At 34.2% G+C, this 57,671-nt stretch carries 47 protein-coding genes (1 of these 47 running past the window's edge); 18 read left to right on the forward strand and 29 right to left on the reverse strand.

The annotated features are described in order from the left end of the window. The first annotated feature begins 13 nt into the window (after nucleotides 1–13). From LO744_RS17430 to LO744_RS17440, 3 genes are all read left to right on the forward strand, one after another. Nucleotides 14–1,291 carry a hypothetical protein gene (locus LO744_RS17430; RefSeq protein ID WP_230671646.1) on the forward strand — a complete coding sequence of 426 codons (1,278 nt, stop codon included), beginning with the start codon at nucleotides 14–16 and terminating at the stop codon, nucleotides 1,289–1,291. A gap of 266 nt (nucleotides 1,292–1,557) precedes the next feature. Then, nucleotides 1,558–2,610, forward strand: coding sequence for a DNA polymerase IV (gene dinB, locus LO744_RS17435; RefSeq protein ID WP_230671648.1), 1,053 nt, complete (start codon nucleotides 1,558–1,560; stop codon nucleotides 2,608–2,610). Between the two features lie 42 nt (nucleotides 2,611–2,652). Next, complete coding sequence (locus LO744_RS17440; RefSeq protein WP_230671650.1) at nucleotides 2,653–4,125, forward strand: alpha-amylase; 1,473 nt, start codon at nucleotides 2,653–2,655, stop codon at nucleotides 4,123–4,125. A 235-nt stretch (nucleotides 4,126–4,360) separates the two neighbouring features. Here LO744_RS17440 and LO744_RS17445 read toward each other — a convergent pair whose 3' ends face one another. After that, entirely contained in the window at nucleotides 4,361–6,502 is a 2,142-nt protein-coding gene (locus tag LO744_RS17445; protein WP_230671652.1) for a S9 family peptidase, read from the reverse strand. A 197-nt stretch (nucleotides 6,503–6,699) separates the two neighbouring features. Between LO744_RS17445 and deoD the strand changes: the two genes are divergently transcribed. Further along, complete coding sequence (gene deoD / locus LO744_RS17450; protein ID WP_230671654.1) at nucleotides 6,700–7,410, forward strand: purine-nucleoside phosphorylase; 711 nt, start codon at nucleotides 6,700–6,702, stop codon at nucleotides 7,408–7,410. A gap of 147 nt (nucleotides 7,411–7,557) precedes the next feature. Here deoD and LO744_RS17455 read toward each other — a convergent pair whose 3' ends face one another. The 19 genes from LO744_RS17455 to tssD form a co-directional block, all read right to left on the reverse strand. Continuing rightward, nucleotides 7,558–8,343, reverse strand: coding sequence for a TatD family hydrolase (locus LO744_RS17455; protein WP_230671656.1), 786 nt, complete (start codon nucleotides 8,341–8,343; stop codon nucleotides 7,558–7,560). A gap of 75 nt (nucleotides 8,344–8,418) precedes the next feature. Continuing rightward, nucleotides 8,419–9,870 carry a hypothetical protein gene (locus LO744_RS17460; protein WP_230671658.1) on the reverse strand — a complete coding sequence of 484 codons (1,452 nt, stop codon included), beginning with the start codon at nucleotides 9,868–9,870 and terminating at the stop codon, nucleotides 8,419–8,421. After that, nucleotides 9,857–10,243, reverse strand: coding sequence for a hypothetical protein (locus LO744_RS17465; protein ID WP_230671660.1), 387 nt, complete (start codon nucleotides 10,241–10,243; stop codon nucleotides 9,857–9,859). Before LO744_RS17465 ends, LO744_RS17460 begins: the two co-directional genes overlap by 14 nt. A gap of 233 nt (nucleotides 10,244–10,476) precedes the next feature. Next, nucleotides 10,477–10,785, reverse strand: coding sequence for a hypothetical protein (locus tag LO744_RS17470; protein ID WP_230671662.1), 309 nt, complete (start codon nucleotides 10,783–10,785; stop codon nucleotides 10,477–10,479). Between the two features lie 379 nt (nucleotides 10,786–11,164). Then, entirely contained in the window at nucleotides 11,165–11,815 is a 651-nt protein-coding gene (locus tag LO744_RS17475; RefSeq protein ID WP_230671664.1) for a hypothetical protein, read from the reverse strand. Between the two features lie 243 nt (nucleotides 11,816–12,058). Next, nucleotides 12,059–12,772 (reverse strand): DUF434 domain-containing protein, encoded by a 714-nt coding sequence (locus LO744_RS17480; protein WP_230671665.1) that lies wholly within the window; start codon nucleotides 12,770–12,772, stop codon nucleotides 12,059–12,061. Between the two features lie 573 nt (nucleotides 12,773–13,345). Further along, on the reverse strand, nucleotides 13,346–14,131 hold the full coding sequence (locus LO744_RS17485) for a hypothetical protein (RefSeq protein ID WP_230671667.1): 786 nt from the start codon (nucleotides 14,129–14,131) through the stop codon (nucleotides 13,346–13,348). A 9-nt stretch (nucleotides 14,132–14,140) separates the two neighbouring features. Further along, nucleotides 14,141–14,836, reverse strand: coding sequence for a hypothetical protein (locus tag LO744_RS17490; RefSeq protein WP_230671669.1), 696 nt, complete (start codon nucleotides 14,834–14,836; stop codon nucleotides 14,141–14,143). 137 nt (nucleotides 14,837–14,973) lie between these two features. Continuing rightward, nucleotides 14,974–15,729, reverse strand: coding sequence for a hypothetical protein (locus LO744_RS17495; RefSeq protein ID WP_230671671.1), 756 nt, complete (start codon nucleotides 15,727–15,729; stop codon nucleotides 14,974–14,976). A gap of 19 nt (nucleotides 15,730–15,748) precedes the next feature. Continuing rightward, a complete protein-coding gene (locus LO744_RS17500) occupies nucleotides 15,749–16,423 on the reverse strand; it encodes a hypothetical protein (RefSeq protein WP_230671673.1) in 675 nt (224 codons plus the stop codon). 11 nt (nucleotides 16,424–16,434) lie between these two features. Then, on the reverse strand, nucleotides 16,435–19,167 hold the full coding sequence (locus tag LO744_RS17505; RefSeq protein WP_230671675.1) for an OmpA family protein: 2,733 nt from the start codon (nucleotides 19,165–19,167) through the stop codon (nucleotides 16,435–16,437). Nucleotides 19,168–19,170: 3 nt separating this feature from the next. After that, a complete protein-coding gene (locus LO744_RS17510) occupies nucleotides 19,171–19,686 on the reverse strand; it encodes a DUF4280 domain-containing protein (protein ID WP_230671677.1) in 516 nt (171 codons plus the stop codon). Nucleotides 19,687–19,688: 2 nt separating this feature from the next. Continuing rightward, a complete protein-coding gene (locus LO744_RS17515) occupies nucleotides 19,689–20,744 on the reverse strand; it encodes a hypothetical protein (protein WP_230671679.1) in 1,056 nt (351 codons plus the stop codon). A 16-nt stretch (nucleotides 20,745–20,760) separates the two neighbouring features. Next, entirely contained in the window at nucleotides 20,761–21,801 is a 1,041-nt protein-coding gene (locus LO744_RS17520; RefSeq protein ID WP_230671681.1) for a hypothetical protein, read from the reverse strand. A gap of 69 nt (nucleotides 21,802–21,870) precedes the next feature. Then, entirely contained in the window at nucleotides 21,871–23,247 is a 1,377-nt protein-coding gene (locus LO744_RS17525; RefSeq protein ID WP_230671683.1) for a T6SS phospholipase effector Tle1-like catalytic domain-containing protein, read from the reverse strand. A gap of 3 nt (nucleotides 23,248–23,250) precedes the next feature. Further along, a complete protein-coding gene (locus LO744_RS17530) occupies nucleotides 23,251–24,279 on the reverse strand; it encodes a DUF2931 family protein (protein WP_230671685.1) in 1,029 nt (342 codons plus the stop codon). 64 nt (nucleotides 24,280–24,343) lie between these two features. Continuing rightward, nucleotides 24,344–24,514 carry a hypothetical protein gene (locus LO744_RS17535; RefSeq protein ID WP_230671687.1) on the reverse strand — a complete coding sequence of 57 codons (171 nt, stop codon included), beginning with the start codon at nucleotides 24,512–24,514 and terminating at the stop codon, nucleotides 24,344–24,346. Between the two features lie 4 nt (nucleotides 24,515–24,518). Then, nucleotides 24,519–26,447, reverse strand: coding sequence for a type VI secretion system Vgr family protein (locus tag LO744_RS17540; RefSeq protein WP_230671688.1), 1,929 nt, complete (start codon nucleotides 26,445–26,447; stop codon nucleotides 24,519–24,521). A 256-nt stretch (nucleotides 26,448–26,703) separates the two neighbouring features. Beyond that, entirely contained in the window at nucleotides 26,704–27,108 is a 405-nt protein-coding gene (tssD, locus tag LO744_RS17545; RefSeq protein ID WP_230671690.1) for a type VI secretion system tube protein TssD, read from the reverse strand. Nucleotides 27,109–27,403: 295 nt separating this feature from the next. Between tssD and LO744_RS17550 the strand changes: the two genes are divergently transcribed. Continuing rightward, nucleotides 27,404–28,432 (forward strand): LacI family DNA-binding transcriptional regulator, encoded by a 1,029-nt coding sequence (locus LO744_RS17550; RefSeq protein WP_230671691.1) that lies wholly within the window; start codon nucleotides 27,404–27,406, stop codon nucleotides 28,430–28,432. A gap of 203 nt (nucleotides 28,433–28,635) precedes the next feature. Here LO744_RS17550 and LO744_RS17555 read toward each other — a convergent pair whose 3' ends face one another. Next, a complete protein-coding gene (locus LO744_RS17555) occupies nucleotides 28,636–29,049 on the reverse strand; it encodes an endonuclease domain-containing protein (protein WP_230671693.1) in 414 nt (137 codons plus the stop codon). Nucleotides 29,050–29,412: 363 nt separating this feature from the next. On the opposite strand from LO744_RS17555, the gene LO744_RS17560 reads away from it, so the two are divergent. The 3 genes from LO744_RS17560 to LO744_RS17565 all read left to right on the forward strand — a co-directional run bounded on the left by LO744_RS17560 (nucleotide 29,413) and on the right by LO744_RS17565 (nucleotide 31,650). Beyond that, a complete protein-coding gene (locus LO744_RS17560) occupies nucleotides 29,413–29,901 on the forward strand; it encodes a hypothetical protein (RefSeq protein WP_394799525.1) in 489 nt (162 codons plus the stop codon). A 324-nt stretch (nucleotides 29,902–30,225) separates the two neighbouring features. Next, nucleotides 30,226–30,360, forward strand: coding sequence for a hypothetical protein (locus LO744_RS20395; protein WP_262908824.1), 135 nt, complete (start codon nucleotides 30,226–30,228; stop codon nucleotides 30,358–30,360). 105 nt (nucleotides 30,361–30,465) lie between these two features. Further along, on the forward strand, nucleotides 30,466–31,650 hold the full coding sequence (locus LO744_RS17565) for a HEPN domain-containing protein (RefSeq protein WP_230671695.1): 1,185 nt from the start codon (nucleotides 30,466–30,468) through the stop codon (nucleotides 31,648–31,650). A gap of 193 nt (nucleotides 31,651–31,843) precedes the next feature. Here the strand turns inward: LO744_RS17565 and LO744_RS17570 are convergent, their stop codons facing one another. The 8 genes from LO744_RS17570 to kduI all read right to left on the reverse strand — a co-directional run bounded on the left by LO744_RS17570 (nucleotide 31,844) and on the right by kduI (nucleotide 42,284). Then, nucleotides 31,844–33,463 (reverse strand): UxaA family hydrolase, encoded by a 1,620-nt coding sequence (locus tag LO744_RS17570; RefSeq protein ID WP_230671697.1) that lies wholly within the window; start codon nucleotides 33,461–33,463, stop codon nucleotides 31,844–31,846. 93 nt (nucleotides 33,464–33,556) lie between these two features. Continuing rightward, entirely contained in the window at nucleotides 33,557–35,020 is a 1,464-nt protein-coding gene (locus tag LO744_RS17575; protein WP_230671699.1) for a tagaturonate reductase, read from the reverse strand. Between the two features lie 282 nt (nucleotides 35,021–35,302). Beyond that, on the reverse strand, nucleotides 35,303–36,832 hold the full coding sequence (locus tag LO744_RS17580) for an MFS transporter (RefSeq protein ID WP_230671701.1): 1,530 nt from the start codon (nucleotides 36,830–36,832) through the stop codon (nucleotides 35,303–35,305). Nucleotides 36,833–36,994: 162 nt separating this feature from the next. After that, a complete protein-coding gene (locus LO744_RS17585) occupies nucleotides 36,995–37,654 on the reverse strand; it encodes a beta/alpha barrel domain-containing protein (RefSeq protein ID WP_230671704.1) in 660 nt (219 codons plus the stop codon). A gap of 227 nt (nucleotides 37,655–37,881) precedes the next feature. Then, nucleotides 37,882–38,886: a sugar kinase gene (locus LO744_RS17590; RefSeq protein ID WP_230671705.1), complete on the reverse strand. Its 1,005-nt coding sequence runs from the start codon at nucleotides 38,884–38,886 to the stop codon at nucleotides 37,882–37,884. Nucleotides 38,887–39,240: 354 nt separating this feature from the next. Then, nucleotides 39,241–40,638, reverse strand: a complete 1,398-nt coding sequence (gene uxaC / locus LO744_RS17595) for a glucuronate isomerase (RefSeq protein ID WP_230671707.1) — start codon at nucleotides 40,636–40,638, stop codon at nucleotides 39,241–39,243. 16 nt (nucleotides 40,639–40,654) lie between these two features. Then, entirely contained in the window at nucleotides 40,655–41,437 is a 783-nt protein-coding gene (locus tag LO744_RS17600; protein WP_230671709.1) for a gluconate 5-dehydrogenase, read from the reverse strand. 10 nt (nucleotides 41,438–41,447) lie between these two features. Beyond that, complete coding sequence (gene kduI, locus LO744_RS17605; RefSeq protein ID WP_230671711.1) at nucleotides 41,448–42,284, reverse strand: 5-dehydro-4-deoxy-D-glucuronate isomerase; 837 nt, start codon at nucleotides 42,282–42,284, stop codon at nucleotides 41,448–41,450. 873 nt (nucleotides 42,285–43,157) lie between these two features. Between kduI and LO744_RS17610 the strand changes: the two genes are divergently transcribed. The 10 genes from LO744_RS17610 to LO744_RS17655 all read left to right on the forward strand — a co-directional run. After that, the gene (locus LO744_RS17610; protein ID WP_230671713.1) at nucleotides 43,158–46,163 is read left to right on the forward strand and encodes a SusC/RagA family TonB-linked outer membrane protein; all 3,006 of its coding nucleotides are present in this window, start codon (nucleotides 43,158–43,160) and stop codon (nucleotides 46,161–46,163) included. Between the two features lie 11 nt (nucleotides 46,164–46,174). Continuing rightward, a complete protein-coding gene (locus tag LO744_RS17615) occupies nucleotides 46,175–47,998 on the forward strand; it encodes a RagB/SusD family nutrient uptake outer membrane protein (protein WP_230671715.1) in 1,824 nt (607 codons plus the stop codon). A 185-nt stretch (nucleotides 47,999–48,183) separates the two neighbouring features. Continuing rightward, nucleotides 48,184–49,173: a pectinesterase family protein gene (locus tag LO744_RS17620; protein WP_230671717.1), complete on the forward strand. Its 990-nt coding sequence runs from the start codon at nucleotides 48,184–48,186 to the stop codon at nucleotides 49,171–49,173. 24 nt (nucleotides 49,174–49,197) lie between these two features. Continuing rightward, the gene (locus LO744_RS17625; protein WP_230671720.1) at nucleotides 49,198–50,616 is read left to right on the forward strand and encodes a pectate lyase family protein; all 1,419 of its coding nucleotides are present in this window, start codon (nucleotides 49,198–49,200) and stop codon (nucleotides 50,614–50,616) included. A 46-nt stretch (nucleotides 50,617–50,662) separates the two neighbouring features. Further along, a complete protein-coding gene (locus LO744_RS17630) occupies nucleotides 50,663–51,673 on the forward strand; it encodes a DUF4861 family protein (protein WP_230671722.1) in 1,011 nt (336 codons plus the stop codon). Between the two features lie 12 nt (nucleotides 51,674–51,685). Next, the gene (locus tag LO744_RS17635; protein WP_230671731.1) at nucleotides 51,686–52,945 is read left to right on the forward strand and encodes a glycoside hydrolase family 88/105 protein; all 1,260 of its coding nucleotides are present in this window, start codon (nucleotides 51,686–51,688) and stop codon (nucleotides 52,943–52,945) included. Nucleotides 52,946–53,063: 118 nt separating this feature from the next. Next, complete coding sequence (locus LO744_RS17640) at nucleotides 53,064–54,707, forward strand: glycoside hydrolase family 43 protein (RefSeq protein WP_230671734.1); 1,644 nt, start codon at nucleotides 53,064–53,066, stop codon at nucleotides 54,705–54,707. A gap of 83 nt (nucleotides 54,708–54,790) precedes the next feature. Further along, a complete protein-coding gene (locus LO744_RS17645; protein ID WP_230671736.1) occupies nucleotides 54,791–55,618 on the forward strand; it encodes a rhamnogalacturonan acetylesterase in 828 nt (275 codons plus the stop codon). Nucleotides 55,619–55,628: 10 nt separating this feature from the next. Further along, nucleotides 55,629–57,290, forward strand: a complete 1,662-nt coding sequence (locus tag LO744_RS17650) for a glycoside hydrolase family 28 protein (RefSeq protein WP_230671738.1) — start codon at nucleotides 55,629–55,631, stop codon at nucleotides 57,288–57,290. Nucleotides 57,291–57,645: 355 nt separating this feature from the next. Further along, a protein-coding gene (locus tag LO744_RS17655) for an alpha/beta hydrolase (protein ID WP_230671740.1) crosses the window boundary here: on the forward strand, nucleotides 57,646–57,671 show its 5' portion. The gene runs 877 nt beyond the window's last position; 26 of the gene's 903 nt are visible here — the first part of the coding sequence; its start codon is at nucleotides 57,646–57,648; its stop codon lies beyond the right edge, outside the window.

The raw sequence follows: 57,671 nt of genomic DNA on the forward strand, positions 1-57,671 counted from the left end.
AAATATAACTCCCATGAAATTTATTACTATAAAAACAATAGCAGCAATGAGTATGTTTGTACTCTTCAGCTGCGACAAAGATAGTTGCGAATATGTAACAACGCAGTGCGAGCCCTTGGGTAACAACACCGAGCAATCAGGAATTACTGTTGTTACCTACAATGCAGATAATCCTACAGATTTTGTAGGGGCAGTTTATGACACCAGAAATAATGCTTCTGCACCTTTGGGTGCAGATTGGGCACCCGCTCTCGGCACCGCAGTAAAAATAACAAAACCAGCAGACTGGGTTTTAAGTAAAATAGGAAGAGTATTTGGTATTGCAATGGATAAAACCGCCAATGTATACCTTGCAGCATCTGGAGTCTACGGACAAAACTTTATGAATACTCCTTATCAGAACTTAGTTCCGGGAAGAATCTACAAAGCGACAGCAGGAACTTATTCTACCGCTCCATTTGTAGATTTGCCAATGTCTTATACAAGTTCTTCGGGAAGTTTAAACGGAATAGGAAATATTGCTTATGACAAAATAAACAACCAGCTTTTTGCCTCCAACCTCGATGATGGAAAAATTTACCGAATATCGATGACAGGTTCTATACTTCAAACCTACGACCCTTGGGCGGCAGATTCCGGAACACCAGATATTACCATACAAGACGAAAGAATCTGGGGAATAGGTGTTAATTATGAAAGCGGAAATGTAAAACTATATTTTACGAGAATTACATTGCCTGTAACCACACTTGCCAATCGAAATCTCTATTCTTTAACCCTCAATTCAAGCGGAGCTATGCCTAGTTCTGCACCCTCATTAGAAATTGCCAACCTTCCGGGTGTTGCAGAATCTATTACAGACATTGAGTTTTCGGCAGACACTCAAAAAATCATTTTAGCAGAAAGAGGCGACCCACACAATGCCATGGCTTACAGCTATAACAGAAGCGGTAACAGTTGGAATTCTAATACTCAGTATTTCGTAGGCGGTTTCACTGGTAAAAATTCAGCCGGAGGAGTAGATTTCGCATTTGTAGGAGACGATAAAACACCCGTAAAGTGTGAAGAATTCATTTGGGCAAGTGGGAATTATCTGGAAGCAATTTCTGTAACCTCAGGAAGAGTTTACGGCTTACAGGGAATCAAATATTCAGGTAATATTCTGGCTACAGCACCTTCTACAGATTTATTTATAGATTACAATCCACCCATTTACAACTTTGCACAAAAAGGAGATATTGGTGATGTAGATGTTTTTGATGCCGATTTATGCTCATGTGTTTCAAAATAAAAGGATTATTGATTATATTTTTTTTATGCTGAATATCCCGGTTATTATAATTGGGATATTTTTTTTGGCGCCTATTTCCGCCCTCCGTTCCCGCTTTTTTGTACAGCCCACTTTCCCAATGCTTACAAAAAGAGCTCCACTCAGGTCGGGGCGTATGCCATTCACTGTCAGAAAAATCTATATTAAAAATTTTAATAGCTGATAAAATAATTGTCAGTAATTTTGTAGGAATGACCTTGCCCAGCCGCAAAATAATTCATGTTGATATGGATGCATTTTATGCTTCCGTAGAGCAGTATGACCATCCTGAATTACGTGGAAAAGCCATTGCAGTGGGTGGCGGGCATCGTGGCGTTGTTTCTGCAGCCAGTTATGAAGCCCGAAAGTTTGGTGTTCGTTCTGCCATGCCCAGTAAAACGGCTAAAGAAAAATGTCCGCATCTTATTTTTGTCCCCCCTAGATTTGCTCGATATAAAGAGATATCCAGAAAAATTCGTGAAATTTTCTACGAATATACCGACTTGGTAGAACCTCTTTCTTTAGATGAAGCCTATCTCGATGTTACCGAAAACAAAAAAGGAATAGAATCTGCCAATCAGATTGCCAAAGAAATTCGTCAGAAAATATTTGAACAAACCGGCTTAACAGCTTCCGCAGGCATTTCAATTAATAAATTTCTGGCTAAAGTTGCTTCAGACATCAATAAACCCAACGGACAAAAAACCATTCATCCCGAAAAAATAGAAAAATTTCTGGAAGAACTGCCTGTCGAAAAATTTTATGGCGTCGGAAAAGTAACCGCCAACAAAATGTTTAGCCTCGCAATTTATAAAGGAAAAGATTTAAAAAACAGGTCACTAGAAGATTTAACGAGACTTTTCGGAAAATCAGGCCGATATTATTATGATGTCGTTCGTGGCATTCATCACTCGGAAGTAAAACCCAACCGCATACAGAAAAGTGTTGCCGTAGAACGTACTTTCTTTGAAGACCTTTTTGATGAACAGCAAATCAACGAAAAATTAGAAAATTTAAGTAAGGAGCTTCATCAGCGTTTACAGAAACACCAAATTCTCGGAAGGTCTTTAACTTTGAAGATTAAATACAACGATTTCTCACTGTTTACACGAAGTTTTACGAAAGAAGAATATTTTACCTCTCCCGAACAGTATTTTGCAACTTCAAAAAAACTCTGGGAGCTTCGCCCTTTTGATAAAGCGGTACGATTATTGGGATTGTCATTATCACACCTCAACACCGAAGAAAAAAAGCAGGTTTCAGTACAGCTTAAAATTCCGTTTGAGGAGTTTGAAAATTGAAAAATTAATTTTCAATAAATAATCTCACCAAATACATCAACTATGAACCCAACCATGATTCAATTTTTCCACTGGTACTCAGAAGGAGACGGAAAACTATGGAAACATGCCGAAAAACAGGCAGAATATTTATCTCAACTCGGCATTACATCGGTATGGTTTCCACCAGCCTATAAAGGAGCAAACGGCGGATATTCTGTAGGATATGATGCCTACGACCTTTTTGACCTCGGAGAATTTGACCAAAAAAATTCTACTGCAACAAAATACGGAACCAAACACGATTATAAAAAGGCAATTCAGAAATTAAAGAAAAATAATATTCAGGTAATTGTAGATGTTGTTTTAGGACATAAAGCAGGCGGAGATGAATTAGAAAAATTTAAAGCCGTAAAAGTTGATGAAGAGAATCGCGAAAAAATTATCTCCTCAGAAATCGAAATAGAATCTTACACAAAATTTACTTTCCCCGGACGCAAGAAAAAATATTCTGAGTTTGAATGGAACTTCACCTGTTTCAGCGGTGTAGATTATGCAGAAGGAAAAGATTCGCACATCTACAAAATAAAATCTGAATATGGTGACGACTGGGAAGAAATGATTGATGACGAAAAAGGAAACTACGATTATTTGATGTTTAATGATATCGAACATCGAAATCCTCATGTGCGTGAAGAACTCAACAAATGGGCAAAATGGTATTTCGACGAAACCGATTTTGACGGCGTAAGACTGGATGCTTTAAAACATATTTCTTTTGAGTTTTATAAAGAATGGTTAACGATGTTGCGTTCCAATTCTGAGAAAAATATTTTTGCGGTGGGTGAATATTGGGCTCCGGGACAATTGAGTTTATTACAAAAATACATTGACGCTACAGAAGGTTGCATGAGCCTTTTTGACAGCTCGCTTCAAAACAATTTTCATACAGCATCTAAAGAAGGGGGTTCTTATGATTTAAGAAATATTTTATCTGAAACCTTAACCGAAGCCGACCCTATGCATTCTGTAAGTCTGGTTGATAATCACGACACTCAGCCTTTGCAGGATTTGGAGGCGCCGGTTGAAGCTTGGTTTAAACCTATTGCTTATGCACTTATTTTATTGAGAGAAAATGGCTACCCTTGTGTTTTTTATCCTGATTTGTATGGCGCTCATTATAAAGATACCGACCGTGAAGGAAACGAGCAGGAAATATTTTTAGAAAAAGTAGATGGTATTGAAGAACTCTTAAAACTAAGAAAAGAAAATGCATACGGAGTTCAAAGAGATTATTTCGAAGATGCCAATTGTCTAGGCTGGATTCGTGAAGGCGATGATGACCATCAAGGCTGTGCTATTGTTTTGAGTAATAAAGACGTCTACCAAAAACCTATGGAAATGGGAGAAAAGTATATTGGTAAAACTTTCTATGATGCACTAGGCAGGTCTCAGGAAAAAATAGAAATAAAAGAAGACGGCTGGGCAGATTTCCCTGTTCCGGCAGGAAATGTGAGTGTTTGGGTTCCCGAATAATTTCTTTAAGCTCTCGCAGATTTTGCTGATTACGCAGATTTCAATTCAATAGGAATGAGCTTTAGCTCGTTTTATTTTTACATATTGCAAGTAGGCTTTAGCCAAAACCTATGATAAGTTTTGGCTAAATCCAATATTGAAACAATATTTTTTGCAGTTGGGCTAAACCCAACTCTATTGATAAAACTTTAAGTTAAACAAAAAACCCAGCCTTTTACAAGACTGGATTTTGCTATTATTTCTTTAAATACAAATCAAAATAATCGGTCACTTTTTGCATCAAATGCACTCTGTCTTTTCCAACTACATTATGCGGATGTCCTGGGTAAGCAAAATAATCCATCTGAACACCGTGATCCACCGCAGATTTGATAAATTTCATGGAATGTTGCCAAACAACGACATCATCTTGTGCCCCATGAATCATCAATAATTTTCCTTGTAAGTTTTGAGCTTTATCCAATAGATTCGAAGCTGCATATCCTTGAGGGTTTTCCTGTGGAGAATCCATATATCTTTCGCCATACATAATTTCGTACATGCTCCAGTCGATTACCGGACCTCCTGCAACACCTACTTTGAAAACATCAGGTTTGCGAAGCATGAAACTCGTGGTCATAAATCCACCAAAACTCCATCCGTGAATTCCCATTCTTTCAGAATCTACATACGGAAGTGATTTCAGGTAATTAACACCCTTCATTTGATCATCCATTTCTGTCGTTCCTAAGTTTCTGAATACAGCTTGCTCAAATTTAAGTCCACGGTTTGAAGAACCTCTTCCATCCATTGTAAAAATAACGTATCCGTTTTGTGCCATATATTCATACCAAAGATTACCTGAAGCAGGGAAAGTATTGGTTACAATCTGCAAATGCGGACCGTTGTATAAATACACAATGGCAGGATATTTTTTGTTCGGATCAAAATTAGTAGGAAGAATAACCTTTCCGTATAAAATCGTCCCGTCATCAGCTTTCAAATTAATATTTTTAATTTCCGGACGGTCATAGTTTTTCAATGGGTTGTCAGATTTCAAAAGATTGGTCGCTTTTAGAGTTGTTGTATTCAGAATATCTGCAACTCTAGGTGTCGTAGCATTGCTGTAAGTATCATATAAATAGTTACCATCGCTGCTCAGAACTCCCGAATGCACTCCTTCTGCATTGTCCATTCTCTGGGTTTTGAACGTATTCCAGTTGATTCTGTACAAATGTTTTTCGGTAGGATTATCTTGGGTAGAAACATAATATATTTCTTTTTTCTTTTCATTAAATCCTAAGATATCGGTAACCAACCAATCTCCTTTAGTGATTTGAGCGATTAAACCTTTTTCTAGACTATAGTGGAACAAATGGTTGTACCCTGACCTCTGACTTTGCCAGATAAAATCTGTATTTGAATTTGGAAAAAACGTCAACGGATGCTGAGGTTCTACATATTTATCACTGGTTTCTTCAAATAATGTATTGATAAAATTTCCTGTAACAGCGTCATATTTATTCATTCTTAAATGATTCTGACCTCTGTTTAAAACCCCAACGAAAATAAATTTAGAATCCGGGCTCCACGTAACTGCTGTTAAATATTGGTCTTTTTCACCATCCACTTTAAGAAAGGTTGTAGACTGATTTTTAATATTATAAACCCCCAATGTTACTTGATGAGAAGTTTTTCCAGCCATCGGATATTTAATATTGGTATTCACTGCCGGAGTTACAGACCAGTCAATCACAGGATAATCTGCAACCATGGTCTGATCCATTCTGTAAAACGCTACATTTTCAGAATTGGGAGAAGCGAAAATTCCTGTGTCGATTCCAAACTCGTTTCTATGCACGTTAGAAGCGCCATTAAGAATATTTTCGTTAGAATCATTCGTCACCGCAACCTCTTTACCGTTTTTGTTGATGAATAAATTATTCCCTTTTGTATAAACTAAAGTCTGATTATCTGCCAACGTTTTTACATTAGCCGGATTATCACCTAAGGTTACCGAACGCTTTACTTTCCATTCGTTACCAGATTTCTCTAACCAATGCATTTGATTATTAGCCGTAAAATAAGCTTCAGAATTGGTTACAAATTTTACAGGAGGAAGACCTTTCAGCTTTTTATCTGCAAAATTTTTATTTACTTGGGTCAAAGAGATCAAAGTATCCTGCTTATTGGTTTTAATATCAGTCATCAAATATCCGCCTTTCACCGCCTGAATATAAGATTTACTGTCGCTAGACCAAGAAAACTGTGAAATGTTTTTTACCGCAAGATTAGTTCTCATGCCGTTCACCGCTTCAGCCATTGTAAATTTTTGGGTTTGAGCAAAAGCCGATCCGCCCAAAACCACCATTAATAAAGAAAATTTATATAATTTCATTGTATAAAATTGAATCTGTCAAAAATAAGAAATAAAACCCACTCGTTAAGAAATGTCAAAATAAAAGATGCAGAAATTCTATTTAAAAATTTTGAAAATTAAATGATACGCTATAATTTGAAAAATTCCTGAATAATATCATTTACCCGCTCACAAGTCACAAATTGTTATCTTTGTACAAAATTTAAAACAAAAATATGAGTGTACACATCAGTGCCAAAAAAGGAGAGATTGCGAAAGTTGTTTTGCAACCTGGTGATCCGCTTCGTGCAAAATATATCGCCGAAAATTTTCTTGAAAACGCAAGATTAGTAAGCCAAACAAGAGGTATTTTATATTATACCGGAACTTACAAAGGAAAAGAAATCTCTGTAGGAGCAAGCGGAATGGGTTTCCCAAGCATCGGAATTTATTCTTTCGAGCTATACACAGAATATGAAGTTGACACAATCATCAGAATCGGAACTTGTGGTGGATATTCTAGTGACGTAAAATTATTTGATATCTTAAATGTAGAAAATGCAGCCAGCGAAAGCACGTATGCAAAATACGCATGGGGATTTGAAGAAGAGATTTTTTCGCACCAGGGAAATATTTTTGACGTTATTAACGAAACTGCTGAAGAATTAGGATTAAAAGCCAGAGCGACCAACATTCACAGCAGTGATATTTTTTACAGAAAAGATCCTGCAACGCCAGCAATTGCTACGAAATACAACTGCCTTGCAGTAGAAATGGAAGCTTTCGGATTGTTTGCCAACGCAAAACATTTAGGAAAAAATGCAGCAACTATTCTTACGGTTTCTGATATTATCCCAACTCAGGAATTTATTTCTGCTGACGAAAGAGAAAAGGCATTAAAACCAATGATTGAATTAGCTTTGGAAGCTGCTTTGAAAGTGATTTAATAAGTAGTTGATAGTTTTTGGTTGTCAGTTGATGGTTTAAATTCCAGTGCTTTATAAAGTAGAATACAGATGATTAAATATTTACAAGAAATTAAGAATCTATTGATACCAATAAAAAGAGCTTTACTTCATAAGTAGAGCTCTTTTTTATATTCTGAAAAAATTTCTTGTGACTTCGGTTGTTTCATCTGAAACTTCAGAAATATTTATTTTTTTGAGATGGGCAATTGTTTGCGCAACATAGGGTAAAAATGACGGTTCGTTTCTGCGATTCTGCATTCTCGGCATATTTTTCGGAAGCATAAAAGGCGCATCAGTTTCAATCATCATTCGGTCGAGTGGAACATATTTGATAACTTCTTCCAAATGTTTAAATCTGTTCGTATCACTTATTGCGCCGGTAAATCCTAAATAAAATCCTTTATCCAGATACGTTTTTGCTTCATCTAAAGTTCCGGTAAAACAATGAACAACCGCTTTTGAAAGTTTCGATACATAGTCGTCGGTAATTTCGTTGAATCTTTTAAAAGCTGACCTTTCGTGAAGAAAAAGAGGTTTATTAATTTCAATAGATAATTCGAGTTGAGCTCGATAACATTTTTCCTGAATGGGTCTTGGCGAGAAATCTCTATCAAAATCTAATCCGCATTCACCTACAGAAATTACGTAATCGTGTTTTAATAATTTTCTTAATTCATTAATGCTTTCATTGTTAAAAGATTTTGCATCATGTGGATGAATTCCTGCTGTAGAAAATAAAATTTCAGGATAATCCGCTGCGATTTCCGCTGATTCTTTGCTTCCGCGAATGCTCGTTCCTGTAAGAATCATTTGCTCTACTCCATTGTCGAGAGCTCGGTTGATAATCTCTTCGTGCTCATTGTAAAATTGTCTATTGGTCAGATTAATACCAATATCGATTAATGTATTCATTTTTTGTTTGTTTTATTTTGTATTAAAAAATATCTCGTTACATGTGCTCTGTTTATTGAGCTTTTAAAGGCTTTTTCAGAATAAAAACTCCTCATATTTCATAGGCTCGACTTCGTCCCACAGCTTTTCAATTTTATTTAAAATTTCAGTAAAAAACGGAGTTTCATACCTCTCCCATTCTCTTTCATATTCATGGGTAATAAAATTCCCAAAATGATGATGTCGCAGTTTTAAAACTGACACCAATTTACTGATAGGATAGCTCGGGAAATGAAAAATCTCATAGAAAGGAAGTTTACAAATAATAAATTTATTCTTGGTAACATATAGATTATCATTGACTTTAAAATAAATGTTTTTTGCTTTATATTCAAATCCTTCATTTTTGTCATACAAATAATGTTCTATTTCTTTTAACGAAGGAAACGTATAATCTTTGTAATTTGATTTTACTCGTTCATCTCCCCATTTTCCAAGATATTCTAAAGTATTAAAATTAGTTTCATGAGAATATAATACCTTTCCGTTAATCCTTTTTAAATGCCTGAAATCATAGACAGCTCCCATATTCATTAATAAATCTCCTACTTCTGTAAGATTCGGACTGTTTGTTTTAAAAACACAAAAACGATTTTTTACTTTCTCAAGCTTATCCAAGTAACAGGTTTCAAAACCATAATTATTAAAACTTCCGTTTATTTCTTTCAACTCAGAAAGCTTTGCCCCGCAGTTATGTTTGATTATTATATTCCCTGATTTTTCCATGGCTTGAAAAACCGCATACGAAGATATATTCAAGTCAATAACTCCATTTATTTCTTTAAGCTGAGGAAAAGATAATTTTGTTTTGATAAGTTTCAAATTTCCTTTCATTTTTTTCAGCACCGGAAAATCGTGACTGAACTGAGCTTCTAATTCATCACGGCTTTCTATTTTCAGTAAACCATGAATAAATTCCAGATTCGGAAAGGATATATTTTTACCATAAATATTAACTTCACCCTGAATCTCGTGATGTGGAATAATAATGTCGTCTCCAAAGATATCTATATTGAAAATTCCTTTTTCTGAAAGACTTTCCACTTCATACTGATGATTGACAGGTATTACTGTTTTTATTTTCGTCAACGCTTTGTTACATACTGTAACTAAAGCATTTTTCACAGATAGATTACCACTGATTGTTATCGGATTTTTAAAGTTGAAATCTACTATACATTTAAAATTTCCCTCCACTTTTTCAAGCTGATTCAATATTGCTGTACAGTGCAACGTAAGGTTTCCGCCGACTTTTTCGAGTTTTGGAAACTCTCCATTTTCTGCATCAACGGAAAGGTTTCCTTCTATACTAATAAGATTTGGAAAAGTGCAACCCCTTCCTCGTAAAAGTAAGTCCCCTTCAATGACTTCGAAATCAAAAGTCGTATTACTGGCATAAATTTCTATTGATGCATTATCATCAATTATCTCCGACAAATCTTTTTCAGAGAATATTTTATACTGTTTTATATAATTAGTCGTATGCATTTTCTATCGCCTGTGTGATCGGATTATATTCCTGCTGAATATATTTTATGAAATATTCGCTTTCTATGTAAAGCGTTTCATGTTCATTATGTGTTATAAAACTGTTTTCTGAAATAAATAATGTTTCTGTTGTTCCTCTTTTATCCAACACTTTATAGTTCACAGCCTTTAAAACATGTGGATTTCCTGTTCTCTCAAGAAAATATTCTTTTTTCTCCTTATCCGTTACAGTATTTTTTTCTTCTTTAAAAAGAATAATATCTTGCTGTACTTTGCATTCTTCTCCCACAGAAATTCTTTCATGCTCTTTTAGAGATAAGAAAACCTGAGGTTTCTTTATAATTTTGAAAAAATTTAATATTTTTCTTAACATGACATCATATTTATTATGTATAACCGTTTTCACTAATATTCGATATTTTAACGCAAAGGCAAACAAAGAATATTAAAATTTGACTGTTTTAAAGTTAAACAAAGGCGTAAACTTAGCAAAGAAATACAAAAAGATATAGAATATGAGAAATTGCGGACAAGCATTTATTTAAAACAAAAGAAGGTCGGGATTGAACCAACAACTTATTCATGATAGAATACCATTTTTCCAAATTAAACTACTTCTTTTATTTTTTGGGAGTACAGCGGGATATCATTTTTCTCATCATCATAAAAATCAGAAACTCCAACCAAAGCTTTTTTCATCAAAACAGACTCAGAATTGATCTCCAAATCATGGCTTTTCATTTCAGAATAATTTTCCTGACGGTTTTGCTTTTTGGCATTCTTATGAATTTTCGTAATTAATCCGGAGAACGTTTTATTATCGGGATTAAGAAATGGCTCATCTTTCAAGGCATTCAGAACCTTGAGGCATGACTCCCATTCGTTTTGCGAAAAATTTTCATTAGAAAAATCCATTACTTTTATTTTATGTTGACAAAATTAACTGCCTAATACGCAATCTTTTTACGTAGTATTTTTTTATTTAAATTCTGTATGATTAGCTTTTGATTTTTTTCAATGAATTTTTATACAATACTCTCATATTTAGCAGATTAAAAAAGAGAAATCAATCTGCTAAATCTGAGAGATAAATTATTTTATGTATATCCGTTTTCACTAATATTCGATATTTTAACGCAAAGGCAAACAAAGAATATTAAAATTTGACTGTTTTAAAGTTAAACAAAGGCATAAACTTAGCAAAGAAATACAAAAAAATATAGAATATGATAAATTGCGGACAAGCATAATTATTTTCATTTAAATTCAAACAAGCACTAAAATAAATTTAAAATCATTCATAAATAAAAACCTCCAAAAACCCGATTAATTTTTTTCCGCCGTGGCTCCAGCGAATTCCATGACCGTTTTTTTCTCTGACTTCAAAAACCAATTCGTGTTTGTAATGAAAAAAAACATTCCACCAGGTTTTATTGTCTAAAATAAAATTAATTTTCTCCATCACCATTTGCTGTTTTTGCTGATTATTTCCTTTTACTTCGCCCCAAAATTGGTCTTCCATTCTTCCGGCATGCTTTTCCCAAGCTCTTTGCGCAATGGTAATTTCATGATTAAAAGGTTTTTCACAAGCTTCAATCAACAAACTTTTCAAAGGTGGAATTGCTTTTTCGTCTCGTAAACTTGCTGATGTCAATCTTTGACCTAAAATATTCAGCCAATGTTCAAAAGGAATTTCTTCCAGTTGTTTTATTTTAATTTTATCTGATTGTTCCGATTCTAAAATATGGGTAAATAAATTAAAACTATGATTGCGATCAATTTGTATTTCTTCATTAAAAAAAGGCAAATTCCAATCTAAAGTCTGCACTTTAAACGTACAGATATTTTCATCTAAACTTTGCAGATGTTCTTTCGCTAAAATTGCCTGATATTTTTCTTTCCAATTGTCCGAAAATAGTGGAAGAAATTCTTCTAATGATTTCATTTTATGTATATCCGTTTTCACTAATATTCGATATTTTAACGCAAAGGCAAACAAAGAATATTAAAATTTGACTGTTTTAAAGTTAAACAAAGGGCATAAACTTAGCAAAGAAATACAAAAAGATATAGAATATGAGAAATTGCGGACAAGCATTTCATTTTCTTTTAAAATACTAATAGCACAAATATTACAATAAATTATTGGTGTTTTTTAGTGTGAACATTTGTGTAATTTGTGTTTAAGTTAAAGCATTTTTACGAGATTAATTGATAATTTTTCTTCGCGAATCAAATACTTAACAAGATTAAACCAATTTTTACAATAATCCAAAATCCAGGCATCAGAAGAAACAATGATTTCTGTATTTTCAACTAAGAATTTATCCGGATTAAATTCTAACTCAACATTCCAATTGAGATTATTTTCTTTAGCAAAATCCAGAATAATTTCTTTAATTCTTCCACTGTTTGAAACAGGTTTATCAAAAATCCAAACTAATTGTTCTGCCTGAGACTTGTAAAAAAACAAAGCAATTAATTCAATTACTTTTTGAGTTTGGTTGACTCTTTTATAAGTTCCATGTACACCGGAAAGGTCACGAAAACAGCCATCACTTCCTTCAAAAACATAAGCTTCAGAAAGTAAACTTTCCAGTAAAATCAACACATTAAAACCATCAAGATAAACCGTTTTATCTTTTAAATCTATAATTTGAAGTTCTTTATTTTTTCTGTTTTGAATCTGATTTTCTGAAGCAGAAGCACCACGTAGGGCCTGAATTTGACGGGCTTTTAATCGATAATGATTCCCAACCAGTTCTGAAGAAGCTTTTTCCGCATAATTTCGACTCAATAAATAGTGCATATCCTGAATTGCTAATTTCAGTTTATCAATCTGCTTTTGTGAAGAAAATAATGTATCATCACCAGTATTTTTCCCACGGTTTCTGTTGTTCATACTCAAAAATATAGTTTTTGGAGCAAATTGCTCTATTTTAATTTAAAATTACGTGTTTATGCAATCGATTACTTAAAATTAGCTTTTCGAGCTTCTTTTGGGGGAAAGTCTTTTTTTATAATCAAAATAATTTAAGTTTAACACCCAATAGTACAAAGTAAAGAGCCACAGAAAAAATGGATGCCGCTTTCGAATTTTTCACAAAACTAAGCGTTCCTTACTGCTGTTTCCATGATTATGATTTGATTGACGAGGCAGATAATTTCACAGAATCTAAAAAAGGTTAGAATTTATCACCGATTACGCTAAAGAAAAACAAGCCGCTTCTGGCGTAAAAAGTGCTCTATCAAAATGTAGGCATAGAATTTAAATAAAAAATTTGAAACCTTAAAAGGCTTTATGAATATAGAATTTGAAGTTTCAAAAAGTGATAAAAAAGAAGTAAAAATTCCTGTAAACGTTACTATTCAAGATAAAGTTTCAGAGTAAATTTTCAACTTTTCATGTAAAGAAGGATGATACATACTGCATTTATAAAGATCATACCCACTGCAATGTATGAAGAAAAAGCTTTTAAATAGCTTCAAATTTATTTTTCCCATTTGGAATATGAAACATAAGTTCGAGCATAAGCTCTTCACCTGTATTTGGATTAAATAGGAAAAAAGCAGGCTCTCCATTAAGTTTGTTATATGTCGCCAGTTTTCCATTACCATATATTTTCAGAACTTTATCATCACTAAGAGGCATAGGCAAAAAGCCGTTTTGAGAATCTGTTATCAAACTATTTATTCTTGCATTTGTATCAGCAACACTCAAATACATTGCAGTTGTCATATTTTTTTCACGATTTTTTATAATTTCAAACAAAGAATCATATTGTTTATTTGCAAAACAATCGTTTATTTTTTTATAGATTAAATCTAATTTCCCGGTGATTACAGGTATATTATTTTTTAAATCTAAAGATAAATCTCTACTATTTTCCAATGAGGTCATTTCATAAGGAATATCCGCTTCAAGAAAAGCTGAATGTTTAAAATTCGATACGTTTTGACTGATTTGTATTTTATTAGTTACACAATCTTTAACATAAGAGAAACTTTCACCCTCAACATCAAACAATTTTATGATATATTCAAATTTAGTTTTATCATCAATTGAACTTTGTCCAGAAACAGGAAATAAGTTAATCACTATATTTTGTATTCCTGATTTAAAAATTCCAAAATTTATCGGGACGTTAGGAGACATTTGCCCTTCTGTTTCAAGCGAGATAATGGGAATGTCATTAATCAGCACTTCAAATCTGCAATTGATTGCTGTAAAGTCTATTGTATAGTAAGGTTGATTAGTCATTTTTAAGAATTATTTGTTATAAAACATATCAAAACTTCTATATGATACCCATTCTTTATATTTTGATGATAATTTGTCTAACACATATATTTTCAATTTTCCATCATTTTTAGAATGATTGATTGTATTGATGAAAAAATAAGTGATTTTATTTTTAGTATCTTCCCAAACTTCTTTGGTCTCCTCTATGTGATCTGTCTTTGGCTCGCCGTTTTCGTCAAGAAAAATAGGTCTTTCTTTGGTATTGACATTTTTTTCAACAAATGCAGGTTTAGAACCTATAGTTTTTGTGATTGAACTAACGATTTTATCACTGTCTTTATGATTAATTAATTCCATTTCATAACACCAAATTTTCTTATTTTCTTTAAGATAAAAAAGTGAAATATTATCTGAATCTGATATTGCGTTTCCTGCTATTGACAGGTTTAATTTTTTGTTTCTCGGAAATTGAAATTCTTCATAATCACCTGAAATATTGTATTCATCTAAAGCATTATCATTAGTGGTCAAATCTATTGCTTTTAATACGTCTTCTATATTCGAACCAAATTTCAATTCTTTGAAATCTAATTTTGAGTTATTATTTTTTGCAATATTATTATTCGACACTCCTATTTTTGAATTTGGCTTTACAGTAGTTTTTTCCTGACAGTTTATTAAAACAAAGCTCAAAATGATTTGACTTAAAATGATTTTTTTCATATAATAAATTCTTAGTTTAATTTTTTCTTAGATTTGGCTAAATTCTTAGATTTAAAATTAGTTTTCATAAAAGAAATTATTATATATAAACATATTTTTTTTATAAAGTAGCTTAATCCAATTAAGACATCCACAAATTAAATCACCATCAACTCACCATTTTCTTCAGGCATATAGAATGCAATTTGCAATATTATTTCTTCATCACTTTCATCATTATCTAAATATAGAGCTGAATAACCGTCAGAACGTTTTAATGATCCTAATTTCCCTTCAGACGACAAATCTAAGATAACAGTATCAGATAACGGCATTGCTTTGAAACCATTTTTAATATCATCTATTATCTTTTCCATTCTATTATTAATATCACTTTCGTCCAAATACATACTCGTAGCATTGTTAATTTCCCGTTTTTTATAGATATCAATAAATTCATCATATCTACCGGCATTTATTAAATCAACGATTTTAGTATATTCGGTAACGAATAGTTTTTTAACGTCAAAATTGGCATCATTTAAATTAATTCCATTTTGCCATGCTTCTAGTTTATAAGGTACCTCAGCTTCAAAAATGCTTTTATGAGCAATAATCGGAATACCTGTTTTAATTGGAGGAGTATAATTATTTTCTAATGTTTCCAATAACTTAAACTGATTGTTACTAACATCATATTTTAAAACTTTATACCTGATATAGCTGTCTTTTTCTAATTCCTTTTTTCTCTTCACTGGGTATCCAATAACTTCCACAGACTGACTTCCACTTTCTAAAATACCCATATTAATAGGTATTTCGGTTGACATCTGACCATCAACATTTAATGAAAAAACTTCTACATCATTTATTTTTACGACTAGATGGCACATGTAAGTACCAATATCTAGCATATAATAATGTTTCATGGTATTAATCTTGAATTTGCGACTTAAAAATTTCTAGAATATCAAATGCTTTCGGATTAGATTTCAGTAATGCATCTACTTTTTCCTGAGTATTTCTCGGATTTTTTTCGTCTGGTTTGGCAGAGAGCCCATCCTTCAGTATGATAATTCTCGTCTGATGTAAAATAGCTTCTCCTCCATTTAAAGAGGTATGCCCATCTTCAGCATTTTTTTTGAAAAGAACAATTTGATTCGTTGATTTATTTTGCCACAAATAATCAATAACTATATTTTTATCATCTTTATATTCATATTTTTTCAATGGTTTTCCATATCTCTTTTTTAATATCTCAAAAAAATCATTTCCCAGCTTTTCATCAATGATTTCTAATTCAAATCCCAAATACTTATTTTCTTTGTAAGAATCAACAACAATATTCAATATATTTGAATAAGTAGCTCCTTCATTTTTAAATTTAATACTGTCATCTTTTAAAGATATTCCGAAGAGTTTAAATTTATTAATTTTTTTTACCCTATAAATCCCTTCTAAAGGAACGTAAAGACTAAAATCTTTTTCTAAATTATCAACAAAAGCTATTTTTTCATTATATTTTAAAGTTTCTAAATCTGTTCGACCATTACAAGATGTGATGATGAACAACCCTATTAATAGAATTAAGTTTTTTATTTTTTTCATTTTCTTATTTTTTATTTATCATTTTTAATTAGAGGTATATTTGCATTTATACCAAATAGCTTTTCAAGTTCTTTAACAACGTCAAAAGGAGGAATAACATTAGGATAATTACCCTCAGCAAGAGTATATTTTTCATTATCCTCTACTGCATGTTTATCTTTTACAATTTTGATTGCCAACCCAGCACTCACTTCTACCAAATACTTTGCATTCAAGCCATCAAAACCTAATATTGGTCTATAATATAGACCACCTTTATCATCAGCATAGTTAATCGTGTGACCAAAAGTAATAGAAGCATCTCCAGATGCAGAAGCTTCAAAATAAGCTGAAACCGTTAGTACAACAACAGACAATTCTCCTCTTATTTTAACTCCAACTTTCAATTCTACTTTTAATCTACTACTTCCTTCTACTTTTAGTTTGGAATCTTTTATTTCTTCTTCAGTATTAAATATTAAATGAGTATCTAGATTAATTGTCTGAGTAACAACCAAATCCATATAAATATCTATATTAGCTTTAAAAGCTACATCATCGTTACCAAATTTAACGCCTTTTTTTAATTTTCCTTGAATACGTTTATAAAGTTCTGTTACTCCAGGTCCTGCTCCTACAATTTGACTTCCGACAAAAACTGCAGTTCCTAATAAATCTATGGTTACTTCTAGACCTATCAACGGTTTTGCAATTAGATGTAGATCTACGTGGGTTCCCAAAACCTGATTATTATTTTTCGGATGTGCTAAATACCAGTCTCCTGTAAAATTTATATTGGGAGGCTTTACGGCAAATGTCATAGGAATACCTGTAGGGGAGCAGCCTTTGGTTTGGCTTGTTATTCCGTCAGCAATTGCGCCAATAGAAGAAAAAATTTCATATAGCTTTTTTATTTTGGTTTCATATTCATATTTAAATTCATTTTCTCTTCGATCATTGTCCCATTTTGCTTTCAGACTAAAACCTAATGAAGCATCTTTTTGTTTCCATCTTTTTTCTGCTCCCATTTTTCCCGCCTTTTTTTGCCATTCTTTGTGTTCATGTGGATCTAAATTCTGCCACTTTACGCCAAGATCGTTTGTCAGATTAAAAAACAATTCTAAAGTCCATTTCACATCAGGGTAGGTTTTGACAATAACTGTAGGAATATTTTTATTGGCAAAGTAGGTGCAAGAATGAATATGTATATTTGTTTTATTAGGGGTTGTAGAAGCAGGCCAAATATACTGTATCGGAAATGCGTTGAATACTGACAAATCAGAATATACTTCATACTGTTTACTTGGAACCGGGAATGATTCTACTTTCTCATTCCCATTCTTAACCTGTCCTATATCTGTGATTATTATATTTTTTTCGTGAGAGCCAATACACCCCTTATTTTCAAAATTATTTACCTGTATATTGATTTTTTTCTTATTTGTAGAATCATAGGGCGGAGCAATCACTTCGTAGATTAATGATAACTCATCATGATCGATTACCGAGAATCTGATTTTTGCTCTTCGGTTTTCCTCATGCTGTTTTTCAGTAAGATCAGTGCCTTTATAAATTAACTGATTTTCGCCTAGTCCATGTGGAAGAAATTTTGTACTACTCAGACCTTGTTGTTTCAAATACTGAGCTACCGCTTCTGATCTATTTTGAGAAAGTCGTAAATTAAAATCTCCCGGACCTCTTTCATCAGCATGACCTTCTATAATTACATTAGAATGCTTGTTATTTTTGAGCTTACTTGCTATAACATCCAACGTTTTTCTGTCATCTGCTCGAATATTATTTTTATTAAAATCAAAATGAATAGTCTCTACTATTTCATTATAAGATGTATGGGCTTTTCTTTTTAATTTTGTTTTTCCTTCTTCAAAAATAGAAATATTCTTATCATCAGTAATAACAATTTGTTTGAATTTACACAATCCTACACCTTGATGATTTTTCTCGGTGCTACCAACCAAAATAGTCGATTGATTTGATGGTTTTGTTTTATTAACGACTTTAAGTTCATTTTTAATATTCAAATATTTACCATGCTCTGTAACTCCATCTTTATCTCGTAAATAACCACCGTTTTTTCTTTTAATTTTTACATAGAATTCTTCATTATCCTGAATAAATTTAATAGAAGATTTCCATTCTGATGTATTAGGAATTTTAAGATTGATTTGACCGTCAGTTACTGTTACATTATATAACGTTCTCATTTTATAATTTCCGTTCCACATTTCATTATAAACCTCAACAACAACTACTTCTCCATTGATTCCTTCTGTATCTGCGTGAAAGTGTATTTCTTCACCGTAACAAAATCCAAAGTTATTATCTTCAGTATTTTTCACATTTTTTCCGCCTCTTGTTCGGCTCCATATACTTGAAATAATTAACGGAGGGCAATTTGCTAAAAGAACAAGTCCTGTGAACTGAATGTCAGGTTTCCCCGTCATACTAGCTTCTACATAATATGGATAACCGCATAGACGTTTCGGTATTTTATATGAAAAATATTTGTCGGTCATATACTGAATTCGGTCTATTATTTTTTTTCTGTCTTTATCAAGAACCATCCAATATAAATGCCCTTTTTTTTGAGCTTCAGTAGTATCCGCATGCCACTCTTTTATATAAAAATGTGCTTTTTTATTAGCAGGAACGATTACCCATTTATCAGCACTCACTCTCGAATTAGAATTATTCGCTTCATTGGGTTGAGGTACAAACTTTATTTTCTTTATTCCTTTTGACATGTTTTACAATTTTAAGGATTCTTCTTGCTCAGTCTGTCCCGCTTCAAGACCTTCATGTGTAGGTTGTTCTTCAAACATTTCCTCAGAATCTACCAACGGATTTATCTGCTGCTGTACATCCTGATCTGCATTTTTAAAATTCTGCTTGCTCGCTTCTGCTCTTTGTCCGTGGTCTAAAATTTCTATACATGGAGTTCCAGCAATAGCACAAACAGCTTTGCTGTCTTCCAAAATAATATATCCGCCATTGCTAAGTTGTACTTTGTCATAGAAATTCTGCCATTCGGTGACCATAATTTTACACGGCGGTGGCGGACTTCCCATTTTCATGCAACTTCCGAATGTATTTTTTTCAAATGTTGCAGCTCCAATTTCTTTTGTGGTGACAATCAGTTTTTTGGCTGCACTTTTATCGTTGGCATACTCTTTTTGATGAGTAAGCACTTTAAGGTTATCCGGAGCTTGCCCAAATTGACATTTGCACATGGCTCCTTGTACTACGATGTGTTTTTCTGCCATGATTACAATTCTTTATTTGAAATTACAATTCTCGATAAATAGTCGTTCCCGAATTCTAACTGAACGAATTTAGAATCCATTTTAAAAGTAACAACCGTCAAAGCTTTTGAAATATTTTCGTCAACCCCAACTGTCGTTTGATACAATTGGGCTTTATATCTTGCAAATTTATTTTTACATTCTAAAGGCGAACTGTCATTAAAAACCAAACCATAAGGCAATCCCGAAACAGCATCGTTTCCGAAATATTGGATGGCATAATATTCTTTACCATCGTTCATGTTTGCATAAATCATATTGAAACTTTCGAAATCCCAATTTGAATATTTTCCGTTTTTGCAGGTTTCACATTCCATTTCACTTGAATCTGTTTTCAGAAGTTTGGTGATCTGATCTGAGTTGGTCGGAAGACTGATAAATTGTTTTTTTGCGAAAAGATTTTGAAGATATTTTGAAACCATTTTATTTTGTAACTGTTTAGCTTGAATTTCTGTAATCTGAGCATCAGCCTGAGCAGCCATCATCGCTTCTGTTTCAGCATCAATTGAAGAATCGTCTACAGCCACCAATCCTTCAGACAAATTTTTGATTTTTGCATTTAAAAGAAATTCTTTCACTTCTTTTTCCAATTTCCCGGTTGATTTGGTCAACTTTACATCAACTTCTTTTTTAGACCAACTGTCAGGATTGATTTCTTCTAAAAATACAGTCACTTTCGTACTTTTTGCAGACACTTTTTTCAACGAAACATTCCAAATTGCTTTTTGGATGAATTGTTTTGGTTTTGCACCTTTTTTTAAAGCTAAATTTAAATATGGGTTTTTCTCATTTGCATCAAATTTCAAATCATATAAATCGACGGTTGTTGAAAACTCTTGATCTCCTGCAGCGGCCGCTTTCGGTTCGTCTTTCGTAAAATCATTTTTAAAATCAAAAATGGTATTTTGCAATTCCTCAATATTCTTTGGAACCGTAAATTCTACTTTCTGTCCGAAATTTAGACCGAAAATCAAAATGAACAGTGTTAAAAAAAGTTTATCATTAAATATTTTTTTCATTGGTTTAATTTTAAAATTAATCAGTGATAACGGTAATTATAACTGATATTTTTTTTCTTTTTTCAAGATTGATATCGCATTCCAGATACAGTGATTCTGAAAGCTGAGTTTCCCCGTTAAGATAATACTGAAGTCTGAAGTTACCATCATCATTCATTATCGGATTATCTTCTATTATCAATGAAAATGGTGCTCCGTTGATAAAATCATATCTACTTCTTTCATCGTATAAATTTCCATTCCCTTCGATATTGATTAAATCATATTCATCTTTTAAAGGGTCAATTTCAACTTTAAAGCGATAGCTCGGTTCAACAGCATTATTAATTATTGGAAAAGTTTCGGTCATTTCAGTTTGATACTTCTCATTAAACTTTTGGTAAATTCCAAAAAACAAAGTGCGGATGAAATAATCGTTTTTAATGAAAATAAAAAGTGAGCCCGGTTCATCCAAAACCTTTTCAATTTTCTGGCAATATTCATCTACAACTTCACCTTCAAATTCTTTATAAACTTCTTCTTTAATGCTATTCCATCTTTCTTTGAAAACCTCCACATTTTCAATAGTATTAAATTTGCCTTGCTGATCAACACTTATTGTCATCGGGTACAAAACTTTTGAGGTTTTATATGCCAACAAATCTGCAATTTCATTGACTTCTTCTTCATTCAGGAAAAGAAGCGATATTCTGTCAACTTCAAAAAAATGAAATCCATTTTCATATTTAATCCATCGAACAGAAACATCATATTTTAGTTCATTTTTCTTTGTATCATTTTCAATCGTAATCATCGTGCTGTATTTCAGAATCGAATTTTCGGGCTGAAAAACCAATCTGTTTCCATGACCAAACTTTACGAGTTTACTTTTATCTTCAACTGCTGTTCGAGGCAAAAAAAGCTCTTTTTGTTTGGTAATATTTATTAAAATCTGATCTTCAACTTTACAATGATTGTTATGAAAATGCTTCAACAACGACTCAGAAATATGATAAATATTCGTAATACTTTTCAGAGTTTCACCAGATTGAATGATATGTTTATTAAATTTTTGCATAAAAATTACATTCCGCCTAGATACATAGAAGCTAAAAGTATCGGAATGCTGATTACTAAATTGATTATATTAATGGGTTACTCTTTTTCTGTCTGATCGAGGATCTAAGCCAATTCCTTCTCTTTTTGCTGACCAATGCAAATATTTATTCCTTAATTCTCGGAGATCTTTTTGTTCGTTAATTTCGTTTTGATAATTTTGAGATGTTTTAACACCCTTATATTTGTTTTCAATTTCAGAATACCATTTAAAAGTATAAGGTTTACCTTCTCCCATCACATAAGTTTGAAGTCTTTTTTTGACTCTTGTCAATAGCGCATCATTTGAAACGAGATATTTTGTATTTTCAATTTGATCTACATCTACAGGCAATTCGTTTTTCTTCCCATACTGTGCCATGAAATGCAATGGTATGTAAGTATAATTTTTTATTAAATAGCGGGTACCCTGTAGTGCCCAATATAAATTGCCTCCGGTATAAATAAGTTGATCATCGTTATACCAACCTTCCGCTATTAATCTTTTTCTCAAAGGTTCTAAATCATTTCTATTAGTCCAGTCGGTCTCTATTTCTTTTACGATTTCGGTCTCAGTATTATAGCTTCCTCCAATATCAGAATGCACTCCAGGAAAACTTTTTTCTATACCTACATGAACATGAGTAAGATCAAAATTTTCTCGATGCTCGTTTTCTGCAACAAAATGAACAACCTTTTTCGCTAATGAAATCGTATTTAAATTCAACTCTGCAATATCATTACTGAAATTGATTCCATAAGAGGACACCGTATCGTAAATACCTAAAAATCTAACCCTTACCACATCTACTTCAATACCCGCTTCTTTAAGCTTCAATCCTAAATGACCTCTCTTAGGTAATTGCAATTCACTTGTCACATACCCATCACTATCTGTATAATAAACACTCCCCGATCTGCCTGCACTTCGTGGGGTTGCATTGTATTTTGCTTTGCCAATTTCATAAACAAAATTTCTTGCTGCTGCTGCTCCCCTGCTAAAGCCAAAAACATCAAAAGTTAAAACTCCGATTTTTGTTTTTCCTGTAATCAAGGGTTTTAATTTTTTCGTTACAATCTCTTCACATCCTTTCCGAACTTTTCCTCTAATCCCCGTTGAACCGGTACCGGTACCATATCCTATATTGGAATCAGACTTTTTATCTTCAGTTCCAATTCCTTCTACATAGATGCTGCTTTTTTTATCATAATTGTCCCAAAGTCTGGCAACATTTGTCCAATCGCTATAATAACTGGATCCGGTATCTTTTTTACCATTTTTCTGAAATTCTGCACTGTTTTTTTTTCTTTCATCGGTATTGGTTTTATTATTACCCGTTCCGTCAAAAAAAACACCCAACGTAACATTTATTACATTAGCATCTTCTAGTGCATCAGGAGTATAGCTGTTGAATATAATATTTGCCATCGTTTAATAAATTAATCTGAGATTATTTTTCAAAGGAATCTTTTTTTCCTTTTGCTGTATATAGAGTTCTATATTTTTCCTTTCAGGCTCAATTTTTAAAATTATTTCTGAAGGTTCTTTCGGGTTTATATTTTCTTTGAATTGCTTATTTATTTCATTCAGATAAAAATCTAAAGGAATCATTTTTAAGCCTTTCTGTATATAATTTTTCCAATAATCTTTATTTTCTGTAAATACAACCGACGCTCCGTATTCTTTCCCGTTTTTATCTTTAAAACCAATAGACAAACGATCCGGAATGGCTCTGTTTTTAGCTTTTACAGTCTCACCAGCTTCTGTAATAACATTTTCACTCTCCCCATTACACGTGCTTATATAAGTTTCTGTAAGTGTGTAACCGTTGGGCAATTCAATTTTCGGTTTCCAATCATACAACTCTCTAAATGCATCATAAATAGTAGCCGGAGGAACTCCGTTTGACGTTAAACTCTCTTTAATGTCCGGGCTCATCACGAAATCACTTTCTAATCTTTTCTTGGCATAATCATTTTCTAACATATACCGCGCATCTTCATACGCCTGCTCTTTGCTAATAATCGTATCATGCGCCTGAAAAACGCCTACTTCTTTCTGATCTTTTTCGCCCATTATCCATAACACAACCCTGCCCTTTGGAGCAAGACCAACGATAAATTCATCATATGTCTTCGTGATATATTTCCCTGAATGGTAACTCTTAAATCCTTCTTTAAACAAATCATAAATTTTCTTCTGATCTAAATCCCATTTTCCTGTGTAGAATTTTTCTTCTTTTAAAGAATACCAAGTAAACTCAAGCTTATGTGGTATCTGCATTTGCTCTTCAGAAACGTTCATGAGACCTCCATTTTCTCCCCAGCCTGTATTCTGTGTTCCCCAAATAGCATCAAATCCATATGTGAAATCATCTGAGATAATTGCTCCGGAATAAACTTCAATAGGATATTCTTGTGGCGCAGAGATTGTTCCGGTCCATTTAAATTTTTCTTCCACGTTCTTATTTTGACAAGTTAATAATGAGAAACTACATAAAATGAAGATGAAAATGAATTTCAGTTTATTTATTCCCATGAGACATTATTTTTTTATTACTCGCCAAAACAAGATTTCCACTTCTTGCTTCAGCATTTATTTTTTTGGCTATTTTTTCAGCCTTATTCCCAACACTTAAATTGTAAGTATCAGTAACTTTAATAATAATATTTTTTGCTGTTTTTCGAATTGCCATGATTTTAAAATAGCTTAGATTTTTCGGCACTGTTGAATTCCACAATTTTCCCGCTTTGCATCGTCATATTTTCCAGTTCGCTGAACATTGAGATTTCTCCCGCAATTTCATTCGATGTTTCAGACTGACGGAAAAACTCTTTCTCCACCATTTCTGTTCTCGTGTCTGAAGACTCTCGAATATCTCCCGCTGCAGTTTGTACAATGTCTGTTCCTGCGGTTGAAATAATATTGTCATTTGCCGAACTTGTAATACTTGCTCCTGCAGAAACTGAAATTTCTTTACCAGCTGTGATATTAATATTTTCGCCCGCATTTAAGGTGAAATTTTTCGGTGCATTCATCGAAATATTCCCCTTTCCATCCATGAAATAAGTATTTCCGCTCGGATCAATGATATTCACACTTCCTTCATCATCATTCATAAGAACTTTAATTCCACTTTTGGTTTGGATGGATCGCATATGATTATTGATTCCTCCGCCCAATCCTATTCCACCATGAAACATCCCACCCATTACAAAAGGTCTGTCAGGATGATTGTGCACAAAATTCACCATTACCTGATCACCAACTTCGGGGATGGCAACATAACCTCTATTCTGAGTAATCTGATCGGTTCCTCCTGCATCGGGACTCATCATTCTGATGAAATGAGTGGTATCATTCGTTTGCCAGTCAAATCTTACCTGAACTCTTCCTTGTCCTTCAGGATCGGTGTTCGAAATGACCGTTGCAATCTGGGGCTGTGCAATAGGAACGGTAAATTCAGGCTTGGGTAAAAAGCCCGTATCGGATGCAATCCCTGCAAAACTTCCCGTGTAATGACCTATCGTATCAATTTCATGCGTTGTTTCTGTCACCATGATTCTTGTGAAATACGAGGTTTCATTCGTATCTGGTTTTCGCATTTCGATATCAACACTGCATCCCGGATGCAAGAAAGGAACGGTGGTAGAACCTGAAAGATTGAAAACATTTACTCCTTCACTTCCTGAAGTACTTTTTTGGGAATATTCTACATCCAAATGAGTGGTTGCCTTGATTGGTGCAATACGTAATGATGGTGTTTTGTAAATAGCATCGTTATGCTGATAAGCTGTTTTTGCTAAATCTCCTACATGCTGAATCGGTGTAGAACCCGATTTTAAAACTTCATTTTTATTGCTGTTATAACCGTAAAACTGGGGTTTGGTATGAACGGCTTTCAATTCAACTTTGATGTCGTTAGCACTGCTTCCGTATGTTAATTTTATCGGCTGATTCTGAGGAGGAAGTTTTCCGAAGTGCAGAACTTCACCATCATAATAAAACTGTTCGCCATACGCTTCTGCCATTCTCGCCAGATAATTATAATGTGTTTCATCATACTGGCTGCTGTAAATAATTTGAGAATAATCATTGGTGTCAATCCTTATATCAAATCGGCTTTTATCTAAACCCTGTTTAATGACTTCTTCAGCAATGATTCCCATATTGACCGCCTGATTTCCTCCAAAACTTTGAATATGTGGTGCGCCATCCAATAAAATAGTCGGACTGTAACCGGACAAAACGATATTTCCCAAACTCATTCTCTCCTGACTAAATCCTACACCTGTAATCACGCCTACAAAAGTTCGTTCAGGACTGTTTTCAATGTCTTTATAAGAAATGACAGCGGTTAATCTTTTACCTAAAAACTTATTCGCTTCTTCTAAAGTATGAGTTTGGCGGTCGCCTAAAGTATCATGCGCTAAAGTCAGTGTAAATTCATGATGTTTTTGCGAGCTCTGGGTCAATTTGAAATGTTTGTAATACTTGATTACTTTACCTTCAATGACTAAAGATAATTTTACCAGTCGGTTGATGCCAACATGATGGTTTTCTGAGATTCCTGCCGCATTCTGAGATGGGCGAAAAGTGGTATTTCCAGATGTGTCAAAGTTTTTCATATCTGTGTAAATTTGGTGTATAGAGCATAAATTTATAAAATATTATTCATCTCGATATAATATTTTATATTTATTTTGTTTAGTAAATTAATGAGAATGCAATTAGCTTGCCTTCTGTAATTTACATTTAGGCAATATCATTATTTTTTTTAACCCCTTGTTTTTTGAAATATTTTTTCACGAAAGAATTAGGACAAAAAAGACCGTCTTTTGAGGACAGTCTTTATGTGAATCTCTATAAACCTTAATGAATTTTTTATGCACCTGGCCAAATTCCTTCGTACGCAGAATTACCGTAGTTTATTTTTTCTGCACTTACAACAAAGCTAATCAACATTGAGTTTTCGTCAACTGCATCAAAGTCTACTTCGTGCTGAATAACGTAGCCGTTTTCCCAGTTTAAAGTAATTAAAGTTCCTTCTTCGTGAGATTTGTTGAATGTAATTTCGCCTGAAGTTGGCTTGTATTTTCCGTTTAATAATGATTCAAGGATTTCAGATTTTTCTGTTGCCTCAATCGTTAATTTGATAAGCGCATTTGATGGATCTGATGCTACTCTACCTGAAACATCCGTAGATCTTGAAACACTATAGTTCAATTTTAATAATTTTTGACCTTCGCTGCCGTTGAATTTTAAGATTCCTCTTGAATTTGCTGCCATAATAAGTAAATTTTAAATCGTTGGTATTTTTGTGATTTCTATAACCCAAAGATAGATAGCCCCAAAATATTTTTAAAGCTTTTAAACTATTATTTCGAAAATTGTAGTAATTCTACGATTTCTTGTAGTAGAACTACGACAACGATCCAAGAATAAAAGAGAGATTGGTCGGGTAATATTTACTCAATAACTTAAAATTATAGCTTCTACGCTATTGGTATTCATAATTTGATTAAATTTACCACCATTCCTTCTAAGGAATACGGATGGAAAATTTAACGTTATTCCCGCAACTATGACAAAGAAAAATGCCACTATTTATGATATTTCAAAGAAGCTAAACGTAAGTGTGGCAACGGTTTCCAGAGCGCTGAATGACAATCCTAGAATAAGCCAGGCTACGAAAGATCTGGTGATTAAGACGGCAAAGGAAATGAATTACAAGCAGAATAACCTTGCCAAGGCTCTAAAAAGTGGGGAAACCAAAAACGTAGGAATCATCGTTCCTTACATCAACACCAACTTTTTCTCATCCGTCATCCGTGGAATTGAGGAAGAACTTTCCCTTCACGGGTATCATGTGATTATCTGTCAAAGCCATGAAGATGTTTTAACAGAAAAAAAACACCTCAACACCCTACTTAATGCTCAGGTAGACGGAATCTTCATGTCGGTTTCCCGAACTACGGTAGATACAAAACATATTCAGCAAATTTTAGATACATCCAATACACCCATCATATTTTTTGACAGGAAAAAAGATATTCCCGGAATAAGTACTGTAACCATTGATGATTACAAAGGCGGATATATGGCAACCGAACATCTGATTGAAGAGGGTTATAAAAATATCTGTCATTTTGCAGGAGATCTGAATCTTGAGATTTATCAAAACCGTCTGAATGGTTATAAGCAAGCCCTAATTGATCATAAATTTAAGGTAAAAGAAGAAAATATTATCTCTACCGGAAGCTCTATTGATGCCGGAATTGAAGCCATAAAAACGTTATGGAGCAGACCATCTATTCCCGATGCTATATTTTCATCGAGTGATTTTGCAGCTCTTGGAGCTTGCCAAGAACTTAAAAAGCGTAAGATTAAAATCCCTCAGGAAGTTGCCGTTATCGGCTTCTCCAATGAACCTTTCACCCAATTTATGGAACTTCCTATGAGCTCAATGGATCAAACTCCTCTGATTATGGGAAATATGGCAGGACAGGTTTTTATTGATCATATTAAAGATAATTCTTCGGGAGTTTCTATTGAAAAGAAGGTTGTTTTAGCCCCGCAGATTTGCGTGCGGAAATCTTCAAAGAGAAAGTAATTTTTCTTTTGAAGTAAAGACTTTTTTACGACTGTTTTACCACCCCGTTTTCTCCCTTTGGTCGAATCCAACCCTCCAAGGGAGGGAAATTTTTCCTAGGTATTTTGTTTTACGAGTACTAGAAATTCATAGAACATCGGGCGCTCGACATTCCCCTCCCTTGGAAGGGTGGCGAAAAATCTTCGATTTTTTGACGGGGTGGTCTACGCATAATGCTCAATGATGAAATTTTCCAAATCTCTCATCACAACATCTAAGTTATACTTCACATCAAAATCACTTACTCTAAAAACGTTCAATCCTAAAGATTCCAAATACTTTTGTCTTACCCCATCATAAATTTGTTTTTGATGATGACTCCAGCCATCAATCTCTACCACCAGTCCTAATCTTTTTACATAAAAATCAACAATATAATTTCCAATAATTCTTTGCCTGTCGAAATCGATATGATGAAATTTGTTAGCATGAACTTGTTTCCAGAAAATAACTTCGCTCAAAATTCCGGCTTTGCGCTTTCCTTTTAATAATATCTTTAAGTTTGGATTGTAGGGAAGATTTCCCACGAAGTTTTCACGAATTAAAACTCCGTTTATTTGAGTTAAAATTTCTTTCATTGTGTTGTGTTTGGTCAAATGTAGAGAAAATTGAGTAGATAGTATAATTTTTTGTTTGCCTTACTACTGTTACCACCCCGTCTTCTTCCTTTGGTCGAATCCACCCCTCCAGAGGAGGGGAATTTTTCGTACTACTTACTTTTTTTAAGAGCATTTTTTAGCTGAGTAATAACTTTCAATAAACCCACCTACTCTACAACACAAAACCAATCGTCACCATTCCCCTCCTCTGGAGGGGTGGCGAAAAATCTTCGATTTTTTGACGGGGTGGTCTCACCGCATCGAAATTTTTCCTACCTTAGTGATTCCTCAAAATAAAAACACACGATTTTATATACATAGTATTAACCTTTAAAATCAAAAATGATGGGATTAACAAATTTAAACTCCACCCATTTGAGCAGTGCAAAGATCACTGCCGCACAGGATGCCATCGTGGCATTGGAAATAGCACTTGCTGAAATCACTTTCAACCTTTCAGCCGACGACCGCAAAAGGTACGGAAGCATCAATGAACAAAACAAGCTCTTTGTGAACAAAGTTCATGACTACAACAGCAGTCAGCCCAACTTAAGCTCTCCCGAAGTCGACTGGGAAGAATTCAACAGAGATCACAGTTCCCGAAAAAACATGGAAGCAATGATCAGCAGGCTTGAAGGTTTGATTACGAAAATGAATAATGCCAAAACACTTCATGATTACGACAATTATCAGGCTGCTTTGGTAGATTATTCTTTCACCACCTACAAAGCGGGTTCTTCGGCCTCGGGATTTGAAGACAAGCACAAAGACCTCAAGCAGTTTTTTCTAAAAAGTTCACCGCCACCTCCTTCACCAGAAGACAAAAAGTAAAACAACAATCATTAATTGCCCTTTCAATAATCTGGAAGGGCATTTTTATACTTTACATTTTCCCGTGATGGGTTTCGATACGTTATTTAATGCTCGAGAGACGATCTCTAGTTCCCGATTTATGCGAAGACGTCTTTAAGCTATCCAGAGACGTTCTTTACTGGTCGGGTGAGGTTGTTGACTCCTCGGGAGACTTTCTCCATAGGTCGGGTGCGGTGTTTTACCCATCCGGAGGGATCTTTTACCTGTCGGGACTGGTTGGGTAACGTGTCCGGATATATCCTGAACCCCATCGGAGACGTCTGCAACCCCGACTGACTTCTGATGAACGTATCGGGAGAGGTTGCACAACGTATCGGAAGCTTAGTGGAACGTATCGGGATAGGTTTTGGACGTGTCGGTTGGGGTTCGGAACGTGGAATTTGGGGTTGGGGATGGGGAGGGGTGGGTTTTATATAGGTATAAAAATTTGCTGTTAATATTTATTTAATTATTTTTAAGGAATTATAGTCTGGATTGAAAAATTGTTTGAAACCAGATGTCAACTGAAATACTTTACCAATTGTGATAAAAACAGAATATTTAATTACCTTTAGAATCAAAGAATTTTTTTTAGAAGATTCTAGCTCTCTAAATAATTTATTGATGACCAACTCCTTAATAAATATTGAAAATGATACTTTGAAGTTCAAGGAAAAAGAATTTTCATATAATATTATATCCCATGAAATTAAAGATAAAAATCAAAGACTATTTAAAATCATTGTTGGTTGTACAGATGAAAATCAAATAATTGATTTATCTGACTTCCTTAAAATTTTACGCGAATTCGTATATAAAATGGAGGGCAGGGTTAATATTATTTGGGATGACATTTCTAATTATTATTCAACAAAAGCATATCCAGAAATTAATAAAATCGAGAATCTCTTAAGAAAACTTATTACATATTTTATGATTTCTAATTTTGGTCAAGAATGGACTGAAGAAAGCATTCCATTAGAAGTCAAGAACAGTATAAAAAATAACAGAGATAAAAATAATTTTCTTCATAATACTGATTTTATACAGCTTGCAGATTATTTATTCAAACCTTATTCAAGTAAAAATGTCGAAATCCTCTTGCGAGATATTAAGAAAGATTCTTTTAATGAAGACAAGAAATATTTAGAGCAATTCGTCTCAAAATCAAATTGGGAAAGATATTTTAACAATTATGTTAATTGTGAAGATGGATTTTTGCTGAAAAATTGGACAAAACTTTATGAATTAAGATGTTTAGTAGCACATAATTCTTTCATAAATAAAAACGAGTTTGATGAAATCATCTCTATTATAGAAAATCTTAAAGGGAAATTTATAGATGCGATTTCTGCTATTGATGACATTATTATACCAAATGACGAAAAAGTTACTGTCATTGAAAATGTTGTTAGCCTTAAAAATGAATTAGTTAATGATTTTTTATCTAAATGGTATCCCATTTATGAAGAAGTCTATAAATTATATATTAAAAATGGTTATGCCGCTGACACTTCAAAGCCTCTGCGCGAGATGGTTTCAGATTTAACATCAAAAAAGGTATTAACTGATGAATTTTCAGAAAATTTAGCAATTATAGGAAATATTAGACAGAAAATAATACACTTTGAAGAAACCCTTAGTGATGAAGAAATAATCAATGCAACAAATTTAGCAGAAGAATTTTATGATAATTATATATTATTAGAAGCTCCTTTTTATGAATAACTGAACGATATCACTGATTTGAAACCCTAACTTTCTTCAAAAACAATATGCGAAGGACGGATTATAAAACCCGATGTTGCGGATCTGCAATCCGTGACTTTATATTACAAATCTGCGCTATCGACAAAAAGAAAATGCTCTCTACACGATGTAGAAAGCATTTTCAACCCTAATATTTAATATAATTAACCCATTACAGAGAGACACCGCGTCTCCATGGAATGAAATCATTCTGATTAAGAAGGTCGGCTTTGGTTTTTTCTTCGCCGCTTGCGACCTTGATGATGTATTCCAGCAGTTCGTCTGCTGCTTCGGGAATTGTTTTTTCGCCACTGATAACGGTACCGGCATTAAAGTCGATGATATCTGACATTTTTTCTGCCAAAACCGTATTCGAAGAAATCTTTACCACGGGAGCAATAGGATTTCCCATAGGTGTTCCTAAACCTGTTGTGAAAAGAACAACTGTTGCACCTGAACCAACTAATGCGGTTGTACATTCGGCATCATTTCCGGGAGTACAGAGAAGATTCAATCCTGGTTTTGTTGCATACTCTGTAAAGTCAAGCACTTCCACAATCGGTGCTGAACCGCCTTTTTTAGAAGCTCCTGCAGATTTCATCGCATCGGTAATCAAACCGTCTTTGATATTTCCGGGAGAAGGATTCATATCAAAACCAGATCCTGCCGCAACCACAGATTCTTCAAAATCTTTCATAAGTTTGAGGAATTTTACGCCGTCTTCATCATTAATGCAACGGTTGACCAACTCCTGCTCTACTCCACACAATTCCGGGAATTCGGCAAGCATAGTTGTTCCGCCAACTGCCGCCATAATATCTGAAACTTCGCCCAACACAGGGTTTGCAGAAATCCCTGAGAAACCGTCTGAACCGCCACATTCCAAACCGATGTTCAGTTTCGTGATGGAAGCTGGTTTTCTTTCAATATCGTTTGCATTTTTAATTCCTTCAAAAGAATCTTTAATCACACCCGTTAACATCGCATCGATGGTACCGGATTTTTGCTGTTCGTAAACAACAATCGGCTTTTTGTTATCGGGAGCCAACGCGTGAAGGGCATCCATAAAAATCTGCACCTGAAGATTCTGGCAACCTAAACTTAGAACAGTTGCACCTGCGACATTTGGGTTGTTTACATATCCTGCAAACAGTCTTCCCAATGCTTCGGCATCCTGACGAATTCCGCCACAACCACCTTGGTGCGTGATGAATCTTACGTCGATATTTTTAAATATTCTTGTATCTTCTACTTCCTCTTCCACTGCAACATCAGAATCCTGTCCGCCATTTAATAATGACCTTAACAAGAGTTGATGTTTACTTGCCTTATCATGAAGTAATTCTTTTTCGAAAATATCTTTCAAAGTTTCGATATTCTTATTTTCGCAGAATACCAAAGGAAAGAATAGCCAGATATTTTCTGTTCCTACTTGTCCGTCTTCACGGTGATATCCGTTGAAAGTACGGTCTTTCCATTTATCTACATTGGGTGGAGTCCAGCCTAATGTATCTGTTTTACCTACTACTTTTGCACTTTGGTGCTTTACATTTTCAGTGGTAATGACTTCGCCTTGTTTGATAGATTGATTTGCTTTCCCAACGATAACGCCATACATGATGATATGGTCACCGTCCTCAAAATCTACGGCGGCGAATTTATGTTTAGCCTTGATGTCTTTTACAACCGTGTAATCTGTACCGTCTAAATGTACCGATTCTCCGGCAGGCAAATCCATCAACGCGACAATCACATTGTCTTTAGGATTTACTTTCAGTACTTTCTTTTGCATGATTTTATATGGAGATATTTATTGTTTTTAAAGGTCATATATAATCGCCTATCTTGATTGATTCTTCTTAATCAAAATGAGTCGAGGCGATTCCTAAGAATAAAATTGAATAAAATTGTTGTAGGCAGTTTCCATGTTATTGTGGTCAATTTCATACAATGCTTTGGCAACTGCTATTTTTAAACCTTCAACCTTTGTAAGGTCGGTGTCCCAGAATGATGTTTCAGAAAGTGCTAATTCAGCAACTTTTTCGTAATCTTCATTGGTCCAAATTTCTTTAAATTTAGCAATAATTCCTTCTTCATCATTTAAAGGAAGGGCTTTTTCACCAAAACTTCCCTGATAAAATCTAATTAAACTCGCTAAAGAAAATGTAAGGTTTAATGGTAACTTCCCGTTGGTTTCAACGTAAGTCAATAAACTTGGCAGTACTCTTACTTTAAATTTAGACACAAAATATAAAGCAATGCTCGCTAAATGATGTTTGATGAAAGGATTTCTGAATCTGTCGAAAACTTCTTCCGCAAACTCTTTCAATTCATTTTCATCTAACCCTAAAGTAGGGTTAACTTCATTAAAAATAGCATCACTTAAAAACTTGCCGATAAATTGGTCATCAATCGCATCTTTCACCAATTCTTTTCCAGATAAAATTGCAGGAGCCAACATCAAAGTATGTCCACCATTCAAAATTCTTACTTTTCTTAAACGGTACGGCTGAATATCATCAACCACTAAAATCTGCTCGTTGATTTTGTTGAATGGAATTCTTTCATTTAAATTTCTAGCTTCCTGAATCACAAACAATAAGAACGTTTCTGAAACAACCATATTCTGATCTTCGTAATCCAACTGATCTTCGTAAGCTTCAATATCGTCTTTCGGATAACCCGGAACGATTCTATCAACCAGTGTATTATGAAAATAATTACTTTGGTTAATCCATTGCACAAAAGCATCTTCTAAATTCCAAAGCTGCGCATATTTAATGATAATATCTCTTAAAACAAAGGCATTATCTTCAATGAGTTCGCAAGGAATAATTCTCAAACCTTTATCTGCTGCTCCATTGAAATGCTTGAATCTTTCGTGAAGCAAAACTGCTACTTTCGCAGGGAAATTTTTGTGTGGACCTTGGTAAGAAGTTTCAGACTCATCGTAAGCAATTCCGGTTTCTGTGGTATTTGAAAATACAAATTCCAATTCTTCTTCTTTTGCTAAATTTAAAAATGCATCGTAATCTGCATACGGATTCACCGACTTCTGAATCGCAGAAATCACCTGCTTTTCATCAATAATTTCTCCTTTTTTAATTCCTCTTGAAAATAAAGTGTACAAATTATCCTGCTCTTCCATTTTCTGGATCGAGCCATTTGGCGTTGCCTGAAGATTTACAATACCACCTTTGAAATCTGTTTCTTTATTTAATTTATCGATTACATAATCGGTGAATCCACGCATGAAGTTTCCGCCACCGAATTGTACAATTTTGATTGGTAATGTTGTATCGAGACCGCTGTTTTGACGGTTTAATTTTTGTTTTGTCTGATTTTCCATTTTTCTAATTTGAATTAAATTGTAGTTTTAATTCTGTGAGGTTTTTAACGCAAAGTCCGCAAAGTTTTTTTTGAACAAAATGCTGAATATTTTTCGTTCGCAAAGGCGTTTCACTCAGCGAAGTGCATTACAACTTTATTTTTATTTGAACCATTAAGATTTCATTAGGGAGTTAAGATGATTTAAGGGAAATAAATCTTTTAAGATTAGACTTAAATTTGCCTGCAAATTCTTAATAACTCTTAACTTCTTAAATGACCTTAATGGTTAAAATTTTAATTATTATTTACTGATTACTTTATATTTTGGAACTAATAATTTCATTACGCTCCAAGCGATAAGATACGCTACAGCACAGGCTGAGAAAATAATCATGTATCCTTTATCAATTCCATCTACGACGATTGCTCCTGATTTTTCTAATTGCTTGAAAAAATCATCCGGTAATCTTTCATTTACATATTGAGGATATTTTTCTAATAACGGAACTCCATCTACCGTTGACCAGGCTTTGTGAGCATGATCAAATAAAACTCCAGAAGATTTATTGATGATAAATGAACCGATTCCGCCTGCCATTCCACCAATTCCGGTGATGGTTGCAATGGCTTTTTTAGGAAACATATCGCCTACTGTTGAGAAAATGTTTGCTGACCAAGCCTGGTGCGCTGCTCCTGCAATACCAATAATTAAAACAGGAATCCAATACGTTGCTGAACCAAGAGGTTGTGCCAATAAAGCTAATAACGGAAAAAATGCGAAGATTAACATTGCCTTCATTCTTCCTGAATAAGCATTCATCCCTTTCTTTTCAACAAAATATTTTGGTAACCATCCACCGATAATGGAGAATAGTGTAATCATGTACAATACAAATAATGGTAATGCACTTTCTGTAGAATCCATTTTGTAAACCGAACTTAAATATGCCGGAGTCCAGAATAGAAAGAACCACCAAACACCATCTGTCATGAATTTCCCGAAAGCAAAAGCCCAAGTTTGTCTGTAGCTGAAGCATTCTTTAAATGTAAATACTTTTTCGGGAGCTGAAGGATTTTCATTCGGAAGGTCGTCCTGGTCCTGATTGATATACGTGAGTTCGTGTTCATTAACTCTTTTATGTTCATGAGGTTTTTTGTAAACAAATACCCAAAGTCCCATCCACACAAATCCTAATGCACCAATGATGATAAATGCCCATTCCCAACCCATTGCTTTCGCGATGAAAGGAATAGTTAGCGGTGCTGCCAAAGCTCCAACCGTCGCACCTGCATTCCAGATACTTGTAGAAAATGCTCTGTCTTTTTTAGGGAAATATTCTGCCGTCGTTTTAATGGCTGCCGGAAAATTTCCAGCTTCACCAATTGCCAATACGAAACGTGCAAAAATAAATAATGTTACACTTGTGCTGATAATTGCCCCGGTATTAGAAACAGTTCCAATTAATTCTTTAGAACCATAAAAACCTGCAAACCAGTTTCCGGTAAGAATTCCTGAAGTGGCAATTCCACAGAATGCGTGCAAAACAGCACCAATAGACCAAACTCCGATTGCCCAAAGGAATCCTTTTTTGGTATCCATCCAATCCACAAATTTCCCTGCGAAAAGCATTCCTATAGCATAGAATATGGAGAATAATGCTGTGATATTTCCATAATCGTTGTTATTCCAGTGAAATTCCGGAGCGATGAAGTCTTTCCAGGTTAATGATAAAACCTGACGATCTAAATAATTGATTGTGGTCGCCAAAAACAAGAGCAGACATATCGTCCATCTGTATGTTGTTGGTTTAACAGAATTAACTGAGCTCATAATTAGTTATTTTTTAAATATCCTTTTTGAGAAGGATGAAATTTTTAACACAAAGTCCGCAAAGATTTTTATTACTAACAGTTTTTAAGTTTCACAAAGCCGCTCTGCTTAAAAAAGACCAAAAAGGTTTTTAGTATTCAATGATTATGGTTTTACCTTTAATTATTTTAAAGTCTGAATAATATCCAGCACTTTCTTCGTTTCATTTTCAATCGTGGTGTAATCTTTTGCAGCCATCAATTCTTTGCTTACCAATTTACTCCCCATTCCTACCGCCGAAACTCCGGCTTTAAACCAGCTTTCAATACTTTCTTTAGTCGTATCTACTCCACCCGTCGGCATAAATTTAAGATTCGGGAAAACATCTTTAATCGCACTCATAAATCCTGTTCCTAAAGCATTACCTGGGAATAATTTAATGAAAGTAACTCCAGCCGCTTCAGCAGTGATAATTTCTGTCGGAGTCATACACCCCGGACTGTACAATACATCTTTAGGAATTAAAAATTCTGCAACTTCCGCCACAAAACCTGGACTGATAAAGAAATCTGCACCCACCTGAAAATATTCTTCAGCTTGTTTTAGATTTTTAATTGTTCCGATTCCTAAAAGCATTTCCGGCATTTCCGCATTACGGATTTCTACCATTTTTGTAAAATTGCTCAACGCAGCTTCTCCACGGCTCGTATATTCTACGGCACGGATTCCTGCTTTGTAAAGTGTTCTCAGTATATCTAAAGTTACGTTTTCATCAGCATTGTAATACAAAGGCAAAATCCCCTGATTGATGATGGTGTTGGTAACGGTTTGAATTTTTGTCATTTTGTTTTAATTATTTTGTTAAAATAATCTTTGATGGGATTAAATCTATCCTTTAGTGTGCTGTGTTTTTTTGAACACAGAGTTCACGAAGTTTTTTTTATTACTAACTGTTTTAAGGTTCACAAAGCCCCTTCGCTTGTATAAGACCAAAACTTATTAGTTATATTTTATTTGAAATAAGGAAATTTTAAAAGCCAATTGCCAAAAGCTAATAGCCAGAAGCAAAATTACCTTTTGATTCTTCCTCCGGAATTTCCAGCCATTACTTCGAGGATATCTTCTGCGCTGCAATAGTTGATGTCGCCTAAAATAGTATGTTTGATGGCGCAAGATGCGTTGGCGAAATTTAAAGCTTTTTCGTCGTCGAAGTTTTTTAAGCCATAAATTAAACCTGCGGCAAACGCATCACCTGTTCCGATTCTGTCGACTACATTGTCTATTTCTATAAATTTAGTTTCAACATATTTTCCGTTGATTAAAGCTCTTCCCTGCGTTTGCTGAGAACTTGCCGTAATGCCGATTCTAATCTTGTCAAAAATTTTATGAATAGAAGGACATTGTTTTTTCAATTCTTCACAAGCTTCTAAGAAACCTTGTTGATCTGATGAAAACTGAGTTCCAAGAATTTCATTAATTTCATTCACACCACCGATAAAAATCGTTGATAAAGAAACCAATTCTTTTAAAACTTCATTTCCATTTTTACCATATTTCCAAAGGTTTGAACGATAAGCGGGATCGGTTGTAATCTCAATTCCCATTTCACGGGCAGTTTGTAAACCTTTTTTCAAACTTTCGTAAGCAGTTTCAGAAATCCCTGGGCTGATTCCTGTCCAGTGGAAATAATCACAGCCTTCCAAAGCTTTTTTCCAGTCGATTTGTTCTGATTTGATATTAGCAAAAGATCCGTTCAGTCTGTTGTACGCAATTCTGCTTGCACGAACTGATGACCCAACTTCAAGGAAATATAAACCTAAAGGATGTTCATTTTTATTGATAAAAGTAGTATCAATGCCAAAACTTTTCACAAAAGAAAGCGCTGATTCACCCACAAAATCATCAGAAACACAACTTACATGCTTCACGTCGCAACCCATTGTTGCCAATGAAGAAGCTACATTAAGCTCAGTTCCGCCGAAGAAAAACTCCATTTCGTGGCTTTGCTTCATTGTTTTGTTTCCTGGCGGCGAAAGTCGCATAATGATTTCACCGTAAGTAAGTATTTTACCCATAACTTTTAATTGACATCTTTTTTAACCACAAAAGATTTGAAGTTGAATATATTGAAAATAGGAAGATCAAATAAGTCTTATTTACATTGATCTTAATTATTGTAAGTCTTTAACGATTATCCTAACTTATTAACAAGTGATATTTCAACGGTTTGTTTGTCATTCTGAAAGAATCTCAACACATTGAAAATTGCAGAGTTTAGTTTCCTACGGAATGACAAAATGACTGCTGATTACTATTGTTAAAATCTGAAGCGGATATTCATTATTTTTTATCTCTCGCAGATTCAGCAAATTTTGCAGATTTAAATAATCTGTGCCATCAGCTAAATCTGCGAGAGTTTTTATTTAAATTTAAAAATCGAAATAATTTTTAGCATTGTGATAGCAGATATCAGAAATTGTTTTTCCAATTAAATCCATGTCATCCGGCAATTCGCCATTCTTCATTTCTTCACCGAATAAGTTACACAAAACTCTTCTGAAATATTCGTGTCTTGGGAAAGATAGGAAACTTCTTGAGTCTGTTAACATTCCAACAAAACAGCTGATTAATCCCATGTTTGAAAGAGCATTCATCTGCTTGATCATTCCATCTTTTTGGTCTAAAAACCACCATCCTGATCCGAACTGTACTTTCCCTTTGATACTGCCGTCGTTGAAATTCCCAATCATGGTTGCGAAAATCTCATTGTCGGCAGGATTTAGGTTATATAGAATTGTTTTGGTCAGTTTATCTTTTCCGTCTAAAGTATTTAATAATTTAGACAACATTTCAGCCTGTACAAAGTCACCGATAGAATCCCAACCCGTATCCGGACCTAAAATTCTGTGCATTCTTTCGTTGTTGTTTCTCAAAGCTCCCAAATGGAACTGCTGAACCCAACCAAATTGATGGTATGTTTCTCCTAAAAACAGTAAAATTGCAGTTTTGAACTGATTTACCTGCTTCTCAGCGATTACTTTTCCTGAAATTTTATCATTGAAAATTGCACTTACTTCCGCTTCTGAAGCTTCCTCAAAAGAAATATTATTCAATCCGTGGTCGCACAATCTGCATCCGTTTTCGTGGAAATATTCTACTCTTTTTAATAGAGCATCACATAAAGTCTGGTAAGAATTGATTTCAATTCCTGCAGATTCGCCTAATTTAGAAATGTAATCTGCGAAGTTGTGATTTTCAATAAGAATCGCTTTATCCGGACGGAAAGCTGTGCTTACTTTAATGTCAAAATCACTTTTCGCTAAGTCCTGATGATAATTTAAAATATCAATAGGATCTTCTGTAGTACACAGAGATTCTACGTTCATCATTTTCAGCAAACCTCTTGTTGACTTTTCAGGAGTCTGAAGTTGCGCTGTGATATTATCGTAAATATCCGAAGCGTTTTTTTCGTTCAACAATTCATCAATTCCGAAATATCTTTTTAATTCTAAATGCGTCCAGTGATACAAAGGATTTCTCAAAGTATACGGAACCGTTTTAGCCCAAGCTTCAAATTTTTCTTTATCTGAAGCATCACCGGTGATGAATTTTTCGTTCACTCCCATCGTACGCATTGCTCTCCATTTGTAATGGTCACCAGCAATCCAAACCTTTGAAATATTTTCAAAAACAGTGTTTTCTGCAATATCCTTAGGAATCAAATGATTATGATAATCGATAATAGGTTGCTTTTCTGCGTATTTGAAGTATAATTCTTCCGCGTATTTATTTTGTAATAAAAAATTATCTGTTATAAAAGATTTCATTTGTAAAATTCTAATGTTACTCGTTAGAAGGTTTTCCGATGGTTGCCAAAATACCACCATCAACGTAAATGATGTGTCCGTTGATGAACTTACTTGCGTCTGAAGCCAAGAAAATAGCTGTTCCTGCAAGATCTTCTGGATTTCCCCATCTTCCTTCCGGAGTTCTGCTGATGATAAAATCGTTAAACGGATGACCGTCTACTCTGATTGGTTCTGTTTGGGTTGTCGCAAAATATCCGGGACCGATACCGTTTACCTGAATATTATATTTTGCCCATTCTGTTGCTAAATTTTTGGTAAGCATTTTCAAACCGCCTTTTGCAGAAGCATACGCCACTACATTATCACGACCCAGCTCACTCATCATTGAGCAAATATTGATGATTTTACCAGATTTTCTTTTAATCATGTGTTTTCCAATTAATTTGGACATGATGAAAGGACCGGTAAGATCTACATCGATTACTTTTCTAAAGTCTTCTATCTCCATCTCCAAAGCCGGAATACGTTTAATGATTCCTGCATTGTTGACCAAGATGTCTATTTTCCCATGGGTTGCTTCCATTAGAGCTACTTTCTGAGCTGCTTCCAATTCGTCAGTCACATCAAAAAGGTAACCGGTTGCACTATATCCTTTAGAACGATAATAGTTTAAAGCTTCCTCTAATTTTGCCGGTGTTGTACTTGTGATTGCCAATTCAGCACCTGCAGAGGCAAGACCTTCAGCCATTGCCATACCTAACCCGTGAGTTCCGCCTGTTACAACGGCAACTTTTCCGGATAAATCGAATAAATTCATGTAGAAAAAATTACTTTAGTTCGTTAGTTTTAACAGCGTCCATATCGCCATAATCCATATTTTCTCCTGCCATTCCCCAGATAAATGTGTAGTTGGAAGTTCCAACGCCTGAGTGAATAGACCATTCCGGAGACAATACTGCTTCGTTGTTTTTCATAAAAATATGACGGGTTTCATTTGGCTGTCCTAAAAAGTGACTTACCGCCTGGCCTTCCTCCAAATCAAAATAAAAATAAGCTTCCATTCTACGGGTATGCGTGTGAGATGGCATGGTGTTCCAAACACTTCCTTCATGCAACTCTGTCATCCCCATTTGTAGTTGGCAAGTTTCTAATACGCTGTTTACAATCAGTTTATTAATTGTACGTCTGTTTGCATATTTTGTTTCACCCAATTCTACAATTTCAGCCTCATTTTTAGTAATTTTCTTCGTAGGATAAGAATAATGAGCCGGTGCAGAATTGAAATAAAATAAAGTTTGACCTTCATTTCCGTTTTCAAAAACAACATCTTTAGCTCCTTTTCCGATATATAAAGCTTCTTTATTTCCAAGCTCGAAAACTTCGCCGTCAACGGTTACCTTTCCGGCAGCGCCTACATTGATGATTCCTAATTCTCTTCTATCAAGAAAGTTTTCAGCTTTCAAATCGTCTGTAGGTTCAAGCTTTAGTGCGCTTTTCATGGGCATTACTCCACCTACAATCATTCTATCATACATAGAATATACTACATTGATCTGATCTTCATTAAATAAATCATTCATCAAAAACTCCCTTCTCAGGTCTTCAGTTGTATATTTTTTTACATCTTCAGGGTGATGGGCGTAACGAAATTCTGATTTTGTCATACTCTAGATTTTAAACTTAAATTACGGTTTTAAAAAACCTGTTAAACATTGCGTAATCGATTGCATTGAATTACACTGAAATTCCACAGAAATACTTGTTGATAAATATATAGATTATATGTATTCGGTTAACAAAAATTTAATTTTAATTTATATAAAACTGAAAATCAATTGAATAAATTTAAAATCTTTGATTAAAAACTGTAAATTAAGAAGTAAAAAGGTCAGATTTTTTTACAGAAATTCAATGTAACATCTGTAAAAAATAAAAATCATGCCAAATATTTAGCATAGACACCACATAATATTATATATATAATAATAAGATTAAATAAATAAAGATTAGATGTTAATTTAAACAAAATGTTGTCATTTATAAAATACATAAGTTTTATCGAATGAAAAAGATGATAAAAATCAGACTGAATGAGTAAAACTAGTTTTCAGATATACTTTTTGGGAGTTTTAATAAGGTTAAAAGGCGATGATTTAGGCTAATTTCATCATGTTCTCATCATTAAACATCAAGTTATTTTTACATTTTTTATCATTAAAAACAAATTACACAAAAACACACAACACACTGATTAATAACAATTTAAAACATATTCAATATTTGATATTTTACAATTCTTAACAAATTAAACAGTCAAATTAATAAAAAAATAATATTTTTTTCTTTGCGTAATGAAAAATAATATTAGTTTAGGAGCCAAGATATTTTATTAAAAATAATTACGCAATCGATTGCACTCTGAAAAGCGTATATCATTAAAATATTCCTACGAACAGAATACTTATAAATCCACAAAAAAAACAGAGAAGTTGTTTGACTTCTCTCACCACACATTAAACTATATAAGGATACAATAAATGGATAAAAAGGTACAATCAATAAAGTGGTTATATGTAACTGTTTTCCTTCTTCCCATACTTGGTATGGCTCAGGAAAAAGAAACCAAGATTGACGAAGTTGTCTTAGTAGGATATACTAAAGTTTCTAAAAAAGATGTTACTAACTCCGTATCTTCTGTAAAGGCTGAAGCAATCAAAGATATGCCATCAACCAATGCTGCTGAAGCAATTCAGGGTAGAATGGCCGGAGTACAGGTTTCATTAAGTGAAGGCTCACCCGGAGCCGATGTAGACATTGTAATTAGAGGAGGTAATTCTATTACAGGAAGTAATGCCCCGCTATACATTGTAGATGGAATACAAATGGATAATGCACTATCTATTTTATCTCCAAAAGAAATTGAATCTATTGAAGTTTTAAAAGATGCCTCTTCTACCAATATTTATGGAGCCAGAGGAGCAAATGGTGTTGTTTTGATCACCACAAAAGGAGGTCGTAAAAAATTAAAAACATCAATTAACTATAATGGATTTTTAGGGGTAAGAAAAATTCAAAATACAATTGACGTATTAGATCCTTATGAATATGTTTTGTATCAATATGAGCTGTATAATAAAGCTGGTCTTGAGAGCGACAAGACAATATTTGAAAACAGATATGGTACCTACGATCAATTAAGCAAATACAAAGACGTAGAAAAAAGAGACTGGCAAGATGAAGTTTTTGGAAGAGAAGCATTTAACTTCACCCATAACCTTTCTGTAACCGGAGGATCTGACAATTCGGCTTTCTCGTTATCTCTAAATAACGTTCAGGAAGATGGAATTATGATTGGGTCTGGGTTTAAAAGAAACATGGCCAACTTCAAATATGATTACGATATTTCGAAGAAATTAAGCATGACTTTAAATGCCAGATACAGCAGACAAACTATTTATGGTGCAGGAACATCTTCTACAGGATCACAAAGTACCAACAGATTAAGAAATGCGGTAAGATATCAGCCATTTGAAGGTCTTTCTACAGTAAACGTTGATGAATTTGACCCTCTATTTGCAGATCAAACCAACTTGGTAAATCCTATTTTATTAGCTAATAATGAGATTAAAGAAAGTGGAAGAAATGACCTCTTATTAAATGGAACTATCGACTATAAAATTAACAAATATTTTACTTTCAGAAGTGTAATAGGCTATTTACAGAGAGATGAGTTTGTTAACCAATTTTCTGGTACTGTAACTTCATTGGCAAGACAAAACAATGATCAACCAGTTGTATTTTTAAGTAAAACTCAATCTAGGAGAATTACCAACTCTAATACTTTAAACTTTAGAAAAACATTTGGCAACCATAAACTAGACTTATTAGCTGGGCAAGAAACTGTACGTACAGATGGAGAATCTTTACAAATGAATATTAAATGGTTTCCTAAATCAACAGGTGCACAAGAAGCATTTCACAATATTCAGTTAGCTTCTCCTCCTGCAGGTATGGTACAAGATGCTCCAAAAACACCGATGCTACCATCAAGTCCTGACAGGTTAGTATCATTTTTTGGAAGAGCTAATTATATTTTCAATAATAAATATATTTTTACAGCTTCCATGAGAGCGGATGGATCAAGTATATTTGGAAATGGAAATAAATGGGGGTATTTCCCGGCAGGATCTGTTGCATGGAAAATTACTGAAGAAAATTTCTTAAAAGAAAGCCAAACCATCAGCGAGTTAAAACTTCGTGCGGGTTACGGTTTATCCGGAAATAACAGAATCGGAGGTTTCTTATATGACACTTTCTTTATTACATCTTCAGATTATGGATATGCATTTGGAAACAATGTAACACCGGGAGCTACCACAGGAAATATTATGGCTAATAAAAATGTTACTTGGGAAAAATCGGCTTCTAAAAACTTAGGTTTAGACTTTGGTTTATTTAAAGGAAAAGTTTACGGTACATTGGATGTTTATCAAACTGATACCAAAGACTTATTGCTTTTAGCAAGAATTCCTCAAAACTTAGGATACGACTTTCAATTTCAGAATTCAGGAAGTACCACTAATAAAGGTATTGAATTCTCCATAGGAAGCACCATCATCAACAAAGAAAATTTCACTTGGAAAATTGATGCTAATATATCTTCAAATAAAAATATAATCAAAAGTTTAGGAAATAGTGCATCTGTAAGTGCTAATTCTTATTTAACCCCTTCTGGCTGGCAAAATAATTTAAATGACTTCTTAGTACAGGTTGGTAAGCCTGTAGGTACTTTTTGGGGATATCAAACAGCAGGAAGATATGAAGTGAGTGATTTCGATTATAATGCAACGACACAAGTCTATACTTTAAAAGCAGGTATTCCTAGCTCTGCTGCTGCTGCCAATGGAGCAAAACCAATACAACCTGGAGACCTTAAACTTCAAGATTTAAACGGGGACGGTATTATTGATAATAAAGATATGACCGACTTAGGAAATGCTCAACCAAAATTCTATGGTGGATTTAACCAGACTTTCCGTTACAAAAACTGGGATATGAGCTTAATGTTCAATTTCTCTGTGGGGAATAAAGTTTATAATGCTAACAAATTAGAATACACCACTCAATACTTATACAAAGACAACAATATGTCTGCTGATGTAGCCAATAGATTTAGATGGTTTAACGATGCCGGAGAAAAAGTAAATGACCCAACAGCTTTAGCTGCATTAAATGCTAATACAACAGGATGGACTCCCCCTGCAGGAGCGTACTTTTTACATTCTTATGGTATTGAAGACGGATCTTTCTTAAGACTAAATAATGTAACTCTAGGATATTCTCTAGGGAAAGATTTTATTAAACAATTGGGACTTTCTAATTTCAGATTGTATTTTACGATGAATAACGTCTTTACTATTACTGGTTATTCAGGATATGATCCAGAAGCTAATACCAGAAGAAATCCTTTAACACCTGGTGTAGATTATGCCGCTTACCCTAGAAGCAGATTTATCTTATCAGGAGTTGACATCACTTTTTAAACCTAAATATTATGAAGAAGAATAAATTTTTAACAATACTATTTGCAGTTGCAGGACTAATATCTTTAAACTCTTGTGATGATTACCTGGATGTAGAAAGCTTATCTAATACAGCTGAAGCACAACAATTTGATTCTGCTCCCGATACCTTTTCTGCATTGGTAGGGGTTTACAACTCTACGATGGGTGATAATACCTATGGTCAGAGAATGAATCTAATTCTTACCCAATCGGGAGACGATCTAAGAACTTCTGGTGACTACAATGCCAATGACAGAAGAGGAGTTAGCTGTTTTGGTGCAATTCCTACAAACCCTGAGCTTTTAAAACCTTTCACAGATACCTACGCAGGAATTGAAAGAGCTAATCTTGTTATTAAAAACATTCCTATATCACCCGTTTACAAAACAGGTTCTGCGGCTGATAAAAAATTAATGGATAGATATCTGGGTGAAGCTTTAACCCTTAGAGCTAGCTTTTATCACGATCTTATTAAAAACTGGGGCGATGTACCTTTTCAAGATGTACCTTCTGCTGATCTTCCAGATTTGTATCTTGCAAAAACTGATAGAGATGTTATTTATGATAAGATTCTTGATGATTTGCTTAAAGCTGAAGCTCTTGTACCTTGGAGATCTGAAGGTGGCACTACAGCACAAAGAATTTCTAAAGGTGCCGTAAAAGGATTAAGAGCCAGAATCGCATTAACGAGAGCGGGATATTCTTTAAGAAGAAATCCTCAACAAATGATGCAGGGTTCTAATCCTCAGAAATATTATCAGATTGCGTATGATGAGTGTAAAGATATTATGAATTCTGGCCAACATCAGCTTAATTCAAGTTACGAAGGATTATTCAGATCATTACATACCAACAGCCAAGATGCTACGAATGAAGTCATCTATGCAGTCGGAGCATTCGGTGGAAACTCAAGAACCGACAGTAAAATTGGTTACTATAATGGTTTAAGACATGATGATACCGATTGGAAATCTTCAGGAGGAATCAGTGCAATCCCTGTTTATTTTTATGAATTTACAAAATATGATTTAAGAAGAGATGTCAACATCGCTATCTATAGAGTAAGTACTACAAAACAAGAAGAACTTCAGACATCTATCAACTGGAATGATGGCAAATTCAGAAAATCTTGGACTTCAATTACTGGTACTTCCCAAAACTTAGGAATTGATTGGCCAATGCTTAGATATTCAGATATCCTACTAATGTTTGCAGAAGCTGATAACGAATTGCACGGTGGTCCATCTGCGGATGCTGTGAATGCAGTTATGGCAGTTAGACAAAGAGCTTATGCTGGTAATTTAGGTCAGGTAGGAACTATTCCGACTGGGAAAGCAGCGTTCTTTGATTATATCGTAAAAGAAAGACAACTTGAGTTTGGGGGTGAAGGATTAAGAAAATACGATTTGATTCGTTGGAATTTATTGGAAACTAAAATTAATGAAACAAGAGCTAAGCTTACCCAATTTATGAACGGTACAGGAGCTTATGCAAACGTTCCTGAATATATTTTCTACAAAAAGCCAACCTATGTACCAACAAAAACAGCTCAGCAAAATGTATTAGATATCGATTTCTATACAACTACCGGAATAGCAAAAGCTGATATTTTCTACAGTCCTAATCAATCTGTTGCAACCCCTTCTGGCTACACAAAAGTAAATTGGAGATTAGCAATGACTCAGCCATATATCAGTGGAGACCCTATCAAGAGTTATGCGTATTATTTCCAGCCTAACAGGAAAGAATTATTACCATTAGCTTCAGATGTTATCAACTCTAATTACAATCTTACCCAAGATTATGGGTATTAGTAAAAATATACATTCATATTAATTAATTTTAAGTACAGACTTCCTCCTTTCGGGGAGAAGGTCTGTACTTTTCTTCAAAGAAAAATTGAGATAAGATTTTAAAAAGTTGAATTTCAGGCCATCAACTGACAACAAAAAACTATCAACTACTTATGCAGGTTTCAGGTTTAAAAAAGAGTACGTTTTTGTTTATTTTTTCAATAGTCTTCATCAGTCTTCTTTCTTTCAAAGCTAATGATGAGAAAACCATCATCGTTTCGAAAGACGGAAAAGGAAATTTTACGACTATTCAACAAGCCATTGACGCTGTTGATGAAGGAAAAACGTCAAAAACAAAAATCATTATTAAGCCAGGTACTTACAGAGAAAAAATTATTGTTCCAGCTACAAAAAGTTCGATTAGTTTAATAGGTGAAAATGCAGAAAACACTATTTTGGTTTATGGTGACTTTGCATCAAAACCAAACGCTGAAGGCAAAAATATCGGAACGACAGGTTCATCTACCCTATTTATTTTTTCTGATTATTTTTCTGCTAAAAATATAACCTTTCAAAATGATGCAGGACCTGTCGGGCAAGCAGTTGCTGTATTAACAACAGGTGATAAAATAGCATTTGAAAACTGTCGGTTTTTAGGCTTCCAAGATACCTTATATTTAAAGGGAGCTCAGGATTTGGAAGACCAATCTAAAGTTTCTAGAAATTATTTTAAAAACTGCTACATAGAAGGTACAACCGATTATATTTTCGGAGCGGGAACTGCCGTTTTTGAAAATTGCACCATCTATTCCAAAAAAAATGCTTCGTATGTAACTGCGGCATCTACCCCACAAGGAAATCTGTTTGGTTTTGTGTTTATTAACTGTAATTTAACAGGGAATGCAAACGCAAATTCTGTATATTTGGGTCGTCCATGGAGACCATTTGCACAAACCGTTTACATCAATTGTGCAATCGATTCCACAATAAAAAAAGAAGGATGGCACAACTGGTCTAAACCCGATGCTGAAAAAACCACTTTTTACGGAGAATATAATTCTAAAGGAGCTGGTTCTGATATTTCGAAAAGAGTTTCTTGGTCTCATCAGCTTACAAAAGATCAGGCTAAAAAATATACTGCTAAAAATGTTCTGAAAGGAAAAGACAATTGGAACTTTACAAAAATTTTTAAATAGAATCTAAAGTTTTAATTATTTTAAATGAAACTCAATCTAAAACATAAAATCTTTACCACAAGCATTTTCGCAATGCTTTCTTTCTCGGTTTCAGCTCAGGAAAAAATAGTAAGCTTTTCCGGTGCTGAAGGTTTCGGAAGATATACAACAGGTGGTAGAGGCGGAAAAGTTTTATTCGTAACTAAATTAACCGATGACGGTTCAGAAGGAACGTTGAGACACGCTTTAGAACAAAAAGGAGCTAAATATATTGTCTTTAAAATTGCAGGAACCATTTATCTGGAATCTCCTTTAAGAATAAAAGAAGGCAACGTTACCATTGCCGGACAAACCGCTCCAGGCGACGGAATCACCATTGCCAACTACGAAACTTTTGTAGCGGCAGATAATGTAATCATTCGTTTCTTACGTTTCAGAATGGGAGACCAGAAAAAGCATGAAGGGGATGCTTTAGGCGCAAGATTTATGAAAGGGTTAATTGTTGACCATTGCTCGATGAGTTGGTCTACAGACGAAACAGTTTCTATCTATGTGAATGAAAATACCACGCTACAATGGTGTGTGATTGCAGAAAGTTTAAGAAATTCTGCCCATCAAAAAGGTGCTCATGGATACGGAGGAATTGCTGGCGGAAAATTCGCTTCTTTTCATCATAATATATATGCTCATCATGATAGCAGAAATCCACGATTAGGAGAATATGCAGGAAGTAAATTTGCATTGACGGATTTAACCGATTTTAGAAATAATGTAATTTACAACTGGGGGCACAACAACGTTTACGGTGGTGAAGGTATGAATGTAAATATCATCAATAATTACTACAAACCAGGACCGGCAACTTTAACCAAGAAAAGAATCGTTGCGATTGATAAAAATGAAAAACCAGAAACTGAAGTTTATAATATTTGGGGGAAATATTACATCAACGGAAATGTTTCTGAAGGTAATCCTGAAGTAACGGCAGATAACTGGAACAATGGAGTTTTTAATCAGATGAAAAACTCTTACAATCTTACAGAAGCTGATAAAAATACCATCAAAATCAATCAGCCACACAATATTCAGAATAATGTAAAAACCGATTCCCCGAAAGAAGCTTATGAGAAGATTTTGAAAATCGGAGGCGCAAGTTTGGTAAGAGATGCGGTAGATTTACATGTCTTAAAAGATGTAAAAAACGGAACCTTTACTTACAATGGTTCGCGTGGAAGCAAAAACGGAATCATTGATTCGCAAAATGATGTTGGAGGATTTCCAGATTTAAAACAGGGGAAAATTTTTCTCGATTCGGACAACGACGGAATGCCCGATGCATGGGAAATAAAGCAAAATCTCAATCCAAAAAAAGCCAACGCTAATGGAAGAGATTTAGATAAAAATTATGATAATATTGAGGTCTACATGAATGACCTTGTTAAAAAAATAACCGAAAGGCAATAAAAAGTCCTGAACTTTCTCATCGATTGGTTATCTAAACAAAAATAATATGTCAGAAAAATTAAAATTAAACGTATTCAAAATAATATTAACTGGAGCAGTTTTCGCAGCCGGTTTATCTTTCGCACAGCAAAATGTGATCGAAAAAATACGCAAAAATCCCCAAACACCGTTTTCCTATGCTGAACTATCTGTAAAAGAAGGCGGAAAATGGCAAGGCAACGAATACATTGGCGGAAGTTTTAAAAACGTAAATGAATTAACACTTCCTGCAGAACATACCGACCACTCTTACTACATCAGATACGAAGGAATCGGTTTAGAAAACAACCAAATCGGTTACAGATTGTATTTAGACTGGAGAAATGCAACAGACATATTCGGAAAAAAAGTCAATACTTTGGTTTTGCCGGAAGTTGGTCAGGACGGTTTTGAATCTTATCATCACGACTCTACTTGGGGACAGGATATTTTGAAATCAGGTCGTACCATCGGAATCGGTTCTTACGGAAGATATGATGAGCAGAATGATTTTGTGGAAACTTTTAAAACCGTAAAAAACACCACCGCAAAAGTTTTTAATGAAAACGATAAATCTTTCGCAACCATCGATTACAAAGGTTGGAAAACATGGGGAAAAGCGGTAAATCTTCAATCTAAATTAACTATTTTCAACAAAGACCGTTTTGTAAAAGTAGATTTAAACTTAGACCAGACTCTCTCAGGTTTATGCACCGGAATTGTCGCTTTCAAAGATATTCCAATGAAACAGGGAATCAGCAAAAATAAAAAATGGGGTTACATCTCAACTTACGGAACACAGACTTTAGCCAAAAAAGAAGATAATCTTGGAATGGTGGTCTTCTACCCTATCGAAAGTTTTGATAAATACGTACAAACAAAATCTACCCATGTTATAGTTTTCAAAAAAACAAAAAATGTTTCGTATTACTTTATGGGAGCGTGGTCACAAGAACCCAATGGTTTGAAGACTGAAGAAGAATTCTATAAAGATTTAGATAAAAAATTAGAAATTTTAGATAATAACAATCAACTTTAAAATTGAATGACAATGAGTTTTATTAATCAAAAATTAAAAATATATGCAGTGGCAGTTTTAGGTTCAGGAATGTTCTTAGCTTGTGCACAAACAAAAAATACAGTGGCTTCAAAACCAGCAAAAGAAGCTTCACAATCAGGAAAAGTAGTGCCTACCAATTTAAAATGGTCAGAAAGAATGATGCTTTCCGAAATGCAGAGATTTCCGGAAGCCTGGATGCTCGATTTCAGCAAAAGCCCAAAATGGACATATCCTTCAGCGATTGTTTTAGATGGAGCCGAGCAGCTTTATATTAAAACAGGCAAAAAACAATATTACGATTACATCAGTGATTTCGGAGAGAAACTGATTAAAGAAGACGGTACAATTCTTACTTACGACCTTGAAAGGTACAATATCGACATGCTCAACAGCGGAAATATTCTTCTTTATCTGTACGAAAAAGAGAAAAAAGAAAAATATCTGAAAGCGCTGCAAACCCTTCGTTTACAAATTGATGGTCAACCGAGAACAAAAGAAGGTTCTTTCTGGCATAAAAAAATCTATCCTTATCAGGTTTGGTTAGATGGTTTGTACATGGGAATGCCTTTCTATACTCATTATACGAAAGATTTTGTGAAGGGTGCCGAAGCAGATAAAGCATATGATGATATTATTTTGCAATTTGAGTCTGTACAAAACAATCTTTTAGACAAAAAAACAGGTTTACTATATCATGCTTGGGACGAAAGTAAAGAGCAAGCTTGGGCAAATAAAGAAACCGGACTTTCACCTAATTTCTGGGGAAGAGCGATGGGTTGGTACGGAATGGCAATGGTAGATGTTCTAGATTATTTACCGGAAAACCATCCGGGAAGAGCAAAATTGATTTCTTACATCAAGTCTTATTCTGATGCGGTTATTAAATATCAGGATAAAAAATCGGGTCTTTGGTATCAGGTTCTAGATAAGCCATTGGCGAATGGTAATTATGAAGAAGCAACGGCTTCAGCGATGTTTGTTTACACCATGATTAAATCTGTAAACAAAGGGTATTTACCTAAATCTTACAAAGCTGCTGCTAAAAAAGGCTACGACGGAATCATTAAAAATCTGATTACAGTAGACGAAAACGGAATTGTTAATTTAAATAAATGTTGTGCTGTTGCCGGATTAGGAGGAAAACCTTATAGAGACGGTTCTTACGAATATTACATCAACGAAGAAATTCGTTCAAACGATGGAAAAGGAACTGGACCATTTATCTTGGCAAGTTTAGAATTTGAAAAATAAATAATTATTACATTGTCATTTCGAAAAAACGTAACAAAATAAAATTTTTCAAAAAAAGTTACTAACATTGAAATAACCAATTGTGGATAACTATATTTTATCAATGAATTTGGATTTTATGAAGACAAAAAATATTTTAAATATACTTTCAATAACCGCCTTTTCTATTGCATCAACTTATCTGAATGCACAGGGAAAACCTTACGTTTCAGAAGTATGGTCTGCAGATCAAGGGAAAAATTTTAAAAACCCAATTCTGTATGCAGATTATTCAGATCCGGATGTTACCCGTGTGGGAGATGATTATTACATGACCGCTTCTAGCTTTAATGAGGCTCCGGGATTGCCTATTCTTCATTCAAAAGATATGGTCAACTGGAAACTGGTCAACTATGCTATTCAGGATGTTTTGCCTGCAAAAAATTTTAGCACCCCAAAAAGAGGCGACGGAGTTTGGGCTCCTGCAATTCGTTTTCATAAAGATGAATTTTATATTTATTGGGGAGATCCCGATTTTGGAATTTACATGGTAAAAACCAAAGATCCTCTCGGAAAATGGGAAGAGCCCGTTTTGGTAATGGAAGGAAAAGGATTGATTGATTCTTGCCCGTTCTGGGATGAAGACGGAAACGCTTACTTAGTTCACGGTTGGGCAGGAAGTCGTGCAGAAGTAAAGAGTTTACTTTCCATCAATAAAATGAATCCTGAAGGAACAAAAGTTTTAGATAAAGGTATTCATATTTTTGACGGACATGATGCTCATCCGACAGTGGAAGGTCCAAAAATGTACAAAAGAAATGGATATTACTACATTTTTGCTCCGGCAGGCGGTGTTGTTACAGGATGGCAATTGGTTTTAAGATCTAAAAATATTTACGGTCCTTACGAGGAAAAAATAGTTCTCGAACAGGGAAAAACAAAAATAAACGGACCTCATCAAGGAGCTTGGGTTGATACTCCTTCAGGTGAAGATTGGTTTTACCATTTTCAGGATGTGGATGCAGGTGGAAGAATTGTACATCTTCAGCCGATGAAATGGGAAAAAGATTGGCCTGTAATGGGAATTGACAATGATAAAAACGGAATTGGCGAACCGGTTCTTACTTATAAAAAACCAAACGTTGGAAAAACTTATCCCGTTGTTACTCCACCTGAAACTGATGAATTTGATGGTGAAAAATTAGGTTTACAATGGCAATGGAGCGCTAACGAAAATATCGTTTGGTCATCTAAACTTCCGGGGCAAAAATTTCTGAGATTATTCTCCATGAAAATGGGTGAAAATGATAAAAACCTTTGGAATGTTCCGAATCTTTTGACTCAAAAATTTCCCGCTCCCAACTTTGTTGCTTCAACAAAAGTTAAATTAACTCCAGAAGATGCCAAAGAAGGAAAAACCGCCGGACTTTTAGTAATGGGAATGGATCATGCTTCGATTGTCATCACTAATAAAACTGACGGTTATTATGTTCAATTAAGAAAAGCTGAAAAGGTTGAAAAAGGTGGTGAAGAAAAGATTTTATTTGAAACCAAATTAAAAGGAAACGAAGCTTACTTAAAAGTTAATGTCAATGAGCCTAATGGAATTTGTACATTCAGTTACAGCGAAAATGGTAAAAACTTTATCAAAGCAGGAGAACCATTTCAGGCAAAACCAGGAAAATGGATTGGTGCTAAAGTAGGATTATATTCCGTAAGCACACAGAAAGCAAACCGTGGTGGCTACGCTGATTTTGAATATTTTAGAATTACAAAAAATTAATTTTCACTCTCACTGATTTCGCAGATAATTTTAAAAAAAACATGCACAATCTGTTTCATCTGTGATGAGATAAAAACTTTAAAATGAACAAAACATTTAATCATATCATTTCATTTTTAGCTGTGGCATTTCTTCTTACTTCATGTCAGTCGCAAAATGTTGTAGCCAAAAATAAAAGTAATAAAAAGGTTACTCATATTTACCTCATCGGCGATTCTACAATGGCAGATTACACAGGAGATTACGAGCCCGGAAAAGATTATATGAAAGTCCGTTATCCGATTACAGGATGGGGACAGGTTTTTCAGCCGTTTTTTGTAAAAGACAGTTTGAAAGGTTTTTCAGCATTAAAAGATTCGGTAAAAATCATTGACAGAGCACATGGAGGAAGAAGTACGAGAACATTTTTTCAGGAAGGAAGATGGCGATATGTTTATGAGCATCTGAAACCCAACGATTATGTTATTATGCAATTTGGTCACAATGACGGCTCAGAAAAACATACAGAACGGTATGTAAATATCGAAGGCTACAAAGAATTTTTAAGATTATTTGTCACTCAAACTATCCAAAAAGGAGGTAAGCCAATTATTGTAACTCCGGTTGCGAGAAATTACCCTTGGAATGATGGAAAATTAGAAAACGTTCATGGTGAATATTGGCAGGCTCCCATTGATATTGCGAAAGAAATGAAGATTCCGTATATCGATTTAAATAAACTTTCTATGGATTTTTTCACCAAAAAAGGTCAGGATTATGTGAGCAGTCATTACTTTATGAACCTTCCAGAAGAAGTTTATGAAGCCTATCCTAAAGGTCAGAAAGACAACACACACTTTCAGCCGGACGGAGCAAAAGTGGTAGCACAGATGGTGTTCACAGAATTTAAAAATATAATTAAAACTAAATAATAAAGAAATAATGAAGAAGTCATTCAAAATAATCGGTCTTGTTGCAGCGATGATGTTTTCGGGACAGATATACGCACAAAACCTTAGCATTTATAAAGATATTGAGTTTAAAATGCCACAGGTTACAGAAACGTCTTTCGCCGCAAACACGGTGTCAATAAAAGATTTTGGAGGTATTACAGGTGGAAAAGTAAAAAATACAGAAGCTTTCAAAAAAGCAATCGATGCATTGGTAAAAAAAGGCGGCGGTAAACTGGTTGTTCCCAGAGGAATGTGGTTAACAGGGCCCATTGTTTTACAGAGCAATATCAATCTTCATGTAGAAGAAGGAGCATACGTAATTTTCACTAAAGATAAAGCAGATTATCCTTTGGTAGACGTAAGTTTTGAAGGATTGGAAACCATTCGTTGCCAATCTCCAATTTCAGCAAAAAATGCCAAAAACATTGCGATTACAGGAAAAGGAGTAATCGATGGAAATGGTGATGCATGGAGAGCTGTAAAAAAAGGAAAACTATCTGAAACAGAATGGAAAAAACTGGTTGCTTCCGGCGGATTACTCTCTGCAGACGGTAAAAGCTGGTATCCTTCAGAAAGCTATAAAAAAGGATTTGAAAGCAGCTCAAGCTTCAACGTTCCAGATAAAATCGCTAAATCTGAATTGGAATCTGTAAAAGATTTCCTTCGTCCGGTAATGGTGAGCATTGTTGGTTGTGATCAGGTTCTTTTAGATGGACCAACTTTCCAAAATTCTCCGGCTTGGAACCTTCATCCATTAATGACTTCTAATTTAATTTTAAGAAATCTTACGGTTAGAAACCCTTGGTATTCTCAAAACGGTGATGGTTTAGATTTAGAGTCTTGTAAAAATGTTTTGATTTATGACAATACTTTCGACGTGGGTGACGATGCAATCTGTATTAAATCCGGAAAAAATGAAGACGGAAGAAAAAGAGGAATGCCAACTGAAAATGTAATCATTAAAAACAATATAGTGTACCACGGTCACGGAGGTTTCGTTATCGGAAGCGAAATGTCTGGTGGAGCAAGAAATATTCATGTTTCAGACTGTACGTTTATCGGAACCGATATTGGTCTTCGTTTCAAAACAACTCGTGGAAGAGGGGGCATTGTTGAAAATATTTATCTAAAAAACATTGATATGATTAATATTCCTACGCAAACCATTGGTTTTAATATGTTCTACGAAGGTTCGTCTCCTGTTTTAGAGGATGGGCAAAAAGAAGAAGGCAATAAAGCTCCTGAAAAAGTTTTTGCTGTAAATGAGGAAACGCCAATTTTCAGAAATATTTATTTTAAAAATATCAGCGCAGTTAATTCTTATGAAGCAATTACCATCAATGGTTTAGCTGAAATGAACATCAAAAACATCGTGATTGAAGACTCTCAATTTGACACTAAAAAAGCCTTAACCATAGTAGATGCAGACGGAATTCAACTTAAAAATGTTAAATTAAAATACAGTGAAGGATCTGGAGCTGTGATTTACAACAGCAAAAATATAGACCTTTCAACTCTTCAATTAGAATCTTCTCAAAAACCAACAATTAAGGTTCTAGGGAATAAAACTTCAGCGGTAAAACTTCCGAAAGATGTAAAAGGCGAGCAATTAAGCATTTCAAAAGAAGTTGCTAAAAACACAGTGAAGTAAGTTTCGGGATACGGGATATGAGATTCGTGTTTCGTGTTTTTTGATTCGGGGTTTTAATTTCGAGATTTTAAACACAAAAAAAATCTTTGATTTTTAAACTAATGTGTTCTTAAATATTTTCAAAATGTTAAGCTTAAAAGTTACTAATGTGTCAAAAAACTTTTGTGACTTTTGTGGTTAATAAAATGCGGTGAAATAGGTTTTATGATTCGAGATTTCAAACACAAAAAAAATCTTTGATTTTTAAACTTATGTGATCTTTATTATTTTCAAAGTATGAAACTTAAAAGTTACTAATGTGTTAAAAAACTTTTGTGACTTTTGTGGTTAAATTATCATCAAATTAATTTAAAAAATGAGTTTTCACAAACTATATTTTCT

This window comes from Chryseobacterium turcicum, assembly GCF_021010565.1.
GTDB classification, from domain to species: domain Bacteria; phylum Bacteroidota; class Bacteroidia; order Flavobacteriales; family Weeksellaceae; genus Chryseobacterium; species Chryseobacterium turcicum.

Excerpts from the sequence above, each read along its gene's own strand:
- LO744_RS17600 (WP_230671709.1), bottom strand. The coding sequence starts at position 41,437 with ATGAATTTATTCGATTTATCCGGAAAAGTTGCCGTTGTAACAGGCGGA.
- LO744_RS17515 (WP_230671679.1), bottom strand. The coding sequence starts at position 20,744 with ATGAAAAAAATATTTAATGATAAACTTTTTTTAACACTGTTCATTTTG.
- LO744_RS17575 (WP_230671699.1), bottom strand. The coding sequence starts at position 35,020 with ATGGAAAATCAGACAAAACAAAAATTAAACCGTCAAAACAGCGGTCTC.
- LO744_RS17585 (WP_230671704.1), bottom strand. The coding sequence starts at position 37,654 with ATGACAAAAATTCAAACCGTTACCAACACCATCATCAATCAGGGGATT.
- LO744_RS17635 (WP_230671731.1), top strand. The coding sequence starts at position 51,686 with ATGAGTTTTATTAATCAAAAATTAAAAATATATGCAGTGGCAGTTTTA.
- LO744_RS17440 (WP_230671650.1), top strand. The coding sequence starts at position 2,653 with ATGAACCCAACCATGATTCAATTTTTCCACTGGTACTCAGAAGGAGAC.
- LO744_RS17495 (WP_230671671.1), bottom strand. The coding sequence starts at position 15,729 with ATGCTAGATATTGGTACTTACATGTGCCATCTAGTCGTAAAAATAAAT.
- LO744_RS17650 (WP_230671738.1), top strand. The coding sequence starts at position 55,629 with ATGAAGAAGTCATTCAAAATAATCGGTCTTGTTGCAGCGATGATGTTT.
- LO744_RS17640 (WP_230671734.1), top strand. The coding sequence starts at position 53,064 with ATGAAGACAAAAAATATTTTAAATATACTTTCAATAACCGCCTTTTCT.
- LO744_RS17555 (WP_230671693.1), bottom strand. The coding sequence starts at position 29,049 with ATGAAAGAAATTTTAACTCAAATAAACGGAGTTTTAATTCGTGAAAAC.
- LO744_RS17625 (WP_230671720.1), top strand. The coding sequence starts at position 49,198 with ATGAAACTCAATCTAAAACATAAAATCTTTACCACAAGCATTTTCGCA.
- LO744_RS17520 (WP_230671681.1), bottom strand. The coding sequence starts at position 21,801 with ATGCAAAAATTTAATAAACATATCATTCAATCTGGTGAAACTCTGAAA.
- LO744_RS17500 (WP_230671673.1), bottom strand. The coding sequence starts at position 16,423 with ATGAAAAAAATAAAAAACTTAATTCTATTAATAGGGTTGTTCATCATC.
- LO744_RS17580 (WP_230671701.1), bottom strand. The coding sequence starts at position 36,832 with ATGAGCTCAGTTAATTCTGTTAAACCAACAACATACAGATGGACGATA.
- LO744_RS17475 (WP_230671664.1), bottom strand. The coding sequence starts at position 11,815 with ATGAAATCATTAGAAGAATTTCTTCCACTATTTTCGGACAATTGGAAA.
- LO744_RS17570 (WP_230671697.1), bottom strand. The coding sequence starts at position 33,463 with ATGCAAAAGAAAGTACTGAAAGTAAATCCTAAAGACAATGTGATTGTC.
- LO744_RS17430 (WP_230671646.1), top strand. The coding sequence starts at position 14 with ATGAAATTTATTACTATAAAAACAATAGCAGCAATGAGTATGTTTGTA.
- LO744_RS17615 (WP_230671715.1), top strand. The coding sequence starts at position 46,175 with ATGAAGAAGAATAAATTTTTAACAATACTATTTGCAGTTGCAGGACTA.
- uxaC (WP_230671707.1), bottom strand. The coding sequence starts at position 40,638 with ATGAAATCTTTTATAACAGATAATTTTTTATTACAAAATAAATACGCG.
- LO744_RS17505 (WP_230671675.1), bottom strand. The coding sequence starts at position 19,167 with ATGTCAAAAGGAATAAAGAAAATAAAGTTTGTACCTCAACCCAATGAA.
- LO744_RS17445 (WP_230671652.1), bottom strand. The coding sequence starts at position 6,502 with ATGAAATTATATAAATTTTCTTTATTAATGGTGGTTTTGGGCGGATCG.
- LO744_RS17510 (WP_230671677.1), bottom strand. The coding sequence starts at position 19,686 with ATGGCAGAAAAACACATCGTAGTACAAGGAGCCATGTGCAAATGTCAA.
- LO744_RS17525 (WP_230671683.1), bottom strand. The coding sequence starts at position 23,247 with ATGGCAAATATTATATTCAACAGCTATACTCCTGATGCACTAGAAGAT.
- LO744_RS17610 (WP_230671713.1), top strand. The coding sequence starts at position 43,158 with ATGGATAAAAAGGTACAATCAATAAAGTGGTTATATGTAACTGTTTTC.
- LO744_RS17645 (WP_230671736.1), top strand. The coding sequence starts at position 54,791 with ATGAACAAAACATTTAATCATATCATTTCATTTTTAGCTGTGGCATTT.
- LO744_RS17455 (WP_230671656.1), bottom strand. The coding sequence starts at position 8,343 with ATGAATACATTAATCGATATTGGTATTAATCTGACCAATAGACAATTT.
- LO744_RS17470 (WP_230671662.1), bottom strand. The coding sequence starts at position 10,785 with ATGGATTTTTCTAATGAAAATTTTTCGCAAAACGAATGGGAGTCATGC.
- LO744_RS17460 (WP_230671658.1), bottom strand. The coding sequence starts at position 9,870 with ATGCATACGACTAATTATATAAAACAGTATAAAATATTCTCTGAAAAA.
- LO744_RS17490 (WP_230671669.1), bottom strand. The coding sequence starts at position 14,836 with ATGAAAAAAATCATTTTAAGTCAAATCATTTTGAGCTTTGTTTTAATA.
- LO744_RS20395 (WP_262908824.1), top strand. The coding sequence starts at position 30,226 with ATGAACGTATCGGGAGAGGTTGCACAACGTATCGGAAGCTTAGTGGAA.
- kduI (WP_230671711.1), bottom strand. The coding sequence starts at position 42,284 with ATGACAAAATCAGAATTTCGTTACGCCCATCACCCTGAAGATGTAAAA.
- dinB (WP_230671648.1), top strand. The coding sequence starts at position 1,558 with ATGGATGCATTTTATGCTTCCGTAGAGCAGTATGACCATCCTGAATTA.
- LO744_RS17550 (WP_230671691.1), top strand. The coding sequence starts at position 27,404 with ATGACAAAGAAAAATGCCACTATTTATGATATTTCAAAGAAGCTAAAC.
- LO744_RS17535 (WP_230671687.1), bottom strand. The coding sequence starts at position 24,514 with ATGGCAATTCGAAAAACAGCAAAAAATATTATTATTAAAGTTACTGAT.
- LO744_RS17590 (WP_230671705.1), bottom strand. The coding sequence starts at position 38,886 with ATGGGTAAAATACTTACTTACGGTGAAATCATTATGCGACTTTCGCCG.
- LO744_RS17480 (WP_230671665.1), bottom strand. The coding sequence starts at position 12,772 with ATGAACAACAGAAACCGTGGGAAAAATACTGGTGATGATACATTATTT.
- LO744_RS17485 (WP_230671667.1), bottom strand. The coding sequence starts at position 14,131 with ATGACTAATCAACCTTACTATACAATAGACTTTACAGCAATCAATTGC.
- LO744_RS17630 (WP_230671722.1), top strand. The coding sequence starts at position 50,663 with ATGTCAGAAAAATTAAAATTAAACGTATTCAAAATAATATTAACTGGA.
- LO744_RS17560 (WP_394799525.1), top strand. The coding sequence starts at position 29,413 with ATGATGGGATTAACAAATTTAAACTCCACCCATTTGAGCAGTGCAAAG.
- LO744_RS17540 (WP_230671688.1), bottom strand. The coding sequence starts at position 26,447 with ATGAAAAACTTTGACACATCTGGAAATACCACTTTTCGCCCATCTCAG.
- deoD (WP_230671654.1), top strand. The coding sequence starts at position 6,700 with ATGAGTGTACACATCAGTGCCAAAAAAGGAGAGATTGCGAAAGTTGTT.
- tssD (WP_230671690.1), bottom strand. The coding sequence starts at position 27,108 with ATGGCAGCAAATTCAAGAGGAATCTTAAAATTCAACGGCAGCGAAGGT.
- LO744_RS17465 (WP_230671660.1), bottom strand. The coding sequence starts at position 10,243 with ATGTTAAGAAAAATATTAAATTTTTTCAAAATTATAAAGAAACCTCAG.